Genomic DNA, 57,671 nt, shown 5'->3' with positions numbered 1-57,671 from the left:
TTAAAAATCCATATCATCAACGGTGGCGATGGAACTGGTCAACATCCTTCCCAATCACTTTTAGACTTGATGACGATTTATGAACACTTCGGTAGCTTTGAAGGTTTAAAAATAGGAATTATCGGTGATCTTAGTCATTCTCGAGTGGCCCATTCAAATGCGGAAATTTTGACTCGATTAGGTGCTCAAATGTACTTCGGTGGTCTGGATGCATGGTATACACCTGAATTTGCTCAAATGGGACCACATATGAACGTTGATGATCTTTGTAAAGAGATGGACGTAGTTATGTTATTAAGAGTTCAACACGAGCGTTTATCAGCTGAAGAAAACAAAAACTTCTCGAAAGATGATTATTTTGCTAAATATGGTTTAAATATGGATCGAGTTAATTTGATGAAAGATGATGCTATGATCATGCACCCGGCACCAGTCAATCGTGGAGCTGAAATTGGTGATGATGTGGTTGAATGTTGTAAATCATATATTTTCCCTCAAATGTCAAATGGAGTTTACATGAGAATGGCAATGATCGAAGCTGTTTTGGAAGGAGATAACTCTGGCAATGAAATTACTGATAAAAAACGCCAAGCTATTTTACGCTAATAAATTAATTAATTGTGATGTTTTAATTGAAGATGGTAAATTTACTAAAATTGCCGAACATATCTTAGTTTCAGATGCCCAGGTGGTTGACGCCAAATTCAATTTGGTTACGCCAGGATTAGTAGACGTCCATGTTCATTTCAGAGAACCAGGACAAGTTCATAAAGAAACTATCAAAACAGGGACTGAGGCCTCTGCGCATGGAGGATTCACCACGGTTGGTGCCATGCCTAATGTGACTCCAGTACCAGATAATGCTGAAAAATTTTTGCAACAAATTAAGTTGAATCAAGCTAATTCAGTGATCAATACTTTACAATATGCGCCAGTTACATTAGACGAAACTAGTGATCAATTAGTAGATATCGAAAAACTAGCCAAACTAGGAGCCTTTGCCTTTTCAAACGATGGACATGGGATTATGAATGCCCAATCGATGTTTATGGCGATGGCAAGAATTGCGGCTATTGGTAGTCATTTAGCGGCTCATGTTGAAGATAAGAATCTCTTTAATAAAGGGGTAATCAACTTTGGTTCTGCCTCACAACGACTAGGATTACCAGGGATTCAACAAGTTGCCGAAACTTCACAATTAGCTAGAGATTTAGTATTAGCAAAAGAAACTGGCGTTCATTATCACGTCTGCCATATCTCAACTAAGGATGGCGTAGAACTGGTTAGAATGGCTAAGGATGCAGGAATTAACGTTACTTGTGAAGCTTCACCACACCATTTATTGTTGAGTGACCAAGATATTTTAACTGATGATGCGAATTTCAAAATGAATCCACCATTAAGATCAGAAACAGATAGACGAGCTTTGATAGCTGGTTTGCAAGATGGCACGATTGATATGATTGCCACAGATCATGCGCCACATGCCGAATCAGAAAAGAATCAAGGCTTTGCTAAAAGTGCTTTTGGAATTACTGGAATTGAAACATCATTTCCACTGATGTATACGAAATTAGTTAAGACTGGCATCATTAGTTTAGAAGAACTCTTAGCTTTAATGACTGAAAATCCGGCTAAAATTTTCGATTTAAAACAAGCTGGTGTAATTAAACTAGGTCAACCAGCTGATTTTACGATTATAAATCTAGATGATGAATACGAGATCAAACAAACCGATTTTATTTCTAAAGGTACCAACAGTCCATTTATTGGTGACAAAGTATTTGGAGAAACTGTACAGACATATGTTAACGGAGAATGTGTTTATTCAAAATAAAGGGTAGGGGTAAAGATGAACAAACCAGTAATAGTAGCGCTAGATTTTGCAGATGACTTTGAATGTATCAATTTTTTGAATCAGTTTCCGAAAGATGAGAAATTGTTTTTGAAGATTGGCTTGGAAATGTTCTGTCAATTTGGATATCCATTTGTTAAAAGTCTCAGAGATCGTGGTTATAATTTTTTCTTGGATTTGAAACTACACGATATTCCCAATACGGTTAAAAGAACCTGTGAAATGATTGCTAAATGGGATGTTCAAATGTTAACAGTCCATGCTAGTGGTGGTGCTGAGATGATTGCGGCTGCCAAGGCTGGATTAGATGGATCAGTTACTAAATTATTGGCTGTGACGCAACTGACATCCTTAGGACAAACTGAATTAGCCCATGAATTGCAAGTTCCTTTAAAGTCACAAGATTATGTGACACATCTAGCAAAATTAGCCTATGATAATGGCGCCGACGGAGTAATTTCATCAGCTCTGGAAGTTCCAATGATCAAAGAAGTTACTAGTTCTGATTTTCTCTGTGTAACCCCAGGTATTAGACCCAAGTCAGCTCAAGTTGGTGATCAAAAACGTGTTGCTACACCAGCTCAGGCAAGAAGTTTAGGCAGTGATGGTATCGTTGTTGGTCGTCCAATAACTCAAGCTTCAAATGGTTATCAAGCGTACATGAATATTTGCGAGGAGTGGAATAAATAATGGATAAAAAAGCAGTTGCCGATAATATAGCAGGTCAATTATTAAAAATTAAGGCGGTCACACTCAGTCCCAAAGAGCCTTTTACTTGGGCCAGTGGTATTAAGTCACCGATTTATACCGATAATCGTTTAACGATTGCTTATCCAGATTTTCGCCAAACAATTGCCCATGATTTGGCTGATTTAATTATGGAAAAATATCCTGAGGTTGAAGTAATCGGAGGAGTGGCTACGGCTGGAATTCCTCACGCTACTGGGGTTTCTAATATTTTGAATTTACCACTGAATTATGTACGCCCTCAAAAAAAGGATCATGGTAAGAAAAGCCAAATTGAAGGTCGCTGTCAAAAGGGTGACAAAGTTGTTTTGATTGATGACTTAATTTCAACTGGTGGCAGTATTTTAAAGGCTGTCAAAGCGATTCGAGAAGAGGGTGGAGAAGTTATCGGAACGGTTGCCATTTTCTCCTATGACCTCCCAGAAAGTACGAAGAACTTTGCCGATGCGAAGACTCAATTATTTACTTTGACTGACTATCCAACTATGATCAAAGTTGCTCAACAAGAATCTTATGTTGAAGAAAGTGACATGGAATTGTTGCAACAATGGTATCAAGCGCCAGAAAGTTGGGGTAAATAATGGACTTATATAAAATTGTTCGTCCGGCTATCTTTAAAATTGATCCTGAAGTCGATCATCATTTAGTGGCAGCTGGTTTAAAAATGTTTAATAAAACACCACAAGTTTTAAGGACAATGTTTTTAACTAAAAAAAGAGCTGATCTCAAAGTAACTGTTAAAGGGGTAACCTTTGATTCACCTATTGGGATTGCGGCTGGATTTGATAAAAAAGCTGAATTTTACAATAGCTTAGGTGCTTTAGGAGCTGGTTTCGTTGAAATTGGTAGCATTACTAAGAATGAACAACCTGGAAATGAAAAAAAACGGATTTTTCGTTTGCCTGAAGATAAGGCCATTATCAATCGTATGGGTTTGAATAATTTGGGTGTTGAAACAACCAGAAAACATCTGGCTAATACTCCTAAGCATGTCAAAATTGGTATCAGTGTCGCCCCTGGACATGGTTTGAATAGTGAAGAAATGATTGATGAAATGGTGGCTGATATTAAAGAAATTCATTCATTTGGCGATTATATTGCCTTGAACCAAAGCTGCCCCAATCAAAAGGGCGTTACCACTTTACAAGAGGCTCCAGTTGCAAAACGTTTATTAGAAAAAATTCATAACTTACATATTAAGGAACCAGTTTTTTGCAAATTTGGGAATGACATCACACCTGAACAATTGATTGAATTATTGAAGGAAACTGCTGGTTTAATGGATGGGGTTATTTTAACTAATACTGCCTCAAATCCAAGTTCTGTACACGATAACTTAAAATCAGAACATCGAATTGAAGGTGGTGGTCTCAGCGGTAAGCCAATCTTCAAGAAGTCATTGAGTTTAACTAAGAGTATTCGAGAAAATTTTCCTGATTTGCCAATTATGTTTTCAGGTGGGGTTTTTACTCCAGAAGATGCCAAGGCGGCTTTAGTTGCTGGCGCCAATCTAATCCAAGTTTATACAGGTTTTATCTATAATGGACCAATGTTTTTGGAAAAAATCAATCAATATTTATCTGCCGAACAAGTTAATTTAAGCTATTCGGCTGCAATTGCGGACGCTCCAGTAAGGGATAAGACTAATATTAAAATCACCGATATTGATGAAACAAAAAAAATTGAATTAGATGCCAATTCAGGCGCCTCATTTCATGCTGAATAGGCTGCCAGCTAAGCCATTGTGAAGTTTGATGGCTTATTTTTTTGTCCTTTTTTAGAAAGCGTTGCCTTTCATAGCTTGATATTTCAAGTTTACTAATATTGGGTTGTAGTATTATAGCGGTGTTATCAGTCAACACTGAGTCATAAAAAGTAAAAAGGATCACTCCAGTCTACCGAGTGATCCTTTTACTTTTTTATGATTTAACAGTTTTTAATTGATCAATACTGCTCTGAATTTGTTTTTTTTGATCATCGTTTAGTTCATTGTTGTCACCAATAGTATCCAAAATATCATCACCCAATTCAATAATCGTAATAATTTTGCTATTAGTAGCTAGAACTGAGTAAATGGAAATAAATTGTTGTAATTCTTTATAATTGATTGAATTTTGAATCTTTCCTTGATTTAAAAGTGCACTAGCAGTACCAATGATAACTTGTTTAGCACGTTGATTTTTTTCCCTATTGGCCTTTCTTTGTTGGTAATAAGGTAAGAAAAGAGCAACGGAAACAGCTAGTAATTCACCGCAACCTTCAACCCATTCAGCAAGTGAACCGATTTCCATGAGATTACCTCCCTGAAGCATTAGTATATGCATGAATAATAACATTTATTTTTATCAAGCTATCCTAATATGCATTAGAGAATTTAATAATGGGACTTGGGTTCAAGTAAAAAAATCACCCTTATCAACCATTAGATACAACTGTGAAAACTAGGGATGGCATCAATGACCAGAGGATTCATTTTTTGGTTACATGAATAAAGTAAAGATGAATCCAACGATACCAACTAATAACCCATATAACAGTGCTGGTAGGACTGTTTTTCTAAGAATATTTCCCTCTTGACCAGAGAGTCCAACTACAGAACTAACAGAAACAATGTTATGAACACAAATCATATTACCAGCGGCAGCACCAATCAATTGTGCAGCTAGAACAAGTTCTTTGTTGACCTGAGCATTAGTCGCAATATCTGCTTGAATCTGACCAAAGGTCAAAGTGGAAACGGTGGTACTTCCAGTAACAAATGAACCTAATTGACCCAAGAAAGGAGCAATGATGATCCAGATTGATGATAAATATTTGGAAATGATTTGAGCAATATAGACGGGCATACTAGGTAATTTTGCTAGATTTAATTCTGAATTGGTAAAGATTTGGACCATGATCAATGTAACAATTAAAGCTAAAGCAGTTGATTTCATTGAAAAGACAACTTTTTTAGCAGTTGGAAGAAAACTCTTCAAAGTCTTGGCTTGAATCAATAATCCAAAGAGGACGGCGATGGTTAACAATGTTCCCGGTGAGTAGAGAAATTCCCAATCCGAATTAATTTGAGCGAAACCTAAAATGTTTTTCCAAGACAGATTAATATTATTAACTAAAAAATTCTTTAATGGCATGATTGTACGAGTCGCCAGCAGTAATAAGATAACAAAGATATAAGGTGCCCAGGCTGTTAACAAAGACATTGAATTAGTCGTAGTTTTAATTTCTTTGGTGGAAGTAGTCCAGGGATGTTCAAAAACAGTTTTTGGTAGAAGAAATTTTAATTTAATAGTTATAATAGCAATAATTATAGTGATAAATGGTGCTAGAATCGAAACAAATTCATAACTGATAGTGAAGGATATCAATAAAGCTGACAGACTATAAACAATTCCAATGAAAAGTGTCCAGGGTACTAAAACAAGCCAGTCCTTTAGATTATGACCATCTTTTTTACCAAAGAGAAAAGTCAGCATGAAGATTAGGATCAGCGGCATAAAAACACCTGAGAAAAGATCGAGCTGGGTGATTTGACGACCGATGGCATTGAGAAAATCGGCTTTTTCACTGACGTTACTTAATCCAACGGTCAAAGGGGTTCCAACGGCACCAAAGGAAGCAGGCGTTGAATCGGCTACCAGTGCTAAGGTAACAGCGGCCATTGGTGAAAATCCTAAAGCAATCATTAAAGGGGCAGTAACCATAGCAGGCGTTCCGAATCCAGAAACACCTTCAATTAAACCGCCAAAAAGGAAAGCCACTAAGATGACCTGTAAACGCATATCTGCCGATAGTGAATGAAAGCCAGAATTGATACGATCAATTGCCCTGGTATGTTGTAACATGTTGAGCATCATTAGAGCTCCAAATAGAATCCATAGGATTGGTAATGATTTATGAATTGATTGAAAAATTGAAGCTAAGAGGACCTTAAAGGGCATTTTCCAAATGAAAAATCCCTCTAATAAAACAATTAATGCACTGATCGACATCCCTTTGGTTGCCGGCATATTGAGAATGCCTAGTAAAATCAAGGGTAAAATAACAGCGGAAAGTGCAATTATAATCATAGAATAACTTCCTTTTTAAAGTAATTTCATTCATTATATAATGTTTCGCAAGCGGTTGCTAATGACAGCCTATCTAGAAGCAATAAAAAACGAAACTGATAAATATCAATTTCGCTTAGAGCATCTTTAAAGGACCACCATCAATCCCTTTAGTTACAGTGACATCGATAGGGTCGATCTCAGTGTTATCGATTAGGATTTTATCTAAGTGTCTTTTGAAATCATCTTCAGCCAATTGTGATTTGACGTGCCAAGCTGAAAAGTCACCGTTAGCAGTAACGTCACCTAGTTCAGCAATAGTTTTGATGGTTTTAGGATCGACAAGATTTTTTGAAGTTATATCGATAAAATAATTTGTGTACCAAAGTAGAAAAGCCATATTATTCCTCCAGAGATGTATTACTTCTATAATAATATAGTTTTAACAATTTTAATTGATTTAGTAGTTATATTTGATTAAAAAATAATTGCTAAATAATATTTCAAAAAGTTACAATTACTTGAGAGGTAAATTATGGGACAAAAAACATGTCAACAAACACGAACTGTCAGTGAAAGAATTATTTTTGATGGTGATTTAAATGATAAACAAACTCTTTTTGGTGGTAAAACACTCAGTTTACTGGATGAAAATGCTGGATTAGCCAGTTTTAAATTAGTCCATGCCAAAATTGCAACAGTTGGATATGATCATATTAATTTCTGGCGTCCCATTACGACGGATAAGTATATTAAGATGGAATCGTTTGTGACAGGTGTTAGCGACCGCCAAATTGAGGTCTTTACTAAGATCATCAGTCACGATTTAAAAACAGACGTGACGGAAATTGCTTTTACTAGTTTTTGTACGTTGATGACTTTGCGTTCAGCTGGCCAGATTGAATTGCCTAAAATTTTTCCTGAAACAGATGAAGAAAAGTATCTTTGTGCAGGTTTTGATGAACGTCTGAGACAACGGCAACAGGATTACTTACAAAAAGATGAATTTATGAGTCATTTGACCATGGACTAAAGAATAGAACAAGCCTTCTGGCGTTATGGTAAACAAGCTGCAGTGATCGTTTTTTAGATTACTGTATTTTTTTGTTTCTTACAATAAAATACTTACTTGAAACAATTACTTTGACACACACAGTAATTGGTGATAAATTATCATTATAGAAATGAAGGTAGGTAAGAACAATGAAACCATTAATTTCGAAGGATATTATTCGAGGCCATACCACAACCATCGTATTAAATATTCTGAATCAAGGCGATAGTTATGGTTATGAGATTGCCAAGATGGTTAAGGAATTAAGCCATGAGGCTTATGAACTGAATGAAGCTACACTTTATACAGTTTTCAGACGATTAGAAAAGAATGGTGATATTTCCAGTTATTGGGGTGATGAAAGCCAAGGTGGCCGCCGCAAGTATTATCAAATAACCACTCAAGGAAAAACAACCTTGGCTGAGAATATTAAAGCCTGGGATTTTGCTAAAGGTGTGATCGACAATTTGATTTTAGGAAGGATCGAGAATCATGAATGAGTTGTTAAATAAATTAATTGATGAAAAATTAACTAAAATATTCGCTGATTATCCGGATACCAAAGATTTACAAGAATTAAAAGAAGAATTATCATCCGATTTGGTTGCTTCGGCCGAGGATAAATTGACTGAAGAAGTTACAGAGTCTGAGGCAGTAACACAAGCTTTCAAAGAATTTGGTGATATTGATGAGGTTATCAATCAAGTTCTAAATGAAACTAAAACTGATTCAGAGAACCAATATCATAAGACAATTCACGAACATAATATTGATATTGACCAAGATAGCATTCGAATCGATAATGGCAAGGTTTTGGATATTAACGATAGTGGTATTACTGTCAATAATGGTAAGACGATGCGGATCGATGAGAATGGGGTTAAATTAGGCAATATGGTCATTAATGAAGATGGAATTAATTTTAATGGTCCTAAAAAAAGTTCCTTTGATCATTTTAATGCCAACTTTGATGATGACAATTATGAAACTGAAGTTCACGTTGAATCATTACCAATGACTGATGTTAATGAATTCAAGACTGATGAAGTTAATAAAATCGATATTGCTTATCAAGACGCAACGGTCAAAATTTTACCAACAGCGGGTGATAAAATTATTATTCGTGAGTTTATGTCTCGTTCCAATCCTGATTACCAAGTTAAAACTGAGTTAATTAATGGAACTTTAACAATTATTCAGGGACGGATACCACACTTTTTACCACTAAGAGTAAAAGTACAAATCATGATACCAAATGATTTTGCTGGGAATATTAGGATCAATAATCGTAGTGGTAATTTACAGATGATGGATCTAAAAAATTTGAAAGATGTTTTGATCAATGTTCGCAGTGGGTTGATTTATACTCACAATATTGAATTGGATCATTTATTGATCAATGCTAATTCCGGTAAAGTAACGTTGGAAGATGTGAATGCCAAAGATGAATTAACTTTAGAGTCTAGAAGCGGTGTTGTCAGATTGGATAATGTTTTCAGTTCCAATTACAATATTTCAGCTAGAAGCGGAACCATTAAGGGAATTGATCTGGGTGGTGCTGGAAAGGTTTGGGCAAAATCGGGTATTATTAAAATTGATTTTGCTAAAATAATTGGTGATATTTCGGTTGAAAATAATAGTGGAACTGTTAAGTTGTCGATGCCAACTAGTGATTCGTATGATTTTGACCTAGAGGCAAGAAGTGGAACAGTCAAAATTAGTAATGTGGCAACCTTTAAGCATGATGTTCAGGGTTTGAAAGAAGGTACAGTTGGTAATGACCCTCAATATAATCTGACAGTTCATGCTAAGTCAGGAACAATTAAAGTCAATTAAAAAAGCTAAGATGAAAATTAAAATTTCATCTTAGCTTTTTTAATTGATTTTTTGGTCTAAAACTTTTAAGACGTTACTTAAACGGTACAGGGTGTTTTTTGAATCATGCAGCTGATCAAATGACAGGTCCAAATAAATGTCACTTTTGTTTAATTCGAGTTTTAGCAGAAATGGTTTTCTAGCCCAAGGAAAATATGACTGTTTAGCGGGTTTAATAGTTAAGATATCGGACAGTGAATAGGTAGTTTCACGTTCGATAACCTGAAAGCTTTTAATTTGTGAAAAGCTGATAAATTGGAAGTCCACACTATTAGGAAACAAAATTAATTTTAACTTATCCCGATAGGAGTTCATTTTATAATACGAAATTCCATGGTTTTCTAATTGCCAATGTCCAAAAAGTGTTCGTAAATTGATAGGAAAATAAACGCAAAGTAATAAAAATAAAACACTTAAAAATGATAATATCGAAATTTTGATGTTGGTGATGAACCCTAATGCACCAGCGATAAAACTCAAAATCAAACTGATGGTTATTGGACGATGATTGATCCTTTTTCCGAACTCAATTGTATCAGTCATTCTAATGTCTCCTTTTTAAATCTAATAATATTGTAATATTCTGTAAACGTTTACACAACCGCTGTTGTAAGGAAATTTATTTAAAAATATTTCTTTGGAAACCATTGTAATAGTTTATTTTATCGTATATCCTGAAACTATATTATAAATATAGGAGGGTTGATTCATGGGAAAAAAGGCAAAAAAATGGCAAATGCCATCAGCTTATACAATTTTGTTTTTCCTCATAATTCTAGTTGCAATTTTAACTTGGATTATACCCGCAGGTCAGTATGCTACCACTAAGGCGGGAAATATTATAGCAGGTACATACAAAGCCCGAACAAGCAGTCCTCAGGGTATTTGGGATGTTTTCATGGCACCAATCAACGGGATGGTTGGTACTGATGTAACTGAAGGTTCTATTTCAGTTTCATTATTCATTTTAGTTATCGGTGGGTTCTTAGGAGTTGTCAATAAAACTAAGGCTTTAGATGACGGAATTAGTTCTACAGTTCAAAAGTATAAGGGTAAGGAAAAAGCCCTTATTCCAATTTTAATGATATTATTTGCTATCGGTGGATCTACTTACGGAATGGGTGAAGAAACAATTGCCTTTTACCCAATTTTGATTCCCGTTATGATCAGTGTTGGTTATGACTCGATCACGGCGATTTCTTTAGCTTTGATTGGTTCACAAGTAGGGTGTTTAGCTTCAACAGTTAACCCCTTTGCAACAGGTGTTGCTTCACAGACAATCAATATTTCGCCTGGTGATGGTTTGATTCCAAGATTTATTTTGTTGATTATTGTAACTGGCATCAGTATTGCTTATGTAATGCACTATGCTGATAAAGTTAAAAAAGATCCATCACAATCATATGTCTTTGAACGTCGTCAAAAAGATCTAAAAGAATTTTCAATGGCCGAAAGAACTATCGGTGAAAAATTAACTAAGAAACAAAAGAGTGTACTTTGGCTTTTTGGTTTAACTTTCGTAGTTATGATCACTAGTTTGATTCCTTGGTCAAGTTTGAATCCTAACTGGACTTTCTTTGACGGTTTTACTAAGTGGCTAACTCATGTGCCATTCTTAGGTGCCTTGATTGGTAAGGATATTGCACCACTTGGTACATGGTACTTTACTGAAATCACAACTTTGTTCTTTATGATGTCAGTAGTTATTATGTTTGTCTTTGGTATGAAAGAATCAGAATATATTGATGCCTTTTTAGGTGGTATGACTGAGTTCTTGAGTGTTGCTATTATCGTTGCAGTTGCTCGTGGTATTCAAGTTATCATGAACAATGGTTACATCACAGCAACAGTTCTCCACGCTGGTGAAAATGGACTTCAAAATCTTTCAGCGGGCGTCTTCATTGTTTTGACTTATATCTTCTATATTCCAATGTCATTCTTGATTCCATCAACTTCTGGCTTAGCTGCTGCTACGATGGGAATCATGGGACCACTCGGTAAGTTTTCTGGTGTTGATGGTTCACTGGTTATTACGGCCTATCAATCAGCTTCTGGTTTAGTTAACTTGGTCACACCAACTTCCGGTATCGTTATGGGTGCCTTAGCAATTGGACACGTTGATATTGTTAAATGGTGGAAGTACATGTGGAAACTGGTCGCGATATTGTTCGTGGTCATTGCAGTATTCTTAGTTATCTGTTCAATGTTTAAATAGTTTTTAAATATTTCTGGAGGGATTTTACAATGGAAAAGTTTATTACTGACAAGATTCAAGACGAGGCTATTAAGGATTTAGGTGAATTAGTAGGGATTGCTTCTTATAACGGACCAGCAGAACCTAAGGCACCATTTGGTAAGGGTCCTAAAGCTGCTCTTGATAAGGCAATGGAATTAGCAACTAACTTGGGTTTCAAAACTCATGAGGATCCAGACGGTTATTATGGTTATGCTGATATTGGTGAAGGCAAAGAAACCTTCGGTATCGTTGGTCATTTGGATGAAGTTCCAGCAGGTAACATCGATGACTGGACCGTTGATCCATATAAATTGACTATCAAGGATGATAAATTATTTGGTCGTGGAACCCAAGATGATAAGGGACCTACAATTGCCGCTATCTATGCCATCAAAGCTATTCTAGACAAAGGTTACAAATTCAATAAGAAGATTCGTGTGATCTTTGGAACCGATGAAGAAATCTTGTGGAGATGTTTGGCTGAATATAACAAGAAGGAAGACCCAATTGACTTGGGGATTGCTCCTGATGCTGAATTTCCATTGATCTATGCTGAAAAAGGATTACAACAATCATATTTAACTGGTCCTGGTTCAACTGAATTGAATCTGGATTTAGAAAATGCTTTTAACGCGGTACCTGGCAAGGCAGTTTACAATGGTCCTAAACAAGCCGAAGTTCTAGCTGCATTGAAAAAATATGATTTTGCTGCTGATCAAAAAGATGGTGAAATCGAAGTTCACGGAAAATCAGTTCATGCTATGAATGCTCCTGAAGGAACTAATGCTGTGGTTAGATTAGCAATGGCTTTAGCTGATGTTTTCCCTGATATCAAGGTTCTACAATTTTTGAGGGCATTTGGTGAGGATGCTAATGCTACTAATCTTTTAGGTGATGTTTCTGATGAAGTTTCCGGTAAATTAACTTTCAATATTTCTAGTTTGAAGATCACTCCAGAAGAATCAAGAATGCAAATTGATATGCGTATTCCTGTTAAAATCGATCATGATCAATTGATTAAGCAAGTTTCAGACGCCGTTGGAAAATATGGTATGAAGTATGAGAACTTTGACTATGTAGCCCCATTGTATGTTCCAACTGACAGTGAATTAGTTAAGACCTTGATGCAGACATATCAAGATCTAACTGGTGATACAGAGTCTAAACCAGCTATTTCTGGTGGCGCAACTTTTGCTAGAACTATGCATAACTGTGTAGCTTTTGGTGGGATGTTACCAACAACTCCAGACTTCATGCATCAAGCTAATGAAAATTGGAGCAAGGCTGATATGTTGAAAGCTATGGAAATTTTTGCTGAAGCAATTTATCGACTATGCGTTTAAAAATTCCAATAATTGATAAAAGTAGGGCGAAAGCTCTATTTTTTTTATTCTCAAGACTAAAAATTTGTTTTATATTTAGAAATTCGGTAGCGTAGCAGTAAGAAGACAATTAGAACATATTTATAAAATTATAAATGAACAGTTTATTAATATATTTGAGGTGTAATAACAATGTTTGATTATAATACGCAACCACATAAATTTAAATTTCAGGGTGAGATCAATGTTCCCGGGGATAAAAGTATTGCTCATCGGGCTATAGCATTGGGTGCTTTGGCTGATGGAGTCACACAGATCAGTAATTTCACTTACGCTGATGATCTAGCAGTTACTGCTAAGGTCTTTAAAGAATTAGGCGCAAAAATTCATACTGAGATTAGTAATAAAGATATGATTATCAAAGGTGTCGATCATCAATTACAAGAATTAGATCATCCACTCGATGTTGCTAATGTTGGGACATTAGAGAGCTTATTGTTGGGTGTTTTGGCAAGTAGTACCAATCAATATGAAGTTATTGGTGGAAATTATTTGAGTAAACGTCCGAGTGATCGATTAGTAAAGCTCTTAAGTGGTATGGGAGCTAATTATCAATCATTGACAGAACAATTCTTGCCAATGAAAGTTACTGGTAGTAGTGATTTACAGGGAATCGTCTATCACCAAGATATATCAAGTGCCCAGATCAAGAGTAGCTTAGTTTTGGCGGGGATTTATGCTAAAACTGACACAACAATTATTCGCAAATTACCAACAAGAAATCATACCGAAGTTTTGGCAAATTATTTTGGCGCAGATGTGACAATCAAACCGGATCTTATTGTAGTCCATCCTGGACACAGTAAATTAACTGGACAAAATTTAACTATTCCAGGTGATTTTTCGTCGGCAGCCTTTTACATTGCGGGTGCTTTGTTAACTAAGGGTAGTAAATTGGTCTTACCAAAAGTAGGCTTGAATTCAACCCGGATCGGTCTATTAAATGTGGCCAAGCAAATGGGAGCTAATATTTACGTTGATAATCGTTCCGTTAAAAGTGTTGAACCATTTGGTGACTTGATCATCAAATCCCAGCAGTTACATGGAACTAAGATCACTTCTAAGCAGGTTCAATTTATTATTGACGAAATACCTTTGATTGCCCTTATGGCATCTCAGGCTAGTGGTCAGACTATAATTGAGGGTGTTCATGATGTTCATCTACAATTAAGTGATCGCATTCGAAATATGCGTGTCGAGTTGGCTAAGTTAGGGATTGTGATGCAGGTCAATGATGATTCGATTGTAATTGATGGTGATCAAAAAATTACGGTCAAAGATACAGTTGATAGTCATAATGATCATCGGATTGCGATGATGCTTTGTATTGCATCCATTTTGACGGATCAACCCTTTAAAATTAAGAATATTGAAGCTATTGATACATCGTATCCAGGATTTATTGCTGACTTAAATAAAGTCCTTGTCGCTGACTAATTGCGAAAGGGACTTCTTTTTTTTAGAACAGTGTCGTATGATAAATGTAAATCGGATTCATGTAAGGGGTTACTTTATTAATGATTGAGTTTATAGGAACTGACTTAGACGGAACGTTGTTGAATAGTTACAGCAAAATATCTTCAAAAAACACCCAAGCGATTCGCAATGCAGTCAATTCCGGAATGACTTTTGCAATCTGTTCGGGGAGAACGTTACATTCAGTTAATAAATTTTTTGAAAATGATTTAAAAATACCAGGATATCGTGTAGTTTTGAATGGTGCTGTAGTGGTTGATCCTCAGGGGAAACGAATCATCGATCGGCCACTTGATCATAAAATTGTCGAGGAAATCTTGAAACGAACAGAATTCGACAAATTTAAAGTGGTTTTAGATGGATTAAACGATGTACATATATTTGATCCCAATCATAGTTGGACAACTTATTTTGAAGGTATGAGTCGACATCATATTAAGGCTCAATCGATTAGTGATTTGGTCAAACTGAATAATAAGGATAGTTTTGATGTTTATAAGGTTTGTTTCAGTTGTTCACCAGATAAATTGCAAGAATTACAAAAACGTTTGGAGTCATTAACGGCATTACCGGTGACTATCAGTCGTTCTGGTAGTTATTATTTTGAAATCAATGGGCAGGATGTTACTAAGCTGTCGGCTTTGCAAAAAATTTCAGCTTATGAAAAAATTCCAATGACTAATTTTATGTGTTTTGGTGATTATGGTAATGACCTTGACATGATCAAAGAGGTTGGTTACGGTGTGGCCATGGAAAATGCTATTGATAGTGTTAAGGATGTCGCCTGGAGAGTTACCACCACTAATAATAAAGATGGTGTAGCTAAGATGATTCAGCAGGTTTTGGACAAAGATTTAGATTAGAAGGTGCAAATTATTTGCAGGCTTCTTTTTTTTGACTTTTTTTGATATTAGTAACAAATAACTAAAAATTAGAAATTATGAGGGAAAATGTTATTAATATTTGTTTTTTGTTAAAAACATCTTGATAAAATTTGGAAGTCGTTATACAATCTAATTGTTCTATGAAAGCGTTTTTAGTAAACGTTTTAAACAAAAAACAAATAAATAATTTTAAATCAAGAGGGGTATTCGATTATGGCTGAAAAGACAATTATGTTATGTTGTGCTGCAGGTATGTCAACAAGTTTACTAGTATCAAAAATGCAAAAGGCTGCTGAAAGTGATGGCATTGACGCAGAAATCTTTGCTACTGCTGCTGCAGATGCAGATGCAAAACTAGAAGAAAAACATCCTGATGTATTAATGCTTGGACCTCAAGTTAGATATCTTGAGGGTCAATTCAAAGGCAAGTTGAGTATTCCTGTTGAAGTAATCAACATGCAAGATTACGGTATGATGAATGGTGAAAAGGTTCTACAAGAAGCCATTAAATTAATCGGTTAATCATTATTATTTAATAAAAAACTAACAAAAGGGGCGCAAATTAGCACCCCTTTCGTTATTTAAAAAGCAAGTAAGCGCTTTAAAATTGAGGAGAAATTAAGATGGCTGAAGAAGAACACGACGTACAATTAGAAACAATTATGGGATTGATCATTAACGGGGGTAACGCTAAGAGTTCAGCTTTTGAAGCTATCGCTGCTGCTAAAAAAGGTCACTTTACAGTTGCTGATCAAAAATTAAAGGAAGCCGACAAATTTTTAGTTGATGCTCATAACTCACAAACAGGTATGTTAACTAAAGAAGCAAACGGTGATCATGCTAAAGTTACATTGCTAATGGTCCACTCACAAGATCACATCATGAATGCTATTACATTCAGAGATCTTGCTGGTGAAATTGTTGATCTATATAAGAGACTTGATAAAGAAGGAGAATAAATCTCAATGAGTGAAGGAATTCAAATGCCCAAAGGTTTCCTTTGGGGTGGCGCTGTCGCAGCTCATCAATTAGAGGGTGGCTGGAATGAAGACGGCAAAGGTGTAAGTATTGCTGATGTCATGACTGCCGGTGCTAAGGGCGTTGCGCGTAAAGTTACAGATGGTGTCAAGGATGGAGAAATTTATCCTAATCATTGGGGTAATGACTTCTATCACAAATATCCTGAAGATATTAAATTGTTTGCTGAATTAGGCTTGAAATGTTTCAGAACCTCAATTGCCTGGACAAGAATTTTTCCTAATGGCGATGAGACTGAACCTAACGAAGCTGGTTTGAAATTCTATGATGATATGTTTGATGAATGTCTCAAATATGGAATTGAACCAGTAATTACGTTGTCACATTTCGAAATGCCATATCACTTAGTTAAGGAATATGGTGGTTGGAGCAATCGTAAGATGATTGAATTTTTCGATCATTTTGCTGAGGTTTGTTTCAAACGTTATAAGGGTAAAGTTAAGTATTGGATGACCTTCAATGAAATCAATAACCAAGCTGATTGGCGTGATCCACATCCGTTGTTACAAAATTCAGGTTTGCAATTAGGCAAAGATGATAACTGGGAAAAAGAAATGTTCCAAGCTGCACATTATGAATTTGTTGCCAGTGCACGGGCAGTTCAAATGGCCCACAAGATTGACCCTGAAATGCAGGTCGGTTCAATGATCGCTATGTGCCCTATTTACCCATTAACTTCTAAACCCGCTGATATCATGAAGGCTGAACGTGCCATGCAATATCGTTACTACTTTGGTGACGTACAAGCACTTGGCTTCTATCCTGAATGGATCGAAAAGTATTTCGACCGTAAGGGTTATAACCTTGATATTACTGCTGCTGATTTAGCTACTTTGAAAGCTGGAACAGTTGATTATGTTGGTTTCAGTTACTATATGTCATTTACAACTAAGGCCCATGATGGGGAAACTCATTTTGACTATGATGAACATGAAGATCTTGTTTCTAATCCTTACGTTGAGAAATCAGACTGGGGTTGGCAAATTGACCCAGTTGGACTTCGCTATTCAATGAACTGGATGACAACTCGCTGGCACAAACCACTATTCATCGTTGAAAATGGTTTTGGCGCTTACGATAAGGTTGAAGCTGATGGTAGTATCCATGATCCATACCGTATTTCATATTTCCATGATCATATTTTGGAAATGGAAAAGGCTGTTAAAGAAGACGGAGTTCAATTGATCGGTTACACACCTTGGGGTCATATTGATTTGATCTCAGCAAGTACCGGTGAAATGAAGAAACGTTACGGTATGATTTATGTTGACCAAGATGACGAAGGCAATGGAACATTAAAACGTTCCAAGAAGGATTCATTTAATTGGTATAAAAAAGTTATTGCCTCAAATGGTAAAGACTTAGAACAATAAGACATATATAAGTGGAAGAGAGATTTTTATATGACTGAAACAACAAAAAGTGGTTTAAGAAAAGACTTCCTATGGGGAGGCGCTGTTGCGGCCAACCAACTTGAGGGTGCTTGGAATGTAGACGGCAAGGGTGTCAGTGTATCAGATATTATGACTGCTGGTGCTTATCAAAAGAATCGTGAAATTACTGACGGTATTGTTGCCGGTAAAAATTATCCTAATCATGAAGCAATTGATTTTTATCACCAATATAAAGGTGATATTAAATTATTTGCTGAAATGGGCTTCAAGTGTTTTAGAACTTCTATTGCCTGGACAAGAATTTTTCCTAATGGTGATGAAGAAGAACCTAACGAAGCTGGTTTGAAATTTTATGATGATATGTTTGACGAATGTTTGAAATATGGTATCGAACCTGTAATTACGTTGTCACATTTTGAAATGCCATATCATTTAATTGAAGAATACGGTGGCTGGCGCAATCGTAAGGTCATTGACTTCTTTGTTAAATTTGCAACTGTTTGTTTCAAACGTTACGAAAACAAAGTTAAGTATTGGATGACTTTCAACGAGATCAACAATCAAGTAACCTTTACGAATGACTTTTCAATCTCAACTGATTCTGGCTTGATTTTTAGAGATAACGAATCAGAAACAGAACGTGAAGCTTTGATGTATCAGGCTTCACACTATGAAGTTGTTGCTAGTGCTTTAGCAGTTAAGATTGGTCACAAGATCAATCCTGACTTTGAAATTGGTAATATGGTCAACTTCACACCTGTATATCCAGCTTCATCAGATCCTCGTGATATTTTGTTAGCCGAAAAGGCTATGCAAAGACGTTACTGGTGGGCTGATGTGCAAGCTCTTGGTGAATATCCAGTTGGTATGGAAGCATACTTTAAGAATCATGATTTTAGACCAGATATTACTGAAGAGGATCGGGTTGTTTTACGCGAGGGAACTGTTGATTATGTAGGATTCAGTTACTATAACTCTATGACTGTTAAATACAGTGATGATAATCCTGAATTCAAATTTGTTGGTGATCGTGAAACAGTTAAGAATCCTAATCTTAAATATAATGATTGGGGCTGGCCCGTTGATCCTATTGGCTTACGTTATTCAATGAACTGGTTGACAGAACATTATCACAAGCCAGTTATGATCGTTGAAAATGGTTTCGGTGCCTATGACAAGGTTGAAACAGATGGCAGTGTCCATGATGATTATCGTGTTGATTATCTCCGTGCTCATGTTCAACAAATGATTACGGCAGTTAATGAAGATGGTGTAGATCTTTTAGGTTATACACCTTGGGGCTGTATCGATTTAGTTTCTGCTGGAACGGGACAAATGTCCAAACGTTATGGCTTTATCTATGTTGATAAAGACGATGAAGGTAACGGAACACTTAAACGTTCAAAGAAGGATTCATTCTACTGGTATCAAAAAGTAATCCGCTCAAACGGATCACAATTAGACTGAATCAATTAAAAATAGGCTGGGACAAAAGTTGATTTTTTGTCTGAGCCTATTTGTTTTATAGATTATGTAATTTGTTACATATATGATAAAATTATATTCGCTAAAAATGATATAGACCAATTATAGGGGAGGTAAAAATATGTTTCCATATCAAAAGGTACATGAACTCAATCGTTTGGAGCTGATTGTTTATAAATACATCATCGGTCACACTAAAGAAGTTCAAAATATGACTATTCGTGAAATGGCTGACGCTGCTCATGTCTCGACAACGACTATCTTGAGATTCTTAAAGAAAATGGATTACAGTGGTTTTTCGGAATTTAAATTTGCCTTAAAACAGAGCTTAAAACAGCCAGTAAAGGCCCAACAAGATCCTAGTATGGAACCAATCAAGAACTTCTTTCAATTGGTAGCCGACGAGGAACCGTTTGACAATAAGATCAATCAGGCTGCCGATATGATCAATGCTGCCGATCTAGTATTGTTCTTTGGAGTGGGTAACAGCGGTAGAATCGCTCAATATGGGGCTAGTATGTTGTCTAGCTATGGTATCTATTCACTACCAATTATTGATCCCTTTCAACCAGAACCATTTTCAGACCGTGATTTCTCAAAGACCTTATTGATTCTGGTCTCAATCTCAGGTGAAACTGATCAGGTGTTGGAACAAGCTCGTTATTATAAGAAGAATGGGGCCGAGACGATTGCTTTGACGGCTAATTCATATTCTGTTTTAAATCAGGTAACAGATTTCTCGATTTCTTATGATACGCCGCAAAACCGTAAGGGCCATATCAATGTTACGACCCAAGTGCCGATCGTGTATACCTTAGAACAGATTTCGAATTGTGCTTATCATAAGATGGTAGACCAAATTGATAATCGTTTTACGGAACATGTTACAGATTAGTAACATGTTTTTTAGATAATAACTTATTATTTTGCTTATAAAAGTACACATATCCTAATGAAAAGGGTTACAATAGTTCTTGTAAGCGGATAACAGTGTTTCTGCTGAGTAACAAATTATATTTGAGGGGGTTTCGCATATGGCTGAAAAGAATTCTAGCGGTTTTATCCAAGATAAGATTATTCCTCTTGCTGGTAAACTTGCTTCTTCTCGTCATTTGATTGCATTGCGTGATGGTATGACATTAGCTGTTCCAATGATCATCATTGGTTCATTGTTCATGATTATCGCACAATTTCCTATTCAAGCTTATCTAGACTTTATGGCTAGTATCTTTGGTAAGAACTGGGCAACTGTTTTACAATATCCAACTAACGCATCATTCCACATCATGGGATTGATTGCTGTTATCGGTATTTCTTATAACTTGGCTAAGAGTTATAAGGTTGATCCAATTTCTGCTTCAATTGTTTCATTAGGTGCTTTTATCCTTACTATTCCATTGAAGACAGATAAAGCTGGCGCTTTGTGGCTACCATTGACACAACTTGATTCAGCTGGTTTATTTACAGCTATTATTGTTGGTTTATTCATTACTGACTTTTATGTCTGGATGGTTCACAAGAACTGGACAATCAAAATGCCTGATACAGTACCACCTGCAGTAAGTAACTCATTTGCTGCTTTGTTCCCAGGTTTCATTGTTTTAGCTCTTGTTTGGGTAATTCGTATCGGTGTTGAAGCAACACCTATGCAAAGTATTCCAAATATCATTTCATTCTTCTTGGCAACACCACTTGGTCACTTGAGTAACACATTGCCTGGTGCTCTAGTTGCTGAATTCCTTGTTTCATTCCTATGGTTATTCGGTATTCACGGTGCTAACGTCGTTTCTGGTGTTATGATGCCTATCTGGTTAACAGCCTTGAACCAAAACCACGCAGCTTTTGCCGCTGGTAAGGCTCTACCAAACATCGTTACAACATCATTCTTTGATAACTTCGTCCACATGGGTGGATCTGGTGCCACAATCGGTTTGGCTATGTTGTTAGCCTTTGCCGCTAAGAGTAAGGAATTAAAGACATTAGGTAAACTTGTTGCTGGACCTGCACTATTTAACATCAACGAACCTATCGTCTTCGGTCTACCTATTGTTATGAACTATAAGATGGCCATTCCATTTATCTTGACACCTCTTATTAACGTAACAACTACATATACATCAATGGCCCTTGGCTGGGTTGCTAGACCAATGGGTGTTTACATCCCTTGGACAACTCCACCAATCCTATCAGGATTTATCGCTACTGGTCATATCTCAGGTTCTGTACTACAAATTATCAATATCGTACTTGATACTTTGATGTACTTCTACTTCTTCAAGTCAATGGATAAAGAGAAGTTAGCTGAAGAACTTGAATTGAATACTACAAAAACTGCTAAATAAAAATTAATAATTTTTCGGAGGTCATGTTTTGAGAAGACTTGGACTATCACTATATCCAGAGCATTCAACTTTGGATGAAGATAAAAAGTATCTTGATACTGCCAGTAAATTGGGTTATTCACGGATCTTTGCATCCCTACTTGAGTTGGGTGATGATAAGGATAAAACCATTAATCGTTTTAAAGAAACGATTGCCTATGGAAATAAGCTTGGTTTTGTTACGATTGTTGATATGAATCCTAGTTTGTTCGCTGCTCTTGATATTAGTTATGATGATTTATCATTCTTCCATGATCTTGGAGCCGCTGGAGTCAGACTTGATGAAGGTTTCTCTGGGATGGAAGAAGCTAAGATGACTCGTAATCCTTATGGATTAAAGATTGAGATCAATATGAGCTCAGGTACACACTACTTAGACAATATTATTTCTTATCATCCTGATACGAACAATCTACTTGGTTGTCATAACTTTTATCCTCAAAGATATACTGGATTAGGTGAGGACTTCTTCATTAAATGGTCGACTTTCTTCAGGAATCGTAATATTCATTCAGCTGCCTTTGTCAGCTCACACAATGCAACATTTGGTCCTTGGCCTGTTCAAGATGGTCTACCAACTCTAGAGGATGATCGTGATCTACCAATCGCTACACAAGTGAAGCATTTACTATTAAGTGGTGTGATCGATGATGTAATTATTGGTAATGCCTTCGCATCTGATGAAGAGTTGCAAGAAGCCGCTGAAGCATTCTATGCTTCATATCCAGCCTTGAAGGTTGATTTCTCTTCGAACATTACTGACCTTGAAAAAGAAGTTATTTTAAAATCCACTCATATCTATCGTGGTGATGCATCTGATTACTTGCTACGTAGTACGATGACACGTGTTGATTACAAGGATGGAAACTTCCCAGCACATGACACGGTGGACATCAAACGTGGTGATATCATCATTGTCAATGAGACCTATGGTCAATACAAAGGTGAAACTCAAATTGCACTCCGTGATATTAAGAATGATGGTCGTCGTAATGTTGTGGGACACTTGAATTCTAATGAGGCTTTCTTGTTAAGTTACATCAAACCTTGGAGTAGTTTTAAATTAACTGAATAATAAAAGAAATACTATTCTCAATTGAATAGTATTTTTTTATAGGGAGGAAAATATGAATAAATATTTAATCAGCAAAGATAAGTTTAATGAATTTTATGATCTTTATTTATATTCATTTAATCGTGATGATTCCCAACATCGAAAAGATGTTTTTAAAGAACGTTTTGATCATTCATTAGTCTATGGAATTATGAATGGTCAAAAATTAGGTAGCGGTTTGTTCAGTATTCCGTTTGATATTAATTTTCATGGTGTTGGATTTAAGATGAACGGAATTGGGGATGTTATGAGTGCCCCAGAATTTGGCGGTCGTGGCGGAGCCAGCTCTCTAATGAAGGCTGCCTTGACTGATATGTATCAAAACAACGTTACTTTGTCATACTTAGCACCGTTCTCATTTGGATATTACCGTCAATTTGGTTATGAACAAGTATTTGATCATACAAAGATCACGATGGAAAATACCCAATTGCCACGTGTAAAGAATAGTGATCAAGGACATGTTGAACGTTTTGCTATAAAAGATCTTCCGGAAGCTGTTAAGACGATGTATTTTGAAAACAATCATCGTGGCGGGGTGGTCCGCGCTACTTGGTGGTGGGATCATATGTTAGACAAACACCAGGATTACCAAATAGCCTTAGCTTATGATGATAACGATGTATTGATTGGTTATTTGATTTATTATGATGAAAATGAAACTTTTAATATTCATGAATGGTTCAATCTGAATCCTTTGAGTAGGAAGTTATTATTAAAATTTGTAACTAAGCATCAATCGATCTTTCAACGCTTTAGTTATGAATCACCAGATCCAGACTTTAAGGCGGACCTGCTAATTGATCCTTATTCAGCAAAATTAGAGGTTACACCTTATATGATGGCTCGAATCGTTAACTTAGAAGATTTCCTCAAACGTTATCCAATTAAGAAGATGAATTTAGCTAAAATTTATTTCAAAGTAGATGATACCTTGGAATGGAATAATCATACTTGGGAACTCTCAATTAATGATGGAATTGTTGATTTGAAGATTGCTGATGACAAAAAAGATGATTTTGAAGTAAGCATCCAATCCCTAACCAAAGCAATGTTTGGTTATCGTAGTTTAAATTCATTGGCTAAATATGGATTTATTCAAGGTGATTTAGGCAAGATAAAAGCTTTAGATGAAGTTTTTGTCCACGAGAAACCACAATTAATTGATTACTTCTAATATCTTGTCGAAGACATTCAGTAATATGCTGAATGTCTTTTTTATATAAAATGGTATATAAAAAGATTAAATAAATTAATTAATATTGATGAAATATGTCATTTTTTATTGTAGGATAAACATATGCTTTTATAAAAATCAATTTAACTAAGGAGGCCAATACCTTTTGACATGGTATGTTTGGCACGTGTCACCATTTATTACTAGTATCTTTTTTATTTTAGGTGTCTTTACCCTATATCAAGTTTTATATGATTGGATCAAGTCGCTCTTACATATTAAAAAGATCAATTTGAGTGATAATGTTTTTAATTCCTGGTTTGGCGTTCTTTATATGTTGGTCTTTATCTTTAGTATGCAGGCATCATTGGTAGGTAGGTCGATATCCTGGGAGTTTATGAACTTTCAAATCATTGCTTTAGTTTTCTGTGCTTACTTTTTAAATATACGTTTACCGTATTATTTCTTTGTGCCAATTGTTTTGGTTTATATGGTATTTAATGATTCGATCGGTTATTGGCAATCGTGGTGTCATGCTTTTAGTTTGATGTCAGCTTATTGGACGATGAACTATCTTCGTCGACATGAAACGAATAATCATCCGTTTATCAACTATATTTTGGCTGGAACCTTTTTTGGATCTTTAATGTGGTTTTTTGTAAAACTCAAGTTTTCCCTAACTTGGAGTACCTTTTTTCAGGAATGGTTTTATTTAATTATTTTCGAAATTTTACTCTACAGTTATGTCACAATGATTTTACGTGATAGTGAAATAAAGCTACATTTGTTGGATTTTGCCAATCATGATGCTTTGACCAAAATTGAAAATTATGCGGCTTATACCTCAGAAATGAAATATTTGTTTTCAGCTAGTACTCATAACCGCTTAAATATGTCGATGATGATGTTTGATATCGATCATTTTAAACAGGTGAATGATACTTATGGACATCTGGCAGGAGATAAAGTTTTGCAACAAGTGGCCGAAGTAGTTCAGACTATTATTGCGGCAAATGATCCAAAAGTGAAATTTTATCGTACTGGAGGAGAAGAGTTTAATGTCTTGTTTCCCGGCTATGACTTGAAGTCGACTGAATTGATTGTCAATGAAATATTCTCGGCAATAAATCACTTGGATATAGTTATTGGAGATAAACATATTAAAATTTCCATTTCAATGGGTGTATCTCAGATTTCGAAAAAAGATGAAGTTCCCAATGATCTTTATAAGCGAGTAGATAATAATTTGTATCATTCGAAGGAAAACGGTCGGATGCAAATTACAGTAAATTAAAAATTCCCATTATTCCTCAAATAGTAGGAATAATGGGAATTTCTTTGAATTCAGCTGATAATGATTGAATATTATAGTATCCTTATAGGCGATTGTTTTAAATAAATATATTTATGGAGGCACAATATTTAATTGACATGGAATGTTTGGCAATTATCGCCGTTTATTACTAGTATCTTTTTTATCTTAGGTATCTTTACGTTGTATGAGGTTTTGTATGACGCTTTAAAAACTATCTTACAGGCAAAAAATATTAATGTTGACGTTGATTTAGTTAATTCTTGGTTCGGTGTCATTTATATGCTTATTTTTGTTTTCGGCATGCAATCGACGGTTGCCGGGACTTCAATTTCTTGGCAATTTATGAACTTTCAATTAATGGCTGTAATATTTTGTGCTTATTTTTTGAATATAAGAGTGCCATATTATTATTTCATCCCAGTTTTAATTTTATACATGATTTTTGACAGTTCGCTGGGTTACTGGGAGTCATGGGCACATGGGGCTGTTTTGATGTTGTTCTATATCTCATTGAATTACTTGCGTCGACATCAAAAGAGTCATCCTTTTGTTTATTATATTTTAACTGGCATTGTTTTTGGATCGGTATTGTGGTTATTTATGAAAATTAAGTTTAATTTTGCGATGTCGACTTATTTAGAAGAATGGTCTTATCTGATTATTTTTCAAATATTATTATATAGTTATGTCACAATGATTCTGCGGGATAGTGAATTGAAACTACGTTTGTTAGAATTTGCCAATCATGATGCCCTGACTAAAACGGAAAACTATGCGGCCTATGTTTCAGAAATTAAATATATGTTTGATGAGAGCCAAAAAAATAAATTATTGTTGTCGATGATGATGTTTGATATCGATCATTTTAAAGAAATAAATGATACATATGGTCATTTAGCTGGTGATAAGATTTTGCAACAGGTGGCAGATATTGTTCAGACAGTGATTGATGCCAACAATCCCAAAATTAAATTTTATCGTACCGGAGGAGAGGAATTTAATATTCTATTCCCAGGTTATGATTTGGAGGCCACTGAAAGAATTGCTCAAGAGATATTTATGGCTGTTAATCATTCCAAAATGGATATTGGTGATAAAAAGATAATCATTTCAATTTCAGTGGGAGTGTCAGTTATATCGGAACAGGATAATGAACCTAACGATTTTTATGGTCGTGTGGACGACAATCTATATAGTTCCAAGAAAAATGGTCGAATGCAAATTACATCTAAATAAAATACCCCACATTCGCATTTCGAATTGTAGGGTATTTATTATTAAGCAGCTTTTATTTTTCTAACTTCTGGTTTACTTTTTGGCATTACTAGATTCAGAATAATCGCGGCGATGGCAGCAACTGCAATTGGAGAACCAAGTAAGTATTGAAGAATTTGTGGAGCATCTTTAGTAACACTAGCAGGTAAGAGAACCAAGGCTAGGGTTAGGACGATAGGAATACCAATAATATACAGGTCACGATCAGTTGTCTCAAGACCACGGATAACATTTAAACCGTTGAGCATGATTGTAACAGTAATAATAGCAAAGACTCCACCGATAACAGGTGCAGGAATAGCAGCCAAGAAAGCAGATAATTTACTGAAAAATCCTAGAACTGAGAACCAAATTCCGGCAAATAAGAAGACCCGTTTACTAGCCACTCCAGTGATGGAAATAACTCCGGCATTAGTTGAATAACCAGTTACTGGTGTTGTTCCAAGTAAGGCAGCGACCATACAACTCAAACCTTCACCGATAATACCGCGATTCCATTGTTTAGCTGTGATTTCATGGTTAGTAACGGCACCCATAGCGAACCAAGTACCAGTGGTTTCTGTAGTTATAACCGCGTAGATGATAATAAAGGTAATAATTGCTGAAGGGCTGAAATTGATACCCCAGTGTAAAATAGTTCGTTGTGGGAAACCAAACCAGGCAGCATCTGCAACTTCTTTCCAATTGAAGAGCCCCATCATGGTTGAAACAATGGTTCCAACACCTAAAGCTAAAATAATTGAACTAGTTCTGAAAAATCTGCGAACAGAAGGAAATTTTAAACTGATCCCGACGGAAACTAACAGGGTTAAAGCGGTAATTGAGGCTAAAATAATATTGTTGTCAATTTTACCAGGAGCATTGAAAATATTACTATTTAAGGCGGTCGGAATCAGTGACAAGCCAACGCAAGTAATAATCGTCCCACCGACGAGAGCAGGTACTAAGCGGTTGATGATCTTTTGGAAAATACCGGTCGCACCAAGAATAATTAGAATAATAGAACCAATCAATAAAGCGCCAATTAAGGTTCCCATACCACTGCCCTTAATACCACCTGAGGCTAGAACAACCCCAGCAGCAGCACCAAGTGGAACAAAGGAAGGACCTTGAGAAACGGGCATCTTCATAAAAACAAAGGTTTGAAGGATCGTACCGATACCTGCGGCCAAGAAGGTTGATTGTAATAACCCCATTTGATCGCCTAAATCCATTGCCATCATACTTGCTAAGATGATCGGTGGAACATAGATATCCATTGCTAAGACATGTTGTAAGCCTAAAAATCCGGCTTCACCCATGCCGATTTTATCGTCAGGACCAACTAATAAACTACTCTTATTCTTATTTTCCATTATTTTCTCCTAAGTTGTTATGTACTAATTTTCCTGATACATAAACTTGCTTGATATTTTCTTTGTTTGTGTGATAAACAAGTCTTTCAAATATTTCTTGTGGTTCATTTGAAGAGACAGCGAAGTATTGATCTTGAACAATTTGCAAATCGGCTTTAAAACCCACTTTGATTTGTCCTGAGTTAATATGAAGTGCATCAGCGCCACCAATTGTTGCTAGATAAAAAGCATTTGCCGCCGATAGACGAGCCTGTTTTTGTCCAGAATCCTGTAACATTTGGGATGACATGATAGCTTGTTGCATATTTCGATAAATACTAAGAGAAAATCCTCCGGAGATGTCGGTACCAAGCCCGACGTTGATATTCTTAGTAATGACTTCATTGACACGCATAACCGAATTTCCAAAATAAGCGTTAGAAATGGGACAATGTGCCAAAGAAGTTTGTCTTTGTTCAAAAAGAGTTAAATCAGTATCACTTAACTGTGTACCGTGAGCCATAACCGCTTTGTCAGTTAATAGTCCATACTTATCAAGAACCTGTGCGTCACGTAATTTGAAATGGTCAATAGCATACTGATCTTCCCAAAGGCTCTCACTGCAGTGTGATTGAATCGGCAAATCATATTGCTGAGCTAATTGACCTAATCCGCGTAGAGTTTCCTCAGTACAACTGGGGACAAAGCGTGGAGTAATGACTGGTGTAATATCCGCTCCAGTCTGCTGATGTAAGTCCAACATCTGTTGAATGAATACTTCAGTTTCACTCAAAGCAACTTCAGACGAAGCATCACGATAATAATCTGGGGTTTGTTCCGGATTATCCATGACAACTTTACCTATGAAAGCACGTTGACCTAGGTAGCCGCAGATTTTAGCTAAAATTAGATTAGCATCAGTATGGATTGAACCAAAATAAAGTCCAGTCGTTGTTCCGTTAGCTAATAGTTCGGCTACTAAGTTTTGATATACTTTTTCAGCAAATTCCAAATTTTTAAATTTAGATTCTAGTGGGAAAGTATAGGTATTGAGCCATTCATTCAAGGGTTTATCCAAAGCTAACCCTGCCTGTGGCCATTGCGGTGCGTGAATATGTAAATCAGTGAATCCTGGTAATAGATAACAATCCTTGGGAATCTTACGAAGAATATTGCTATCTATTGCAGCTTGTTTGACTGACTGATAATCATTATCAGTAGCGGATATAACGCGGTCAATTGTACCTGACTGGTCTACACATGTAAGAACTTCTGGTGTGAAATCCGCCTTGTCAAACGTTGCTGAAGAAATAATTGCTCCCTCAAAAACGATTTGATAGGTGATAATCTAACACTTCCTTAAATTTGATTATTTACAGAGTAACATGAATAATTATGTAAATAAATAGTAAATAGTTCGTATTTTGCTGTAACTAATAATAATTAGGTCAAAAAAGATGCTACTTTATTATTTATTTAACATAAATATATTTCTGTATCCGATATCATTAGTTGATGTAAAAACATTTGGTAAAATCGACTTTTAAATAAAATGATTAATAAAATCCGTAAAATATTTTTGGGATTTTTAATGGTTTAAAAACAGATTTTATGTATACAAGAAGTTCCGTAAATATTCACTTATAAAAATATTGCTTGAGTGTTGGTAAATCCTTGCTTATACTCTTTTTATGGGGATTTTACAGTGAGTAGTTTTATTAGGGGAGCGTATTTTTGTGCAAAAAAAAATTGAAGAAGTTTTAACTCCCATTGCGGATCGATTGGCGAATAATGTCGTTTTACGATCGTTACGTGATGGTTTTTTAATTATTACACCATTGATTATTATTATTTCTATTTTTTTATTAATTGGTAATTTTCCAATTCCCGGTTGGACGAACTTTTGGATCAGTGTTTTTGGACATAAGTGGATTGAATGGTTCAGTGCAGTTTCTAGTTCAGTTTTTAGTTTCATGGGTTTATTATCATGTTTCGGTATTTCTTATGCCTATGGAAAAAATCGAGGATTGGTAGCGATACATGCTACTGCAGTAGCCATAGTGGCCTTTTTAATTTTAACGCCAACGACTATGAATGTCGGTCATGAGACGATTGGTGCTGTTAGAACGATTTATCTGGGACCAAACGGGATATTTTTAGGATTGTTTACTGCTTTGATCAGTGTGGAATTATTTCACTTTGCTACGAAACAGAATTGGACCATTAAGATGCCTAAGGGTGTTCCGGAAATGGTCAGCGAATCATTTGATGTTTTATTACCAAGTGGTTTTGTGATTCTGATTTTCTTTTTAATTAGAGTGATTTTTAGTTTGACTAGTGTAGGGACCGCTTATAATTTTATTTATACAATGTTACAGACACCATTGAAAAATGTTGGGAATTCTCTAGGATCGGTGTTGTTATATATTTTTCTTGCTTCGATCCTATGGTGTTTTGGAATCAATGGTCCAGCGGTTGTCAATAGTGTCTGGTCGCCAATATTATTTGTCTTAACACAGGATAATCTAAAAGCATTTCAAAATGGTCAGGTGTTGCCACATATATATACAGAACAATTTATTGAGGACTTTTCGACTTATGGTGGCGGTGGTAGTATTTTGTCACTGTTAATAGTCATGTTATTTGTTTGTAAATCGCGTCGAATCAAAGAACTTGGTAAAATTACGATCATTCCCAGTATCTTTGGAATTGGGGAACCATTGATATATGGCTTGCCGGTAGTTCTGAATCCAATTATTGCGATTCCGTTTGTGATCACACCAGTAGTTAATGTTTTGATTTCAGGGATGGCTTTTACGACCCATTTGGTGCCATATACTAACGGCGTGACATTACCTTGGACTACACCACCATTAATCTCCGGTTGGTTAACAACGGGAAGTTGGCGGGGATCGGCCTTACAGCTGGTTGAGATTGTTTTGGGAATTTTTATTTATTATCCCTTTGCCAAAATATTAGATCGACAATTTTTAAAAGATGAATTAGATAAAAATATTACTGAGTAATTTTTAAAATAGGCCTAGATAATCAAATATTTGATTATCTAGGCCTATTTTTTCGAAAAGCTTATGTGACTAAAATAACACTTAAAGTCCTATCGAAACGGGATTTATAAAAAATTTTTGATTGAAAAATATGGAATTCAAAAAATAATTCAATGAAAACGTTTACAAATACTGATATGTGTTTTATACTGATCCGTGTTGAAAGATAAATATATTTCAGTGAATTGTTACTATTAAATTAGGCGAGATCACTTAACGTATTTCTTCAATAATAGTCCTCAAAGACTACTATTGGAAAAACGTTAGTGGTCTCTTTTTTGTTGCCAGAAAGGGGGTAATGAAATGGTAGAGATAGCCCAAGTCTTTAACAATAACAGTGCGTTAGTCGACCTAGGAGATAAACGTCAAGCAATTGTGAAGGGCAAAGGAATCACTTTTAAAAAGACGAAGGGTGCACAGATTGACAGTGGGAAGATTGAAAATATATTTTATTTAAATACAAAATCTTCAAGAGAAAATTTATATTTTTTGATCAAGGATATTCCAATTGATGTAGTGACAACTACTTATGAAATTATTGATTACGCTAAAAAAGAATTTAATTACAGTATTTTGGATTATGTCTATATTACGTTAAGTGATCATATATTTGGAGCCTACAAAAGGGTGTTAGCACATACTTATCAGGCAAGTTTAGTCCCCGATATGCATGATCAATATCCTACGGAATATTTAATTGCCAGACATGCCTTGAATGTTATCAATCAGAATCTACGGGTTGATTTTCCGGAGTCGGAAATTAAAAGTATTGCTCTACATTTCATCAATGCTAAAGGTGAAGAGTCAAAGACTAGTGATTTGAAAAAGGATATGACTAAAGAAGTCAATGATATTGTAACTTCAATTCTAAATAAAAATCAGATCTACCGAATTGAAAGCAATGGTAATTATTTTGACAGATTCATGATTCACTTGCAGTATTTAGCCGGTCGTTTAGATAATGACGATGATAACGAAAAGGATTTCAGTAATAGGTTGGAATCAGAAATGAAAGTGGAATATCCACAATCATCGAGTATCGCTCGAGAAATTTATGAAAAACTTCAAATGAGATTTGATACTAAACTTAATAGTAATGAACTTTTATATTTCATAATTCATATTCAACGTTTAACAAAAGAAAAAATTACAAATAAGAGGTAAATAATTATGGCAGTTACTAAAGAAGATATTTCAATGACAGGTTTTGCAATTGTTGCTTATTCAGGGGATGCCAGATCAGCTCTGATGAAGGCATTAGAGAATGCTCGTGAAGGAAAAATTGACGAGGCAAAAAAATTAGTTGAAGAGGCTAATCAATCAATCGTTGATGCCCACAACGAACAAACTAAGTTGTTAGCGAATGAAGCTGGTGGAATGGATATGGACGTTACCTTTATCATGGTTCATGGTCAGGATACATTGATGACAACCATGATGTTAATGGATCAATGCAAGTTCTTTATTGATGAATATGATCGAATCAACAAGATCGAAGCCAAATTAGATATGAACAATTAAGTTATAGAAGGGGGTTTTAGAGATGGATGTTGTTACTAGTAAAATCGAAAAAATGAAACCAGGATTTGAAAAGATTGCCTCCAATGCTTATGTTTCTGCCATTCGTGATGGATTCATTGCCGCAATGCCAATCATTCTATTTTCATCATTATTCATCCTAGTTGCTTATGTTCCAAATGCATGGGGATATCATTGGCCTACGAATATTGAAAATAATATTATGATTGCTTATAACTACTCAATGGGTCTTTTAGCATTGTTTGTTACAGCAACCACGGCCAAAAACTTGACTGATACTAAAAATTTAGATTTACCAAAAACGAATCAAATGAATGCTGTTTCTGTAATTTTAGCAGCTGAAATTGCTTTTATCATTAGTGCAATTGTTCAAAACAAGGGTGGTGCTGATCTAACATACCTAGGTACTCAAGGATTGGTTGCTTCATACATTGTTGGTTTGATTGTTCCCAATATTTATTATGTATGTATTAAGAACAACGTCACAATCAAAATGCCCCCACAAGTACCACAGAATATTTCACAGACTTTTAAAGATGTTATTCCAATGTTCTTATCAGTAACTGTTTTCTGGGCATTTTCATTATTATTGGCTACTTTTACTGGTAAAAATCTTGCTCAATTAATCATTGCATTATTAGCACCAATTTTTTCTGCCAGTGATTCTTATCTGGGATTAGCCATTATTGCTGGAGCCATGGGATTCTTCTGGTTCGTCGGTGTCCAAGGTCCCTCAATTGTTGCACCAGCCGTAGCTGCTATTGAGGTTACCAATACAACAGCTAACTTGAAATTGATTCAAGGTGGTCAACAAGCTACACATGTTTTGGCTCAAAATGCTCAAGATTATGTTATGAACATGGGTGGTACTGGTTCAACCTTCGTTTTAGTATTCTTATTCCTGTTTTTAGCTAGATCGAAGCAATTAAAGGCTTTGGGGAAGGCTTCATTTATCCCTGTAAGTTTCTCAGTTAATGAACCAATTTTGTTTGGTGCTCCGATTATTATGAATCCAATCTTCTTTATTCCATTCGTTATAACACCAATGGTTAATATCTGCCTATTCAAATTCTTCATTTCAGTTTTAGGTATGAACGGTATGATGTATACCATGCCATGGGTAATACCAGCTCCAATTGGTATTTTAGTAAGTACTGGTTTTGCTCCATTGGCCTTTGTCTTTGTGGCTTTGAGTTTGTTATTAGATGTCTTTATCTGGCTCCCATTCATGAGGGTCTATGACTCACAACTTCTTGATGAAGAAAATAAAAGAGCTGCCACAGAAGGTTTAGCAACTGAAGCAGTCGGAGAAGTTGACGTAACTGATGATGCAGTTGTAGCTACAGCTACTGAAGAACCAGAGACTACTGTTACAGATACAAAAGACTCAAGTAGTACGGGATTTGATAAAGAAACCGCTGTTATGGTCATTTGTGCCGGTGGTGGGACTAGTGGTATTCTCGCCAATGCATTGAACAAGACAGCTAAAGAACGTAATTTACCACTATCAGCGGCGGCTCGTGCTTATGGTCAAGATATGAATATGATTCAAGATATGGATCTTGTTATCCTGGCTCCACAAATGGAAAGTATGAAAGGTAATGTTCAAAAAATTACCGATAAGTATGGTGTTAAATTAGCTACTACATCTGGTAGGGAATATATTGAATTGACCAGAAATCCAGAGAAATCATTGCAATTTGTTAAAGCTCATATTTAGGAGGTTTTATTAATGCTTAAATTACCAAAAGATTTTCTAATGGGTGGCGCCAGCGCTGCTTATCAAGTTGAAGGTGCTACTAAGGAAGACGGCAAAGGAAAAGTTCTATGGGATGATTATCTGGAAAAACAGGGACGTTTTAGTCCTGATCCTGCCGCCGATTTTTATCACCGTTATGATGAAGATTTAGCATTGTCAGAAAAATATGGAGTTCAAGCTATTAGAGTTTCCATCGCCTGGTCAAGAATTTTTCCTGAAGGAACAGGTGCAGTTGAACCCAGAGGAGTGGCTTACTATCATAAATTATTTGCTGCCTGTGCCAAACACCATATTGTTCCTTTTGTAACATTACATCATTTTGATACACCATTAAAAATGCATGAGATTGGTGATTGGCTAAGTCCAATCATGTTAGATGCTTTTGTTAAATATTCAGAATATTGTTTTAAAGAATTTCCAGAAATAAAATATTGGATCACCATCAATGAACCCACATCAATGGCAATCCAACAACACGTCAGTGGAACCTTCCCACCCGGTGAAAAGGGACGTTTTGATAATGCTTTTCAAGCAGAACATAATCAAATGGTTGCACACGCTAGAATCGTCAATGCCTATAAAAAAATGAATTTAGGTGGAGAGATTGGGATTGTTCATGCTTTGCAAACCGTTTATCCCTATAGCGATAGTCCAGCTGATAAACACGCTGCTGATTTACAAGATGCTTTTGAAAATCGTCTTTATCTAGATGGAACTTTAGCTGGTGAATATCGTCCAGAAACTTTAGATTTAGTTAAAGAAATTTTAATAGCTAATAATCAACCAATGTTTAAATCAACGCCTGAAGAAATGACTGAGCTTAGTCAGGCAGCTCATCAGTTAGATTTTGTTGGAGTGAATAATTACTTTAGTAAATGGCTACGAGCTTACGATGGTGCATCTGAGACAATTCATAATGGTACAGGAGCCAAAGGTAGCTCAGTTTCTAGATTACATGGAATTGGAGAAGAAAAACGTCCTGATGGGATTGAAACAACTGATTGGGATTGGTCCATTTATCCTAAAGGGATGCATGATATTTTAATGCGAATTCACGATGAATATCCTTTAGTACCAGCAATCTATATTACTGAGAACGGTATTGGATTAAAAGAAAGCTTACCTGAGAATGCTAATTCAAAGACAATTATTGATGATCCGAAGCGAATCGATTATTTGAAAAAGTATTTTAAAGCGATTGCTGAAGCTATCAATGATGGTGCAAATGTCAAAGGATACTTTATGTGGTCACTTCAGGATCAATTCTCATGGACAAACGGATATAGTAAACGTTATGGTTTGTTCTTCGTCGATTTTCCTACGCAAAAACGTTATGTTAAAAAGAGTGCCTTCTGGTTTAAAAAGCTTAGTGAAACACATGAGATTCCTGACTGATCAAAATTAAATCAAAGAGCTTTGAGATAATTCAATAATCTCAAAGCTCTTTTTTTGAAAAAATATTACAATAGAGATAAGACAATAAAGGAGATTAGTTATGGATTATAAGTTGATCGCATTAGATATGGATGACACGCTTTTAACCAGTGAAAAGGTGGTCTCGACACATAATAAAGAAGCTATTGAGAAGGCTCTGAAAAAAGGTATCAAAATAGTTCTTTGCTCGGGTAGAACCCACAATGCAGTAGTTAATTATGCCAAGAATCTGGGAATCAACGGACCTGATCAATATATGATCACCAATGGTGGAGCTATTATTGAAAATATGATTGGTGAAATCGTCTTTCAAAGAACGATGAGTAACCAATTCTATCGCAAATTTGTTAAATTCGTTAAAGAGAATGAACTGGATTACAATGTTGTCGACAATCAAGGAAACACTTATACCAGTGGACAAGGTTTGCTAGATAAATATACAATCATGCAAGCCTATGAAAATGATAACGGTTTATATCTAAAGGAACCAGACCAGTTGCCTGATGATTTTGAAATTGTTAAAGCAATTATCAACGGTAATGGAAATAAACTTGATGATATCAGTGAGATGGTTCATGAAAAATTCGACAAGGATTATTTTGTGGTTAGAACCGGGCTTGGATTCTTAGAGATTTTCCCTAAAGACGTTAATAAAGGCCAAGCTATTAAGGCCTTGACTAGTAAATTAAACATTGATTTAGACAGCGTTATAGCGATGGGAGATCGTGACAATGATATTCCTATGTTGAAATTAGTTGGTAAAGGAGTTGCTATGGGCAATGCTTTACCCGATGTTAAGGCCGCCAGTGATTTTGTAACTAGTGACAATAATCATAGTGGAGTGGGATTGGCTATTGAAAAATTTGCACTATAAGAAGGTTAAAGCTGGGACTATGTAGCATAGAACTTAAAACAGGCTGTAGTAATCGTTTCTTCAGATTACTACAGCCTGTTTATTCTAATGATTGAAAGCTGAACCTGTCAGATCCCGTTCTTTTTAGGATTCAAGGTCAAAGAATAGTAACTACTTTATAATTGATTGTAGGGGAGGGAATCATGCAATTAACAATAAAACAGATTTTTAATAATAATACGGTTATCGTCAATTTGAATGATGATCAACAGGCAATCGTTAAGGGAAAAGGGATTGCCTTTAATAAATCCAAGGGTAATTTTTTGGACAGTCAAAAGATTGAAAAAATCTTCTATTTGGATACAGTTGACTCTCAGAAAAATCTATATTTTTTATTGAAGGATATACCGATTGATGTTGTTACTACTACATATGAAATTGTGGATTATGCTAAAAAAAAATTTAATTATCCTGTTATGGATTATGTGTACATAACGCTGAGTGATCATATTTATGGAGTATATCAGCGATATCAATCCAATCAATATCAAGCTAGTCAAATACCCGATATGAGTGATGCATATATTGATGAGTATTTGATTGCCAGTAAAGGTTTAAATATTATTAATCATAATTTAAATATCGACTTACCAGATTCAGAAATTAAGAATTTAGCTTTACATTTTATTAATGCCAAAAATGACGGGACGGTACAACGTTCTAAGGTAAAGCGAACAGTTGATTTTAATAAGCTTATTCAAACTGTTTTAGTTCGAAACAATATTTTTCGTAGTCGCGGTAATAGCAATTATTACGATCGATTTATGATTCATTTGCAATATTTGACGGAACGTCTAAATAATATGTCCGATGATACCAGCTTTGATCGTAAAATTGAGTTAGAAATGGAACAAAATTATCCGGGATCAACTGACATAGCTAGACAAATATTTAGAGAAATCAAACAGTTAATGGGAATTGAATTAAATAGTCAAGAGATGCTATATTTTATTATTCATATACAAAGAATCACCCAAGAAGATGGTTTGAATCAAAAAGGATAAAGCTTTGTTTATTAGAAAAGATGGCTTTTTGTTTAAAAATTAAAAATTTATTAGAAAAATGTGAAATAAAAAGCTTATAAAATGCGATTCATATAATTTATAACGTTATAACAATGGACTTTTATTAGTAAATGTTTAATAATATTAATAAAATATTTAACGAACGAATTGAAAAGCTAATTTAACAGTTAAATCTCGAAAAGGAGATAATAATTTATGAGTAAATTGATTGGGATTTCAGCGGATGTCTATTTGGGAACTACCCCGATTATTAATCAAAAATTAATGGACTTTGTACCACGACCTGCAGTTGATGCTGTTTTGGCTGCTGGTGGAATTCCAGTTAGTTTGCCTTACATTCCTAAGGAAGATATCAACAGCCTTTTAGAAAAATTAGACGGCGTGATTTTCCCGGGTGGACCAGATATTGATCCGACTTTTATGGGAGAAGAGCCAATCCCGGAATTGGGAGTTACTAATCGAAACCGAGATATATTTGAAATAGCTTTGATTAGAACCGCAGTAGCTAAACATGTTCCTATCTTAGGAATTTGCCGGGGCGCTCAAATTATCAATGTGGCTTTGGGAGGTTCGATCTATCAGGATCTGGCTAGTCAATATCCGGGCAAAGTGTTGAAACATCATCAATCCTCACCGGGAGAGCAGCCGACCCATTTTATTTCAGTTAATCGTGATTCAAAGCTATTCAAGACGATTGGTGATAACATTTTTGTTAATTCCCGACATCATCAGGCAATTCGCAATGTACGAGAAGGGTTAAAAGTCGTTGCCAAGGCCTCTGATGGTGTTATTGAAGGAATCGAAAATGCTGATGCAAGTGTCCAGGCAGTACAATGGCATCCAGAAAATATGTGGCAAGATGATTCTCGACAATTGGCCATTTTTAGAGATTTTATTGAGCGTATTAAATGAAAAAATAGGGAAGAGCCTAATTAGTAATTGATTTTACTAAAAATATACGTAGTGTCTATATTGCTAAATTATAGTTAGCTTTGCTATTAATATAATTATGAAATAGGTTACAATGTCATTGAAAATGAATAATCTAAGGAGAATATTATGGATTATAAACTAATAGCAATTGACATAGATGGAACTTTATTAAATGATAAACAAAAGATTACCAAAGAGAATATTCAGGCAATTAGACAAGCCTTGAATAAGGGTATTAAAGTAGTGTTGTGCTCAGGGAGAGCTTATGATGGAGTGATTGGTAATGCTCAAGAAATAGGTTTAAATGGACCAGATCAATATATGATTTATTTCGGTGGAAATATTATTCAGAACTATGATGATCAAATAATTTACCAAAAGGCACTTCATAATGAAGATTGTGAAGAAATTGCTAATTTTCTCATGGATCACAAGATTCACTTCGATCTGATTGATAATAAGGGAACCCATTATGATAGTTATCAAGATTGGATTGAGAAACATATGTTGGATACTAATCTAGGTATCGTTAAATTTCTTTTGAGAACTCATAAACACGATTTAACAAAGATGGCTGACTTGATTCATACAACTTACGATGGTAATTACTTTGTCGTTCAAACAAGTGATCAGGAAATTGAAATGTTTCCTAAAGATGTCAACAAGGGTATTGCCTTAGAATACTTGGTCAAACATTTGAAGATTGACATTAAGCAAGTTATGGCAATTGGTGATATGGATAATGATCTTCCAATGCTAAAACGAGTCGGATTGAGTGTTGCCATGGGGAATGCTACTGATGAAGTCAAGGAGATTAGCAGAGTTGAAACACTCGACAATAATCACAGTGGTGTGGCAGCTGCCATTAATAAATATATTTTGGAATTAACGGAAGTTAAATAATTGTTATAATTAATGTAAAAGGTCCTATCAATCGTTTCTGATTGATAGGACCTTTTGAAATTAAATAATAAATTTTAGATAGTATCTAAATCACCATTATGTTTTGGTTCTGGGTAAGATAAATCTAGTAATTCTAATTCGTCTGCAGTGAATTTTATATCGATTGCAGCTAGGTTACTTTGCATGTGTTCCACTGAACCTGTTTTAGGAATGCTGAGCAGATCGTGGTTACGAAGTACCCAAGCAAGAAGAAGTTGATGAACCGAAACATGTTTTTGATTAGCCATAGCTGTTAAAATTGGCTCGATTTTTAAATATTCACTACCATCTGATCCAAATGGTGAATAGCCAATAAATGACATATGGTTTTTCTTTTGCCAAGGTAAAATTGAATATTCAATACCACGACTACCGATATTATAAAGATCCTCGTTGATCCGACAGTTTTTACCATCAGGGATACTGGTAAGCTCCTGCAAATCATTTAAGTCAAAATTGGAGACACCCCAATTCTTAATTAGACCTGCTTGAACCATTTTTTCTAATCCCAAGACAGTTTCTTCCAAAGGTATATCCCCACGCCAATGTAAGAGGTAAAGATCCAAATAATCTGTTTGCAAACGTTTTAGACTGGCTTTGAGACTTTCTTCAATTAACTTAGGTGTGGCATGATAGGGGTAAAATTTTGAAATCAGTTGCAAATCATCGCGATGGTAATCTTTGATGACATTGCCAACTAGTTTTTCTGATAACCCTTCACCATACATCTCGGCGGTATCGATGACGTTGATTCCATGATCTAAACCGTATTTAATAGCTGCCATTTCAGCTTCAGTTTTGTCACTATTTCCTTCACCAATGTGCCAGGTTCCAATGCCAATTGCTGAAGTATTTTGATGATTAAATGTAATAGATTTCAAAGTGATTCCTCGCTTTCAAAATATTAATAAGTAACGGATTAACTTTGGTTAACAATGATATCGTTATTAATCTAAAAATTGTAAAGCTTGATCCAAGGTAGCAACCATCTGTGTTGGTCGTACGTCGGTGCTAGGAGTTTCATTAGGTCGGTTGACCCAAATTGAAGGCCAATTTATTTGATCTGTGGCAAGAATGTCACTGGAGTAACCTTCGGCAATGTGCCAATGGTTCTCAGGTGTAAAGCCATAATGTTCGCCAACGGTGTTAAAGAAATGTAAATCTGGTTTATAGGCATGGACATCTTCAGCAGTCCAGACGTCAAAGGGGACTTCTAAAGCTTTAACGTTAGCATCAATGATATCCCAAGATGAATTTGACATCATGATCAGTTTATAACCGTGTTCGATAAACTTTTTTAAAGTGGGAATGACTTCAGGGAATGGTTTTAAACTGCGATGAGCAATTAAAACATCAACATAATATTTTTCAAATTGATGAGTTAACCCAAATTGAAAATCTAAGTGGATTAAATTGTTCCGAGTCAAAATCGCATAATCTAAATAGGGATGCATGTTATCGCGACTATCTTGGTAAGAAATAAAACGCTGACGGGCTAACTTAGGATCAACACCAATTTTTTTGGCAATAGTTTCAATTGCCGCATAGGTTGGTTCTTCATTTAAGAGTGTTCCATAACAGTCAAAAGTTAAATATTTTTCAGTCATAAGGTTAGTATCCTTTTTATAATTTTATTTGTTAAATCAATCATAGCATTAATGAAATAAAAAAAGCTCAACTAAAATGAGCTAGACCAGCCAATCAAAGACTTCTTTGATATTATTACCCCAAGTTTTCCAGGAATGATCTCCTTCAACTGGCATCCAAGTGTAACGACCCTTAGCATGAATCGATAAGAAATTTTTGAACATGATATTATCTTCATGCATAAAATCATTGTCACCACAGAGCGTTAAAATTTCCTGTTTAGGTTGACGATTGTTGTAAATGTTGATCAATTGATTTTGAGCAATCTTTTCGGGACTATCAAAAATACTGTCAAAAGTTTCTTTAGCCATAGGGCTCTTAGGATTATCACGGAAATGTTCAATATCGGTGATAGGTGAAAGAGCAGCCACTTTGCTAAATTTATCATTGTTGCGAAAGACGATTTTTAAAGCACCGTAGCCGCCCATGCTTGATCCGGCAATGAAATTTTCTTCACGATTAATTGAAATAGGTAACAAACTTTGCATTTTAGGCATGAATTCATCAACAAAATATGAGTAATAAGGAATGAAAGCAGAATCTGAATAGAATGAATTTCGTCCCTCGGGCATAATGATAGTTACTTCGTGATCACGTGCGAGTTGTTCGATGTTAACATGTCTGATCCAAGTTGAATCATCACCCGTGTATCCATGTAAGAGCCAAATAACAGGGTAAGCAGCGCGGTTAGTATCTGGTAAAACAACTGTAGTTTTGAAATAAGTATGTAAATAATTCGTACGGTAACTTAAATTCATTAATGTCATACTATAAACCTCTTAACATCGTTATTATTCAACTAAATGATAGGCATAATAAAATTAAAAGTCCATCAAAATGGCATTAATGATGTTCATATTGATATTTTTTGAAGTATAAATAATTGGTGTATAACTGCAATAAATCCGTTAAATTATGTAGATTTAAATTAAAATATTCCGAGATATTATTTAGTCGATAATTGGTCGTATTACGATGAACTTTTAGGGCATTGGAAGTATCAGTAATATTGCCATTGTGTTTAAAGTAACAATCCAAAGTTTCTATTAATTCCAAACCAGAATTAGTTTTAAGAAAACTTTTGAAGATATTCAGAATTTTGGTTGAGTATAAATCACTTTTTAAAAGATGATCTAAGAAACTGACCTGGTAGTAATAATAAGCCTGATCCATTTGTAATTCTTGACTGACATTGATTGTTTCTTGAGCCTGTTGGACGGCGAGTTTTAAATTGTTGGTTTTATTACTGATGCCAATAGTTAAATTGTTATTTTGACAAAAATGTAAATAATTGTTCAAATTGATTTCGCTTTTAGTAATAATCAGTTGTTGTTCGGAAGTTCTGCTGAAAGAAAAATCATGCTGATTTAAGGGCAATTTAGTGGGTTCACTAGATTCAATAATAATTGCGTAACGTTTTAAGGACAAGTCGATACTCAGGGACTGTGCTCGTAATTTTAACTCTTCATTTTCCCAAGCATCATCAAGACTCGTCCATTGATATAGGAAGTGATTAAGAGTTTCTTTTTGCTGATTCTCAATTTTATTATGGTTGATCTGAGAAATTAATAATTCAGTAGAGATTTTCAAGAGTGCTGCTAGAGGGGTTACTTTCTCGGGGTCGCCAGTAATACCGATGACACCAATTGTTTTTCCGAGAAATTCAACGGGAATGTTAACACCAGGCTGACCGTACTCACCAAATGATTCAATCATTGGCTTGGTCTTACCGCTTTTAATAGTGTCAATAGCGCCGATATGTAGGGTATTAATACGTTTTTTATCACCACTAGCAATGATATAACCCTTTTCATTCATCATATTGATGTTATAAGGAATACTGATCATCATTTTATCAACAATGACTTGTGCCAAATGCGGATCTAATTTCATAGTTACCTTCCTTGTTAAAAATTATTCAAGCTACATAAGATGATGATTATTTGTGCATATAAATATTTTATGCTGATTTTCGTTTGTAAAACCTTGATTTATCAATGAATTATAATATTTATTGAATGTTCTTACAACAAATTTTGTGCATTTGTACATTGATTTGGCTAAGTTGACAAGGTATCATACATTCGTTAATCAATTGTTAAATTTTTAACAATGATAAGAAAAGTGTTAAGGAAAGGTGTTTTTAAAAGATGATTATAGCTTGGTGGGCGGCTCTTTTAGGGTTGTTATTAGCAATTGGATTGATCTTATTTCGAGTAAATCCAGTCTATGCTTTGATTTTTGGAGCCATTATTGGTTGTTTAGTGGGAGGAATGTCCTTGTCACAAACGACTGATACGATTGTTAAGGGCAGTTCTGGAGTTATGGGAACGATTATTCGAGTGATTGCAGCCGGGGTTTTAGCGGGCGTGATGATGGAGTCTGGGGCTGCTAACGTAATTGCGTCAAATATTGTTAGTCGTTTTAGTGATCGGTTGGCTATTTTGGCATTAGCTTTATCAACTATGGTTTTGACTGGCGTAGGAATTTTTATTCCTGTGGCTGTCTTGATTGTGGCACCGATAGCTTTGGAAGTCGGTCAAAAAATGCATTATAGTAAATTATCGTTATTAGTAGCTTTATCAGGTGGTGGTAAGGCGGGGAATATTATCTCACCTAATCCTAATACGATTGCTGCTGCCAAGGGGTTTAATGTTAATTTATCGCAAGTGATGATTGCTGATTTTATTCCGGCAATTGTGGGCCTTTTCGTAACAGTTATCTTAGCGACAATGTTAAAAAATAAAGGTGAATCCGTCCCAGCAACTGAGAAGGTTGAATCAAAGTCGGAAAAGAATCTACCAAGTTTGCGTACGGCAGTTGTAACTCCATTAGTGGCCGTTGTTTTATTATTAATTACTCCTATCGGTGATATTTTAGGAGTAAAAGCTCTAGCAACATTTAATTTGGATGCTATGTATATCTTGCCAATCGCTGGTTTGATTGGAACTTTGGCAATGGGACAGCGCAAGCAGTTTTTACAGTATATGCAAAAAGGTTTAGCACGTATGACGGATGTGGTTATGATTCTGATTGGTGCTGGAGCGATTGCTGGGTTGGTTTCAACATCGAACCTACCACAAAAGGTAGTTCAAATTGTGCAAACTTCAGGTATCTCAGGTACCTTCTTAGCACCAATTGCCGGTATTTTGATGGCTGCAGCTACAGCTTCAACCTCAACGGGAGTTATCTTAGCATCTAATTCGTTCAGCAAGTCAATCATGTCCTTTGGTATCTCAGGTACTGGTGCAGCAGCGATGGTTCATACTGGTGCAACGGTAATTGATCAATTGCCACATGGTAATTATTTCCATGTTACAGCTAAGGCAGTCGATATGCATTTTAAGGAACGTATGACGGTAGTTTTCTGGGAAATGTTAGTTGGACTTTCCATGACGATAGTTGCTACATTAATGTACGGAAATTTGTTCTAAAGGTGGAAGCATGATGAAAATTGTATTGGCACCAGATTCATATAAAAATTCATTAACGGCCAAAGAAGTTGCCGACTCGATGCGTAAAGGTTTTGAAAAAGTTTATCCAGATGCAGAATATGTTAATGTACCAATGGCTGATGGTGGCGAGGGGACAGTGCAATCATTGATCGATGCTAAAAACGGTCAAATGATCACTGAAGAAGTAATTAATCCTTTAGGATATTCAACCAAAGCACAATATGGTCTGATTGATTCTGGTCAAGTGGCAGTGATTGAAATGGCTCAGGCCAGTGGAATCCAATTTATTAATCAATATACCCAGAACCCTTATATTGCCACGACTTTTGGGATAGGGCAATTGATTAAGTCGGCCATGAAGAAGGGTGCCAAAACGATTATTATTGGTATTGGTGGTTCGGCGACTAATGATGGTGGCGCTGGAATGGCTCAAGCTCTGGGTGCCCAATTGTTAGATGATAAAGGCGTTGAACTTCAATATGGTGGGGCAATGCTTAATAAACTGGATAAGATTGATATTTCCAAAATGCTACCAGAACTAAATGATGTAAAGATTATTATTGCTTCAGACGTTACTAATCCTTTAACTGGTCAAAATGGTGCGAGCCATGTCTTTGGACCACAAAAAGGTGCTAACGAAGAAATGGTGGAATTTTTGGATTCTGCGTTAGCCCATTATGCCAGAATTATTAAACGTGATTTGAAGGTTGATATTGAAGAAACTCCGGGTGCAGGTGCCGCTGGTGGTTTAGGTGCAGGGCTATTGGCCTTCACTAATTCAGAAATGCGTTCTGGAGTCGATATCGTAGTCGACTATACTGATTTGAAGGAAAAGGTTAAAGATGCTGATATCGTCGTAACTGGCGAAGGACAGATCGATTTTCAGACTAAATTTGGTAAGACGCCAATTGGGGTTGCTAAAGCTACCAAAGCAGTTAATCCTAATGCAACTGTAATTGCGATTGCTGGATCAGTTGGTGATAAAATTTCAGAGCTTTACCCATTAGGAATCGATGCAATTTTTACTTGTGTTCCAGGAGTGGAAGAATTGTCAAAAGCTATTCAAGATACTGATAAAAATTTACAACAGGTCTCAGAGAATATTGCTCGATTAATTACTAGTATTAAATAATTTTTTGTGAATATTAATGAGGAAGTTTTCCATTTTTGAAAAAGATTTCAAAGTGAGGGGATTTACCTTGTCAATTAACTGGACTTTGCGTGATACTTAATATATGAATGTTTTTATTACTGAGGTGATTGAATTTGAATAATGAAATTAAATATATTATCCGTGAACTTGAAGTTATCTATGATTTTTATCAAGATAAATTTAGTTTGAAGAGAGTTAAAGCTTATATTTTAAGTATGCCAGAGGGGTCCAAAATCGTAAATGTTGAACCTGGCCAAGTGTCGATCTACGATCATATGGTAACTTTACCAATTGCAGATTTTAACGATACAACAGCTTCAGTTAGTCTATTACAACTCAGTCACACGATGGTAAATAATCGAAAGAGTGTAGACCTAGATGATGATGCTGAACGTGTAACTGAATTGGTCAATCGTTTGATCGGTTTGTTATCATAAAAATTTACAATACAAAAAAAGAGTTACCAGCCGCAGACGTTGGTAACTCTTTTTGTTTGAATTGAATTTAAAACTATTTGAGGAGGATCTAATTTGAATTTGAATGGTGATTCAAATGTTCAAACGAATTAGATTAAGTTAGCGATTTGCATCAAGATAGGCACAACGATAACGAAAAGAACGGTTGAAGTTGTAACTAAGTTGGTAGCGTAATCGACATCACCATGAGCTGAATCAACTAGGATAGGTAAAACTGCAAGTCCTGGAGCAGCTGATTGAATGATGAATGAGTTTGCTTCGATAGTAGGAAGTGATGTTCCCATCATTCTGCCACCGAGCAAGATGATACTGATCATAATAGCAGGTGCTACTACGAATCGACCAATTAAAGCTAAAATTGTATCACGATCAAATCTGATTGATTTCAAACCAGCATCAGCTAGAATAATACCAATGTAGATCAAAGACATAGGTGTAACGATACCACCGACCATGTCCAAGGTCTTATCGATCCAACCTGGAACAGGAATGGCTAATAGTAAGAAGACAAGTGATACTAAGAAACCAACAAGTGGAGCAGGAAGTAATTTCTTCCAGTTGAATTTCTCTTTCTTGTCACCTTTTTGAACAGTTGGATCATCGTTTGAGATGAAGAAGATACCAACGGCCCAAGTAGAAATTGTGTTCATAACATAGTAGATAAGGAAGTAAGGTAAACTCTTAGTTCCAAACAAAGCCATGTTTAAAGGTAAACCGATGAAGATTGTATTAGCATTAACGAACATGTTAATGAAAGTACCACGACGACCTTTTCTAATCTTGAAGACCTTTGTTAGTAACCATGCTACGATGTAGCCAATGGTAAAACTGGCAAAGGTAAAGATCAAACCACCAGATAAACTAGCTAGTTTATCACGGTTTAGATATTTAAGAACTGAAACGAAGATTGATGCAGGTAAAGCAATTTTCATAATGATGAATGAAATGTTACCTTTGAACTCGTCACCCAATTTTCCGGAATTTCTTAACCAGAACCCCAAAGCAATAACAAGAACAATTTCAGCAACACTTTGTAGTGAAGTGATAAATGCTTCCATGAATAAATTCCCCTTTATTTGACAAATATGTTAATTAATATTTAGGTTCCCATTTAAGGTCAGCAACGGCCTTTTTAGCATCAGTTGCAGTAGATAATTTTTCGTCGATGGCTTGTTGAGCAACACCAACGGCAACAGTCATACTGAATTCATCTAGTTTTGAAACTGGAGGAAGAACAGCAGCACCTGGTTGTGTAGGGTCAACGATACCACCCAATGAGTGAGCAGCCTTGTTGATCATACCATCTGAAAGTAACTTAGCATCAACAGCAACTGAACCAAGACCAAGACCAGGGTAAACTAAAGCGTTGTTTGCTTGGCCAATGTGATATGTAATACCATTGTATTCAACTGGTTCAACAGGAATACCAGTAGCGATAAGAGCTTTACCATCAGTCCATTTCAAAAGATCTTCAGCCTTAGCTTCAGCTAATTTTGTAGGATTTGATAGTGGGAAGATAATTGGACGTTCAGTGTGAGCGGCCATTTCTTTGATGATAGGTTCTGTGAAAGTACCAGGTTGTGTTGAAGTACCAACAAGAATAGTAGGGTGAACTGCTTTAACAACAGCTTCTAAGTTTGTTAGTTCATCAGCGTTACTAAATTCACTACGTTGTCTAGTGAAGAGCTTTTGTTCTGGTGTAAGATCTTCTGTGTCGTCGAACAATAGACCTTGTTTATCAACTAAGTAGAAGTGTTTTCTAGCTTCATCTTCAGAAAGACCTTCTTCAACCATAGCGTCAAAGATTCTCTTGGTGATACCAGCACCAGCAGTACCAGCACCAAATGATAAGTAAACTTGATCAGTTAATTTTTCTTTAGAAATGTTAAGTGAACCAAGGATACCAGCAAGTGTAATAATACCTGTACCTTGGATATCATCGTTAAATGTTAAGATGTTATCTTTGTACTTGTTTAAGATATTGGCAGCATTGCTACGGCCAAAGTCTTCAAAGTGAAGATACATGTTAGGGAATAAGTTTTCAGCAGTTTCAACAAATTTGTCAACAAAGTTGTAGTACTTGTCACCAGTAACACGTTCGTGATGGTTACCCATGTAAAGATCATCAGCAAGTAATTCTTTTCTGTTTGTACCAACATCAAGAACTACAGGTAGAACTGATTTAGGATCAAGACCAGCAGCAGCTGTATAAACCATTAATTTACCAACTGAGATGTCAACACCTTGAACACCCCAATCACCGATACCAAGAATTCCCTCACCGTCAGTAACAACGATCAACTTGATGTCGCGACCGGCTGAAGCATTCTTTAATGTAGCTTCGATATCATCTTCATCGTCGATTGATAGGTAAGCAGCATTTTGTGGATCTAAGAATAAGTGACTGTAGTTTTCAATTGTATCCGCAATAGTTGGGTCATAAACAACAGGCATGAATTCGTTAACATGTTCACTGAATAACTTGTAGAATAAAGTAACGTTTTCGTTGAACAAATCCATCAAGTACATTCTCTTAGCAAGTGGTGTTGGTTTGCTTGAGTAGTTTTCGTAAGCTTGTTCTACTTGTTGATCCAATGTTTGGACGAATGGTGGCAAGAGACCCTCAATGTTATTTGCTTTTCTTTCTTCCTTAGTAAAAGCAGTACCCTTATTTAAGAAGTGATTATTTAATAAATCTAAACCAGTATATTTCATAAAATATAATTCCTCCTAATTAATTTTTTAACCGTAACCAGATTATAATAAAAAGTGTGTTTGTTCATTTCGTTATTTATAAATAAAAATTACAAATAATGAATTTTAGAAAATATAATATCGGCATACTTTTTTAAATTATGATGTGTTACGAAACTTTCGAAATGTATCATAAACCATAATAAAAAATATAGTCAAATATGTTAACATTAATAAATAAAATTTATAGGTGAAGAAATGAATTTAAAAGATTACCAATATTTTAAAAAACTAGCTGAATTAAAAAATTTTTCAGAAACTGCTAATTTTTTTAAAGTTAGTCAACCAACGATTACATATTCACTAAAGCGACTAGAAGAGAACTTTGATATAACTTTGATTGAACGGAAGAGTTTTGCCAATTCACTGTCATTGACTCCCGCAGGACAACAAATGATGCTCCATATAAATAGGATACTTCTTGAAAATGATTTAATTGAGGAAGATATGCGGCGGATTAAACGGGATAAGATCGTAATGGGATGGCCTCCAATCATAACAAATTATTTAATTCCCAAAGTTTTTGATAAACTGAAACGAACGGGACTATTGAATTCCATCGAACCGGTAGCGGATGGCTCTAGAGAATTATTATCAAAACTTAAAAATGGTAAATTAGATATGTCGCTGTTAGGAACAACTGTTCTGCCGCAGGAAAATCATTTAGACTATCAAATAATTAAGAAGCATCAATTTAAGTTTATCGCCTCAGAAAAGCGGGATACGTCAAACTTGAAAACAATTGAACAATTATTTGATGAAGATTTCATTTCTTTAGATGAAGGCTCAGTTCATAAGTTAGCTTTACAAAGAGTCAAGGAAAGATATAACGTGTCGCCTGATACGACATTTCAAACGGCAGATTATAATTTGATGTTGAGCTTGGTTCAAGCTGATAAAGGTATCAGCTTTGTTACTGAAACAGCGATTGAAGGTGTTTCTGGAATCAAAGAAATTAAGCTCGATGGGATACAACTTCCCTCGTTTTATATACTATTTATCTACCGTCATAGCATGATAGGCGATCAACGAATCAATGAATTGATTGATGTTTTCAAAAGTATTTAGATATTAAATATAAACAATTCGCGGTATACAGGTATAGTCCATTAACGTTACAATATATTTACCAATTGGTATTGGTGAATTAATTTATAGATAGCTTTTTGAAGTAATCTATATGTCGACAATGTGATGACCAATGCAATATGATATTAGGAAATTATATCTCATCAATATATTAATCCTAATTGTGCTTTTATTACATTATTGTCACTTTTTAGAAATAGAATGGATGATATTTTGTGGGATAGAACATGTTTAAATAAATCCATTTTATGTTGGGAAAGCCGTTTTAACCGGCTTTCTTTCTTTTTCTTCAAAATATTATAAAAATATGTCGTCTTTATCGAAAAGGCTGATTTTAAAAGTGATTGTGATAAAATTAGTAATTGAAGGGGAAGTCAATCCTATGGGTCCCCTTTCTTGATAATTTCATGATAATAATGGTTGTAAAACTATTGTCGATTTAATGGTGGTTCCTCCCTGAGCTGCCATTTTTTTTGTGCAATTTTTTTAATATTGAATAGTTAAAACTGTGTTACAGCAATAATAGGACTATTTTCTATGGTATAATTTTCAACAATAAGCCATTTAGGAGTTTTTAGTATGAATTACAACGAAAAGCAACAAAAAGAAATCGCACAATATGCTATTGAACATGATAATGATTACAAAGCTACTGGTAAAAAATATGAAATTTCATATCAACAAGTGGCCGCTTGGGTTAGAAAGTATAATAAGAGTGCTAAAATAACTGAAAAACCTCAAGAAACTAAACAGGAGGCACCTACACAAGCTAGTGCTTTGGATGTTCTTAGTCGAAAAGACCCTGTTTTAGAAGCACAACTGGAGGATGTTAAAAGAAGGTTGGGTTTGCTTTAAAATGAAAAAAATCATTTTTGTTTGTTTAGGAAATATTTGTCGCTCACCAATGGCAGAAATGATCATGGATGAATTAATTAGTCAGCAAGGTTTGTCGGATGCACTGAAAGTTGAATCGCGAGCTACTTCAACTTACGAGATTGGTAACACTCCACATTCGGGAGCAATTGAGGAATTAAAACGTCATAAGGTACCGGTCATTGAGCATCGAGCTAAACAAATTACAACAAGTGACTTCAAAAATGCCGATTTAGTTATCGGGATGGATAAGCAAAATATTATAGATCTAAAACAATTGGCTCCAATTAAGGACCAATCGAAGATCCATTTAGCATTTGAAAGTTTAGATAAGGATTCAGAAATACAGGATCCGTGGTACGATCACAAATTTGATCGAACTTATCAACAGTTGATGTTAGTATTACCAGCGTGGTTAAAAAAATTAGAATAAAAAGGTTTCAATCAATTTAGTTTTTCAACTAGATTAATTGAAACCTTTTTTATTTGGTTCTTTGAGTTCGGATAACATATGAATCTAAAAGAATGCGACTGATTACTTGGAGAGGTAAACGTGAACGGACTTCATAATCGGGAAAATAGGATGTTTGGGATTTGAATCCCAAGAGAGTCATATCGGAATACTTAGAGATGGAGCTTTCCTCATTGGTAGTAATTGTTAAGGTACTAACACCATTTTGATAAGCGTTCTTGGCACCTTCAACCAGTTCGGAAGTTTCACCATTCAAAGTGATAAGGATGACTAGGTCCTCACGCTTGATCCGCTTGCTCATGGTGACGATGATATTAGGATCAGAACTCATGATACAGTTTTTACCTAATAGTTGCAGTTTGACTAACATTTCACTGGCGATAAATTCAGAAAAACCGCGAGCAAAAATATAAATGTCAGATGATTCCTTGATTTTTTGAATTGCATCTTCAATAGAACCAACATTTAATGATCTTAAAGTATTATCAACTTCATATTTATTTTTAAAGATAGCCTGTTTAATATCATGATCGACTTTTTCTAGATTCTTATATTTGAAATTATTTTTGGTATTGGCTGTTAATTGTTGTCGGAAGTCTGTGTAGCCGGAATAGCCCATTTTTTTCATAGTACGGACAATGGTAGCAGTCGATACCTTGGCATCATCGCTTAATTTGATAATTGATAGTTCAGGAATATCGGTTAAATTGGTTTGAATGTAATCCCAAAGAAATTTTTCGGAGGAGCTGAGTTTATTTGTCATTAAATCATCCTAAATTGTAAAGTTTTTTTCAAGATAGTTACAATAATCTCTGATTATGAAAACATTTACATGATACCACAATGTATGATGTATTTAAGAAATCGAAAAGGGGTTAATCCAATGATTTATACCTGTACTTTAAACCCGGCAATAGATTTATTCATTGAAACTGAACATTTAAAACCGGAAATAGTTAATCGTACAAATAGTTATGATATTCAACCTAATGGAAAAGGTGTGAATGTTTCATTTATTTTGAAACAATTGGGTATTAATAATACTGCTCTAGGCGTGGGTGGTGGTTTTACGAGTGATTTTATTGAAGAGTCATTGTGTAAAAAAGGAATTAATACTGATTTTACTCATATTGATGGAATTTCGCGGATAAATGTTTTTACACGGGTAGTAGATGTCAATACTGAATTTAAGGAAGTTAATAATGGCCCTAAGGTAACATCTGAGAAAGTTGAAGAGTTTTTAGGGAAAATCAAGCAACTTGGTATAAATGATAAATTGATTGTTTCAGGTAGTCTTTCTCAAGGAATCGAACCAAAGATCATCGTAGAGATCGCCAAGCTGGCTGAAAAACAGCAATTTGATTTGATAATTGATACCAGTTATCCCGAAGTTGTTGATACCATGGCTTATCATCCGTTTTTATTGAAACCAAATGACGAAGAATTATTATCTTGGTTTGATCGGGCTAAAACTGACGAACTGGATGTTTTAGTTAAGGATGCTAAAGAATTAGTTAAAAAAGGTGCTCAAAATATTCTCTTATCATTGGGCAGTAAAGGAGCATTGTTCGTAAATGATAGAGAAGTCCTCTTTGGAAATGCTCCCAAAATAAAAGTTGTTAATACTGCTTGTTCAGGCGATACCATGTTGGGGACCTTTATCGCGGGAATGGAACAAGATATGTCTTTGGCTGATAACCTAAGACGAAGTTTAGCAGCCGCTAGTTCGACTGCTGCACGATCTGGATTAACTAATTTTGAAGATGTTAAGGAATTAATGAAACAAATCAAAATTGAACAATTGGAGGGATAAGACATGGCTAAATATAGAGTTATCGCCGCAACTGGTTGTCCAACAGGAATTGCCCATACCTATATGGCTCAAGAGGCTTTGGAAGAAGCTGCTAAAAAGCGAGGAGTTTCTATTAAAGTTGAGACACATGGACAATCTGGAGTTGAACACGCATTTACCAAAGATGAAATTGCCCAAGCCGACGGAGTTATTATTGCGGCTGATAAAGATGTTAATATTGATAGATTTGATGGTAAAAGAATGATCAATGTTTCGGTTACAAAGGGTATGAAAGAACCAGATGAATTGATCGAGAAGATTTTGAATGATAAAAATGTTCCCGTTTATCACAGTTCGGGGAGTACCAATGCTAGTAGTACTGAAGAAGCTGAGCTAACAGGATCCTTCTGGCACAAAATGTATGTTTATTTGATGAATGGTGTTTCCCACATGTTGCCTCTAGTGGTTGCTGGTGGTGTGCTTACGGCCGTTTCTTTCTTTTGGGGGATTAATTCAGCTGATCCGAAAAGTGCAGAGTATAATGCTTTAGCAGCCTTATTAAATACTATTGGTGGGTTTGCCATGAATTTGATGGTTCCTGTCCTGTGTGCTTATATTGCTGAGGCGATTGGCAAAAGAACCGGATTAGTAATTGGTTTTGTGACCGGAATGATAGCCTATACTAATGGAACTGGATTTTTAGGCGGTATTGTTGGTGGTTTCTTGGCTGGTTATATTGCCGTTTTATTAGCGAAATTATTCAAAAAGTTGCCAAAATCTTTAGATGGTTTAAAATCCATTTTTATTTTCCCGGTTTTGGGTGTTCTGATCTCTGGGAGTATTATGTGGTATATGTCTGTTCCCATGAAGGATCTTAATCAAGGGATGATGTCATTTTTGAAAAGTATGGAAAACACTAGTCCTATTTTGTTAGGCTTAATCGTCGGGATTATGTGTGCTTCTGATATGGGTGGCCCTATCAATAAAGCTGCTTATTTGACCGGAACTGCTCTATTGGCTCAAGGAAATTACTTCTTTATGGCTGGAGTTTCAGCAGCTTGTATCGCTCCACCATTGGCAACTGGTTTTGCTGTTTTATTCAATAAAAAAGCTTATACAGCAAAAGAACGTAGTGCAGGTTATGTTAATTTTCTATTGGGTTCCACTCATATCACTGAGGGAGCAATACCTTTTGCAGCTAAGAACCCATTGTTAAATATCCCTACCTTCATGATTGGTTCGTCAATTGCAGCGATTTTATCATATGTCACTAGAATCTCTGTTCCAGCACCACATGGTGGATTTATCGTTTTACCATTAGTAAATAAACCATTCTTATGGGTTTTATGGATTGTAATTGGTGCGCTTGTTTCAGGATTTTTATTGTCAATTATTGCTGGTCGTCAAAGTAAACATGATACTGTTGTTATGACAACCACAGCAGGTAACGTGACAGTTGATACAATCTCCAATAGTGAGGATGATTCAAAAAAAGATACCCACGATAATAATGATTTAGGAAAAATTTTAAATAAGGATAATATTGAATTAGATGTAGAAGCTAATTCACGAGATGAATTGTTACAATATTTAGCAGACTTTTCTAAAAAATTAGGTTACGCAACTGATTCAAAATCAGTTTACGAAAAATATTTAGCTCGTGAAGCTGAGAGTTCAACTGGTATGGAAAAAGGGATAGCAATTCCACATGCACAGGATAAAACTATCAAGGGATCAGCGATGTTAATTGTTAAATTAGCTCAACCAATCAAGTGGAAAACCTTTGATAATCAGCCAGTTGACATAATTATTTCATTTTTGATACCAGATGAAGATAAAGGTAATGATCATTTGGAATATCTTTCAAGTACCTCTAAGTTATTGATGCATAGTGAATTCGTTGATTCATTAAGAAAAGCTAAAACAAAGGATGAGATTCTTCGGTTATTTCAAGCATAAATTCGTAGTTTTTTAAGAGTAGAATAAAATAACACTAATTCATATTTTGAATTGGTGTTATTTTATTTTTATATTGTAATTTTAAAGTTCAAAATAGTTATTCTATAATATAGGTGAATGATTTGATAGGAGATAACAAAATGACTGATTCCAAGGTATCTTTTTGGCATAAGGTACGAAATTTTTTTAATGGACCGATCGATTCATCGACGAGTAGGGTGACAAATGACAGTAACGATCCTAATCAGCAATCACGAGTCTTTAAAATCAGTGATTTCTCGAAGGTATTGGATCCAAAAGATATTGTTTTGGACGTAAAGGCTGCCTCTAAAAATGAATTACTGAAATATTTAGCCAATTTGGTTAGTAATTCGAATACGACAGTAAATACTGAAGAAATTTATGGGAAATATTTAGTACGTGAAAAAAATTGCCCAACGGACCTTGGTTCTGGAATTGCGCTACCACATGTTCAAGTTGAATCAATTACTAAATTAACCATGCTAGTTGTCAAACTACAGCGATCAATCAAGTGGTCCAAGAGTGAATCAGTTGATATAGTGATCTCATTTTTGGTTCCGGAAACAGATAAAAATTATCAATATATTCCATATTTAGCTAGTGTAGCACGACTTCTATTACGACCTAGTTTTGTCCAATCCTTACGGCAGACCAAAAATAAATTTGCAATTGTTAAACTTTTTAAATAAACTTTTACATGAACGCTTTTTTCGTGTGTATTGATTAAAGCGATAATATTGTAGATGCTATACTTGAAATATTAATTAATGGGGTACATTGGAGGGATCGTTTTTTGAGTCAATTAAGTATTCTTACAGTTGTAGGACGATTATTGTTATCGGTTCTTTTTGCCGGAGTGATAGGGATCGATCGGGCTCATAAACATCGACCAGCAGGGATGAGAACCAATATTTTGGTTTGTCTGGGTGCCTGTATCATCGCAATGATTCAACAAAATATTGGATTTAATGCGCTAGAGTTAGCTAGACAATATCCGCAATTAAAAGGAGTCGTTCGAGCTGATGATGCTCGTTTGATTGCTCAAGTTGTAAGTGGAATTGGTTTCCTTGGTGCCGGAACAATCATTGTAGAACATCATTCAATTCGTGGTTTAACTACTGCTGCTAGTCTCTGGGTCGTTGCCTGTTTGGGCTTAGCTGTAGGGATGGGTGATTACATTATTGCTGTCGCAGGTTTTTTAGTAGTTTACGCGGTGTTAGGTTTTTTAAAGAAGATTATTCGTATCAGTCCAGTACGGAAGTTAAAAATTGAATATCTGCATAAGATTGATACAAAGCAGTTCATTGATGATTATTTTCAGAAGAATGACATCACTGTTGAAGGGGTCAGATTTAGTGTGATCAAACGAGATAATGAAAAAGTTTATACCAATGTTTATTCGATAGATTTTGGTAAAAGTTTGGACTATGTCGATATTGTTGAGGGCTTGTCTATGAATGATAATATTATTAAAGTAGAAACAATAAATGTCTAAAAAAATATTCCTAAATTTATGTTTAGGAGTATTTTTTATTGGCGAATTTATACAATTATATTTAAATATTTAAGTGGTTTAAATCAATTGTAATTTGTCTAGACCTTTGTTATCTTTGGATTATTGGGGGAATTAAATGATAAGAAATTTACCGACCAGACTCTTTATGGCGCTATTGTGCACACTTGGTTTGTTAACGATTTATTTACTGTCATCAAATAACAGGATTGTCGGAAGTATTCAAGAAACCAAAATTGATTTGGCTAACAGATCCAAACAAAAGACGGTTGAAGAATTCAAAAGTGAACGCAAAAAATACGCATATGTCTCGTTCGATAATTTGTATTCGAATACTAGTTTGTATTACGGTACAAAAATTTATCAAACCGGTCATATCAAAAATTTAGATATGGAACATAAATACTTATTAGTAGCACTAGATGGAAATGACGAATCTAGAACTATAAAGCTGAAATATAACGTTGCCGATTTTGCACGTGGGGAGATTAATCTTCAGGAAGAGGATCCCGTTAAATTTTATGGACGCGTATTAACAATGGATAGTTATGTTAATGAAAAGGGACGGGATATTAATCGACCAGTTATTTCAGCAGATTTTATCCAGACCAAAATATAAATAAGGGGAAAACTATGGCGTTATTTAATGATGTGACTGACGCTTACTTTGAATATCTTATGTATCAAGAACTAATTGATTTAAGATATGATGAATTAGGCACTGAGCACCTAAATGATAATAAAAAGTTTGAATAAAAAAGAGGCTGTGACATAAGTCTCTAAAAT

At 35.3% G+C, this 57,671-nt stretch carries 56 protein-coding genes (1 of these 56 running past the window's edge); 43 read left to right on the top strand and 13 right to left on the bottom strand.

Annotation, left to right across the window (positions count from 1 at the left end):
- The 5 genes in view from IV57_RS03345 to IV57_RS03325 are tightly spaced (at most 15 nt apart) and all read left to right on the top strand, a layout consistent with a single transcriptional unit that may run on beyond the window.
- Window positions 1-606, top strand: partial view of an aspartate carbamoyltransferase catalytic subunit gene (locus IV57_RS03345; protein ID WP_057880082.1) — the 3' portion only. The gene continues 342 nt to the left of window position 1, outside the view; only the last 606 of its 948 coding nucleotides appear in the window; the start codon falls outside the window, past its left edge; its stop codon occupies window positions 604-606.
- Complete coding sequence (locus IV57_RS03340; RefSeq protein WP_057880081.1) at window positions 566-1,837, top strand: dihydroorotase; 1,272 nt, start codon at window positions 566-568, stop codon at window positions 1,835-1,837. The genes IV57_RS03345 and IV57_RS03340 overlap by 41 nt, the downstream gene beginning before the upstream one ends.
- Window positions 1,838-1,852: 15 nt before the next feature.
- Window positions 1,853-2,545, top strand: a complete 693-nt coding sequence (gene pyrF / locus IV57_RS03335) for an orotidine-5'-phosphate decarboxylase (RefSeq protein ID WP_057880080.1) — start codon at window positions 1,853-1,855, stop codon at window positions 2,543-2,545.
- On the top strand, window positions 2,545-3,183 hold the full coding sequence (gene pyrE / locus IV57_RS03330; protein WP_057880079.1) for an orotate phosphoribosyltransferase: 639 nt from the start codon (window positions 2,545-2,547) through the stop codon (window positions 3,181-3,183). The genes pyrF and pyrE overlap by 1 nt, the downstream gene beginning before the upstream one ends.
- The gene (locus tag IV57_RS03325; protein WP_057880078.1) at window positions 3,183-4,328 is read left to right on the top strand and encodes a quinone-dependent dihydroorotate dehydrogenase; all 1,146 of its coding nucleotides are present in this window, start codon (window positions 3,183-3,185) and stop codon (window positions 4,326-4,328) included. The genes pyrE and IV57_RS03325 overlap by 1 nt, the downstream gene beginning before the upstream one ends.
- A gap of 193 nt (window positions 4,329-4,521) precedes the next feature.
- Here the strand turns inward: IV57_RS03325 and IV57_RS03320 are convergent, their stop codons facing one another.
- The 3 genes from IV57_RS03320 to IV57_RS03310 form a co-directional block, all read right to left on the bottom strand.
- Complete coding sequence (locus tag IV57_RS03320; protein WP_057880077.1) at window positions 4,522-4,893, bottom strand: hypothetical protein; 372 nt, start codon at window positions 4,891-4,893, stop codon at window positions 4,522-4,524.
- Window positions 4,894-5,082: 189 nt separating this feature from the next.
- Window positions 5,083-6,672, bottom strand: a complete 1,590-nt coding sequence (locus tag IV57_RS03315) for an L-lactate permease (protein WP_057880076.1) — start codon at window positions 6,670-6,672, stop codon at window positions 5,083-5,085.
- 115 nt (window positions 6,673-6,787) lie between these two features.
- Window positions 6,788-7,051: a hypothetical protein gene (locus IV57_RS03310; RefSeq protein ID WP_057880075.1), complete on the bottom strand. Its 264-nt coding sequence runs from the start codon at window positions 7,049-7,051 to the stop codon at window positions 6,788-6,790.
- Window positions 7,052-7,186: 135 nt separating this feature from the next.
- Here IV57_RS03310 and IV57_RS03305 point away from each other — a divergent pair, with 135 nt between their 5' ends.
- The 3 genes from IV57_RS03305 to IV57_RS03295 all read left to right on the top strand — a co-directional run bounded on the left by IV57_RS03305 (window position 7,187) and on the right by IV57_RS03295 (window position 9,541).
- Complete coding sequence (locus IV57_RS03305; RefSeq protein ID WP_057880074.1) at window positions 7,187-7,684, top strand: acyl-CoA thioesterase; 498 nt, start codon at window positions 7,187-7,189, stop codon at window positions 7,682-7,684.
- A gap of 170 nt (window positions 7,685-7,854) precedes the next feature.
- Entirely contained in the window at window positions 7,855-8,205 is a 351-nt protein-coding gene (locus tag IV57_RS03300; protein ID WP_057880073.1) for a PadR family transcriptional regulator, read from the top strand.
- The gene (locus IV57_RS03295) at window positions 8,198-9,541 is read left to right on the top strand and encodes a DUF4097 family beta strand repeat-containing protein (RefSeq protein WP_057880072.1); all 1,344 of its coding nucleotides are present in this window, start codon (window positions 8,198-8,200) and stop codon (window positions 9,539-9,541) included. The genes IV57_RS03300 and IV57_RS03295 overlap by 8 nt, the downstream gene beginning before the upstream one ends.
- Window positions 9,542-9,580: 39 nt before the next feature.
- Here the strand turns inward: IV57_RS03295 and IV57_RS03290 are convergent, their stop codons facing one another.
- Window positions 9,581-10,123: a hypothetical protein gene (locus IV57_RS03290; protein WP_057880071.1), complete on the bottom strand. Its 543-nt coding sequence runs from the start codon at window positions 10,121-10,123 to the stop codon at window positions 9,581-9,583.
- A 166-nt stretch (window positions 10,124-10,289) separates the two neighbouring features.
- Between IV57_RS03290 and IV57_RS03285 the strand changes: the two genes are divergently transcribed.
- The 14 genes from IV57_RS03285 (at window position 10,290) to IV57_RS03220 (ending at window position 26,698) form a co-directional block, all read left to right on the top strand.
- A complete protein-coding gene (locus IV57_RS03285; protein ID WP_057880070.1) occupies window positions 10,290-11,795 on the top strand; it encodes a YfcC family protein in 1,506 nt (501 codons plus the stop codon).
- Between the two features lie 29 nt (window positions 11,796-11,824).
- Window positions 11,825-13,159 carry a M20 family metallopeptidase gene (locus tag IV57_RS03280; RefSeq protein WP_057880069.1) on the top strand — a complete coding sequence of 445 codons (1,335 nt, stop codon included), beginning with the start codon at window positions 11,825-11,827 and terminating at the stop codon, window positions 13,157-13,159.
- Window positions 13,160-13,330: 171 nt separating this feature from the next.
- Window positions 13,331-14,635, top strand: coding sequence for a 3-phosphoshikimate 1-carboxyvinyltransferase (gene aroA / locus IV57_RS03275; protein WP_057880068.1), 1,305 nt, complete (start codon window positions 13,331-13,333; stop codon window positions 14,633-14,635).
- An 80-nt stretch (window positions 14,636-14,715) separates the two neighbouring features.
- Window positions 14,716-15,537, top strand: coding sequence for a Cof-type HAD-IIB family hydrolase (locus IV57_RS12945; RefSeq protein ID WP_083488876.1), 822 nt, complete (start codon window positions 14,716-14,718; stop codon window positions 15,535-15,537).
- A gap of 234 nt (window positions 15,538-15,771) precedes the next feature.
- Window positions 15,772-16,080 carry a PTS sugar transporter subunit IIB gene (locus tag IV57_RS03265; RefSeq protein WP_057880067.1) on the top strand — a complete coding sequence of 103 codons (309 nt, stop codon included), beginning with the start codon at window positions 15,772-15,774 and terminating at the stop codon, window positions 16,078-16,080.
- A gap of 101 nt (window positions 16,081-16,181) precedes the next feature.
- Complete coding sequence (locus IV57_RS03260; RefSeq protein WP_057880066.1) at window positions 16,182-16,517, top strand: PTS lactose/cellobiose transporter subunit IIA; 336 nt, start codon at window positions 16,182-16,184, stop codon at window positions 16,515-16,517.
- Window positions 16,518-16,523: 6 nt separating this feature from the next.
- Window positions 16,524-17,969 carry a 6-phospho-beta-glucosidase gene (locus tag IV57_RS03255; RefSeq protein ID WP_057880065.1) on the top strand — a complete coding sequence of 482 codons (1,446 nt, stop codon included), beginning with the start codon at window positions 16,524-16,526 and terminating at the stop codon, window positions 17,967-17,969.
- 30 nt (window positions 17,970-17,999) lie between these two features.
- Window positions 18,000-19,457 (top strand): 6-phospho-beta-glucosidase, encoded by a 1,458-nt coding sequence (locus IV57_RS03250; RefSeq protein ID WP_057880064.1) that lies wholly within the window; start codon window positions 18,000-18,002, stop codon window positions 19,455-19,457.
- A gap of 139 nt (window positions 19,458-19,596) precedes the next feature.
- Window positions 19,597-20,370 (top strand): MurR/RpiR family transcriptional regulator, encoded by a 774-nt coding sequence (locus IV57_RS03245; RefSeq protein ID WP_057880063.1) that lies wholly within the window; start codon window positions 19,597-19,599, stop codon window positions 20,368-20,370.
- A gap of 139 nt (window positions 20,371-20,509) precedes the next feature.
- On the top strand, window positions 20,510-21,817 hold the full coding sequence (gene celB / locus IV57_RS03240; protein ID WP_057880062.1) for a PTS cellobiose transporter subunit IIC: 1,308 nt from the start codon (window positions 20,510-20,512) through the stop codon (window positions 21,815-21,817).
- Window positions 21,818-21,845: 28 nt separating this feature from the next.
- Window positions 21,846-22,931, top strand: a complete 1,086-nt coding sequence (locus IV57_RS03235; protein WP_057880061.1) for a DUF871 domain-containing protein — start codon at window positions 21,846-21,848, stop codon at window positions 22,929-22,931.
- Between the two features lie 52 nt (window positions 22,932-22,983).
- Complete coding sequence (locus IV57_RS03230) at window positions 22,984-24,147, top strand: GNAT family N-acetyltransferase (protein ID WP_057880060.1); 1,164 nt, start codon at window positions 22,984-22,986, stop codon at window positions 24,145-24,147.
- A gap of 166 nt (window positions 24,148-24,313) precedes the next feature.
- Window positions 24,314-25,441 (top strand): GGDEF domain-containing protein, encoded by a 1,128-nt coding sequence (locus IV57_RS03225; protein WP_057880059.1) that lies wholly within the window; start codon window positions 24,314-24,316, stop codon window positions 25,439-25,441.
- A 132-nt stretch (window positions 25,442-25,573) separates the two neighbouring features.
- Entirely contained in the window at window positions 25,574-26,698 is a 1,125-nt protein-coding gene (locus tag IV57_RS03220) for a GGDEF domain-containing protein (RefSeq protein ID WP_057880058.1), read from the top strand.
- 41 nt (window positions 26,699-26,739) lie between these two features.
- Here IV57_RS03220 and IV57_RS03215 read toward each other — a convergent pair whose 3' ends face one another.
- The gene (locus IV57_RS03215) at window positions 26,740-28,092 is read right to left on the bottom strand and encodes a uracil-xanthine permease family protein (RefSeq protein WP_057880057.1); all 1,353 of its coding nucleotides are present in this window, start codon (window positions 28,090-28,092) and stop codon (window positions 26,740-26,742) included.
- Window positions 28,082-29,419, bottom strand: a complete 1,338-nt coding sequence (guaD, locus tag IV57_RS03210) for a guanine deaminase (RefSeq protein ID WP_057880056.1) — start codon at window positions 29,417-29,419, stop codon at window positions 28,082-28,084. Before guaD ends, IV57_RS03215 begins: the two co-directional genes overlap by 11 nt.
- A 388-nt stretch (window positions 29,420-29,807) precedes the next feature.
- On the opposite strand from guaD, the gene IV57_RS03205 reads away from it, so the two are divergent.
- The 9 genes from IV57_RS03205 to IV57_RS03165 all read left to right on the top strand — a co-directional run bounded on the left by IV57_RS03205 (window position 29,808) and on the right by IV57_RS03165 (window position 39,642).
- Window positions 29,808-31,097, top strand: a complete 1,290-nt coding sequence (locus tag IV57_RS03205) for a PTS sugar transporter subunit IIC (protein WP_057880055.1) — start codon at window positions 29,808-29,810, stop codon at window positions 31,095-31,097.
- A 342-nt stretch (window positions 31,098-31,439) separates the two neighbouring features.
- The gene (locus IV57_RS03200) at window positions 31,440-32,300 is read left to right on the top strand and encodes a PRD domain-containing protein (RefSeq protein WP_057880054.1); all 861 of its coding nucleotides are present in this window, start codon (window positions 31,440-31,442) and stop codon (window positions 32,298-32,300) included.
- Between the two features lie 6 nt (window positions 32,301-32,306).
- The gene (locus tag IV57_RS03195) at window positions 32,307-32,657 is read left to right on the top strand and encodes a PTS lactose/cellobiose transporter subunit IIA (protein WP_057880053.1); all 351 of its coding nucleotides are present in this window, start codon (window positions 32,307-32,309) and stop codon (window positions 32,655-32,657) included.
- 22 nt (window positions 32,658-32,679) lie between these two features.
- Window positions 32,680-34,395 (top strand): lactose-specific PTS transporter subunit EIIC, encoded by a 1,716-nt coding sequence (locus tag IV57_RS03190; RefSeq protein WP_057880052.1) that lies wholly within the window; start codon window positions 32,680-32,682, stop codon window positions 34,393-34,395.
- Window positions 34,396-34,407: 12 nt separating this feature from the next.
- Entirely contained in the window at window positions 34,408-35,829 is a 1,422-nt protein-coding gene (gene lacG, locus IV57_RS03185; RefSeq protein WP_057880051.1) for a 6-phospho-beta-galactosidase, read from the top strand.
- Window positions 35,830-35,929: 100 nt separating this feature from the next.
- The gene (locus IV57_RS03180) at window positions 35,930-36,742 is read left to right on the top strand and encodes a Cof-type HAD-IIB family hydrolase (RefSeq protein WP_057880050.1); all 813 of its coding nucleotides are present in this window, start codon (window positions 35,930-35,932) and stop codon (window positions 36,740-36,742) included.
- Between the two features lie 182 nt (window positions 36,743-36,924).
- On the top strand, window positions 36,925-37,785 hold the full coding sequence (locus IV57_RS03175) for a PRD domain-containing protein (RefSeq protein WP_057880049.1): 861 nt from the start codon (window positions 36,925-36,927) through the stop codon (window positions 37,783-37,785).
- Between the two features lie 216 nt (window positions 37,786-38,001).
- Window positions 38,002-38,718, top strand: coding sequence for a gamma-glutamyl-gamma-aminobutyrate hydrolase family protein (locus IV57_RS03170; RefSeq protein ID WP_057880048.1), 717 nt, complete (start codon window positions 38,002-38,004; stop codon window positions 38,716-38,718).
- Window positions 38,719-38,865: 147 nt separating this feature from the next.
- Complete coding sequence (locus IV57_RS03165; RefSeq protein WP_057880047.1) at window positions 38,866-39,642, top strand: Cof-type HAD-IIB family hydrolase; 777 nt, start codon at window positions 38,866-38,868, stop codon at window positions 39,640-39,642.
- 74 nt (window positions 39,643-39,716) lie between these two features.
- Here IV57_RS03165 and IV57_RS03160 read toward each other — a convergent pair whose 3' ends face one another.
- The 4 genes from IV57_RS03160 to IV57_RS03145 form a co-directional block, all read right to left on the bottom strand.
- A complete protein-coding gene (locus IV57_RS03160) occupies window positions 39,717-40,562 on the bottom strand; it encodes an aldo/keto reductase (RefSeq protein ID WP_057880046.1) in 846 nt (281 codons plus the stop codon).
- 66 nt (window positions 40,563-40,628) lie between these two features.
- Window positions 40,629-41,288: an HAD family hydrolase gene (locus tag IV57_RS03155; RefSeq protein ID WP_057880045.1), complete on the bottom strand. Its 660-nt coding sequence runs from the start codon at window positions 41,286-41,288 to the stop codon at window positions 40,629-40,631.
- An 81-nt stretch (window positions 41,289-41,369) separates the two neighbouring features.
- Window positions 41,370-42,095: an alpha/beta hydrolase gene (locus IV57_RS03150; protein ID WP_057880044.1), complete on the bottom strand. Its 726-nt coding sequence runs from the start codon at window positions 42,093-42,095 to the stop codon at window positions 41,370-41,372.
- 76 nt (window positions 42,096-42,171) lie between these two features.
- Window positions 42,172-43,221: a CdaR family transcriptional regulator gene (locus IV57_RS03145; protein ID WP_057880043.1), complete on the bottom strand. Its 1,050-nt coding sequence runs from the start codon at window positions 43,219-43,221 to the stop codon at window positions 42,172-42,174.
- 257 nt (window positions 43,222-43,478) lie between these two features.
- On the opposite strand from IV57_RS03145, the gene IV57_RS03140 reads away from it, so the two are divergent.
- From IV57_RS03140 to IV57_RS03130, 3 genes are all read left to right on the top strand, one after another.
- Window positions 43,479-44,762: a GntP family permease gene (locus IV57_RS03140; RefSeq protein ID WP_057880042.1), complete on the top strand. Its 1,284-nt coding sequence runs from the start codon at window positions 43,479-43,481 to the stop codon at window positions 44,760-44,762.
- Between the two features lie 13 nt (window positions 44,763-44,775).
- A complete protein-coding gene (locus IV57_RS03135; protein WP_057880041.1) occupies window positions 44,776-45,915 on the top strand; it encodes a glycerate kinase in 1,140 nt (379 codons plus the stop codon).
- A 134-nt stretch (window positions 45,916-46,049) separates the two neighbouring features.
- On the top strand, window positions 46,050-46,373 hold the full coding sequence (locus IV57_RS03130) for a hypothetical protein (RefSeq protein WP_057880040.1): 324 nt from the start codon (window positions 46,050-46,052) through the stop codon (window positions 46,371-46,373).
- Window positions 46,374-46,501: 128 nt separating this feature from the next.
- Here IV57_RS03130 and IV57_RS03125 read toward each other — a convergent pair whose 3' ends face one another.
- Together IV57_RS03125 and IV57_RS03120 are read right to left on the bottom strand one after the other, a co-directional pair.
- A complete protein-coding gene (locus IV57_RS03125) occupies window positions 46,502-47,470 on the bottom strand; it encodes an AEC family transporter (protein WP_057880039.1) in 969 nt (322 codons plus the stop codon).
- Between the two features lie 34 nt (window positions 47,471-47,504).
- Complete coding sequence (locus tag IV57_RS03120; RefSeq protein WP_057880038.1) at window positions 47,505-49,127, bottom strand: malolactic enzyme; 1,623 nt, start codon at window positions 49,125-49,127, stop codon at window positions 47,505-47,507.
- A 237-nt stretch (window positions 49,128-49,364) separates the two neighbouring features.
- Here IV57_RS03120 and IV57_RS03115 point away from each other — a divergent pair, with 237 nt between their 5' ends.
- The 3 genes from IV57_RS03115 to IV57_RS03105 all read left to right on the top strand — a co-directional run bounded on the left by IV57_RS03115 (window position 49,365) and on the right by IV57_RS03105 (window position 51,561).
- Complete coding sequence (locus IV57_RS03115) at window positions 49,365-50,234, top strand: LysR family transcriptional regulator (protein WP_057880037.1); 870 nt, start codon at window positions 49,365-49,367, stop codon at window positions 50,232-50,234.
- A 600-nt stretch (window positions 50,235-50,834) separates the two neighbouring features.
- Window positions 50,835-51,110: a helix-turn-helix domain-containing protein gene (locus IV57_RS03110; protein ID WP_057880036.1), complete on the top strand. Its 276-nt coding sequence runs from the start codon at window positions 50,835-50,837 to the stop codon at window positions 51,108-51,110.
- A gap of 1 nt (window position 51,111) precedes the next feature.
- Entirely contained in the window at window positions 51,112-51,561 is a 450-nt protein-coding gene (locus IV57_RS03105) for a low molecular weight protein-tyrosine-phosphatase (protein WP_057880035.1), read from the top strand.
- Window positions 51,562-51,610: 49 nt separating this feature from the next.
- On the opposite strand, the gene IV57_RS03100 is transcribed toward IV57_RS03105, so the two are convergent.
- The gene (locus IV57_RS03100) at window positions 51,611-52,363 is read right to left on the bottom strand and encodes a MurR/RpiR family transcriptional regulator (protein ID WP_057880034.1); all 753 of its coding nucleotides are present in this window, start codon (window positions 52,361-52,363) and stop codon (window positions 51,611-51,613) included.
- Between the two features lie 120 nt (window positions 52,364-52,483).
- On the opposite strand from IV57_RS03100, the gene pfkB reads away from it, so the two are divergent.
- The 6 genes from pfkB (at window position 52,484) to IV57_RS13420 (ending at window position 57,641) form a co-directional block, all read left to right on the top strand.
- Window positions 52,484-53,413, top strand: coding sequence for a 1-phosphofructokinase (gene pfkB, locus IV57_RS03095; RefSeq protein WP_057880033.1), 930 nt, complete (start codon window positions 52,484-52,486; stop codon window positions 53,411-53,413).
- Window positions 53,414-53,416: 3 nt separating this feature from the next.
- Complete coding sequence (locus tag IV57_RS03090; protein ID WP_057880032.1) at window positions 53,417-55,351, top strand: fructose-specific PTS transporter subunit EIIC; 1,935 nt, start codon at window positions 53,417-53,419, stop codon at window positions 55,349-55,351.
- A gap of 140 nt (window positions 55,352-55,491) precedes the next feature.
- The gene (locus IV57_RS03085) at window positions 55,492-56,061 is read left to right on the top strand and encodes a PTS sugar transporter subunit IIA (RefSeq protein WP_057880031.1); all 570 of its coding nucleotides are present in this window, start codon (window positions 55,492-55,494) and stop codon (window positions 56,059-56,061) included.
- A 104-nt stretch (window positions 56,062-56,165) separates the two neighbouring features.
- Window positions 56,166-56,867: an MgtC/SapB family protein gene (locus tag IV57_RS03080; protein WP_057880030.1), complete on the top strand. Its 702-nt coding sequence runs from the start codon at window positions 56,166-56,168 to the stop codon at window positions 56,865-56,867.
- 136 nt (window positions 56,868-57,003) lie between these two features.
- A complete protein-coding gene (locus IV57_RS03075; protein WP_057880029.1) occupies window positions 57,004-57,504 on the top strand; it encodes a hypothetical protein in 501 nt (166 codons plus the stop codon).
- A gap of 14 nt (window positions 57,505-57,518) precedes the next feature.
- Window positions 57,519-57,641, top strand: coding sequence for a hypothetical protein (locus IV57_RS13420; RefSeq protein WP_269083214.1), 123 nt, complete (start codon window positions 57,519-57,521; stop codon window positions 57,639-57,641).
- Window positions 57,642-57,671 lie beyond the last annotated feature (30 nt).

The organism is Companilactobacillus kimchiensis (assembly GCF_001438805.1).
Lineage (GTDB): Bacteria > Bacillota > Bacilli > Lactobacillales > Lactobacillaceae > Companilactobacillus > Companilactobacillus kimchiensis.
This window is presented reverse-complemented; position numbering and strand designations above follow the sequence as displayed.

Bases quoted from the DNA above. Each gene is read 5' to 3' on its own strand.
- IV57_RS03255 (WP_057880065.1), top strand. From the start codon at position 16,524: ATGAGTGAAGGAATTCAAATGCCCAAAGGTTTCCTTTGGGGTGGCGCT.
- IV57_RS03315 (WP_057880076.1), bottom strand. From the start codon at position 6,672: ATGATTATAATTGCACTTTCCGCTGTTATTTTACCCTTGATTTTACTA.
- IV57_RS03180 (WP_057880050.1), top strand. From the start codon at position 35,930: ATGGATTATAAGTTGATCGCATTAGATATGGATGACACGCTTTTAACC.
- IV57_RS03170 (WP_057880048.1), top strand. From the start codon at position 38,002: ATGAGTAAATTGATTGGGATTTCAGCGGATGTCTATTTGGGAACTACC.
- IV57_RS03115 (WP_057880037.1), top strand. From the start codon at position 49,365: ATGAATTTAAAAGATTACCAATATTTTAAAAAACTAGCTGAATTAAAA.
- IV57_RS03165 (WP_057880047.1), top strand. From the start codon at position 38,866: ATGGATTATAAACTAATAGCAATTGACATAGATGGAACTTTATTAAAT.
- IV57_RS03325 (WP_057880078.1), top strand. From the start codon at position 3,183: ATGGACTTATATAAAATTGTTCGTCCGGCTATCTTTAAAATTGATCCT.
- IV57_RS03135 (WP_057880041.1), top strand. From the start codon at position 44,776: ATGAAAATTGTATTGGCACCAGATTCATATAAAAATTCATTAACGGCC.
- IV57_RS13420 (WP_269083214.1), top strand. From the start codon at position 57,519: ATGGCGTTATTTAATGATGTGACTGACGCTTACTTTGAATATCTTATG.
- pyrE (WP_057880079.1), top strand. From the start codon at position 2,545: ATGGATAAAAAAGCAGTTGCCGATAATATAGCAGGTCAATTATTAAAA.
- IV57_RS03245 (WP_057880063.1), top strand. From the start codon at position 19,597: ATGTTTCCATATCAAAAGGTACATGAACTCAATCGTTTGGAGCTGATT.
- celB (WP_057880062.1), top strand. From the start codon at position 20,510: ATGGCTGAAAAGAATTCTAGCGGTTTTATCCAAGATAAGATTATTCCT.
- IV57_RS03110 (WP_057880036.1), top strand. From the start codon at position 50,835: ATGAATTACAACGAAAAGCAACAAAAAGAAATCGCACAATATGCTATT.
- IV57_RS12945 (WP_083488876.1), top strand. From the start codon at position 14,716: ATGATTGAGTTTATAGGAACTGACTTAGACGGAACGTTGTTGAATAGT.
- IV57_RS03305 (WP_057880074.1), top strand. From the start codon at position 7,187: ATGGGACAAAAAACATGTCAACAAACACGAACTGTCAGTGAAAGAATT.
- IV57_RS03150 (WP_057880044.1), bottom strand. From the start codon at position 42,095: ATGACATTAATGAATTTAAGTTACCGTACGAATTATTTACATACTTAT.
- IV57_RS03100 (WP_057880034.1), bottom strand. From the start codon at position 52,363: ATGACAAATAAACTCAGCTCCTCCGAAAAATTTCTTTGGGATTACATT.
- IV57_RS03265 (WP_057880067.1), top strand. From the start codon at position 15,772: ATGGCTGAAAAGACAATTATGTTATGTTGTGCTGCAGGTATGTCAACA.
- IV57_RS03125 (WP_057880039.1), bottom strand. From the start codon at position 47,470: ATGGAAGCATTTATCACTTCACTACAAAGTGTTGCTGAAATTGTTCTT.
- IV57_RS03320 (WP_057880077.1), bottom strand. From the start codon at position 4,893: ATGGAAATCGGTTCACTTGCTGAATGGGTTGAAGGTTGCGGTGAATTA.
- lacG (WP_057880051.1), top strand. From the start codon at position 34,408: ATGCTTAAATTACCAAAAGATTTTCTAATGGGTGGCGCCAGCGCTGCT.
- IV57_RS03300 (WP_057880073.1), top strand. From the start codon at position 7,855: ATGAAACCATTAATTTCGAAGGATATTATTCGAGGCCATACCACAACC.
- IV57_RS03290 (WP_057880071.1), bottom strand. From the start codon at position 10,123: ATGACTGATACAATTGAGTTCGGAAAAAGGATCAATCATCGTCCAATA.
- IV57_RS03230 (WP_057880060.1), top strand. From the start codon at position 22,984: ATGAATAAATATTTAATCAGCAAAGATAAGTTTAATGAATTTTATGAT.
- IV57_RS03090 (WP_057880032.1), top strand. From the start codon at position 53,417: ATGGCTAAATATAGAGTTATCGCCGCAACTGGTTGTCCAACAGGAATT.
- IV57_RS03120 (WP_057880038.1), bottom strand. From the start codon at position 49,127: ATGAAATATACTGGTTTAGATTTATTAAATAATCACTTCTTAAATAAG.
- IV57_RS03295 (WP_057880072.1), top strand. From the start codon at position 8,198: ATGAATGAGTTGTTAAATAAATTAATTGATGAAAAATTAACTAAAATA.
- IV57_RS03155 (WP_057880045.1), bottom strand. From the start codon at position 41,288: ATGACTGAAAAATATTTAACTTTTGACTGTTATGGAACACTCTTAAAT.
- IV57_RS03340 (WP_057880081.1), top strand. From the start codon at position 566: ATGAAATTACTGATAAAAAACGCCAAGCTATTTTACGCTAATAAATTA.
- IV57_RS03105 (WP_057880035.1), top strand. From the start codon at position 51,112: ATGAAAAAAATCATTTTTGTTTGTTTAGGAAATATTTGTCGCTCACCA.
- IV57_RS03140 (WP_057880042.1), top strand. From the start codon at position 43,479: ATGATTATAGCTTGGTGGGCGGCTCTTTTAGGGTTGTTATTAGCAATT.
- IV57_RS03285 (WP_057880070.1), top strand. From the start codon at position 10,290: ATGGGAAAAAAGGCAAAAAAATGGCAAATGCCATCAGCTTATACAATT.
- IV57_RS03215 (WP_057880057.1), bottom strand. From the start codon at position 28,092: ATGGAAAATAAGAATAAGAGTAGTTTATTAGTTGGTCCTGACGATAAA.
- IV57_RS03145 (WP_057880043.1), bottom strand. From the start codon at position 43,221: ATGAAATTAGATCCGCATTTGGCACAAGTCATTGTTGATAAAATGATG.
- IV57_RS03250 (WP_057880064.1), top strand. From the start codon at position 18,000: ATGACTGAAACAACAAAAAGTGGTTTAAGAAAAGACTTCCTATGGGGA.
- IV57_RS03195 (WP_057880053.1), top strand. From the start codon at position 32,307: ATGGCAGTTACTAAAGAAGATATTTCAATGACAGGTTTTGCAATTGTT.
- pyrF (WP_057880080.1), top strand. From the start codon at position 1,853: ATGAACAAACCAGTAATAGTAGCGCTAGATTTTGCAGATGACTTTGAA.
- IV57_RS03085 (WP_057880031.1), top strand. From the start codon at position 55,492: ATGACTGATTCCAAGGTATCTTTTTGGCATAAGGTACGAAATTTTTTT.
- IV57_RS03075 (WP_057880029.1), top strand. From the start codon at position 57,004: ATGATAAGAAATTTACCGACCAGACTCTTTATGGCGCTATTGTGCACA.
- pfkB (WP_057880033.1), top strand. From the start codon at position 52,484: ATGATTTATACCTGTACTTTAAACCCGGCAATAGATTTATTCATTGAA.
- IV57_RS03190 (WP_057880052.1), top strand. From the start codon at position 32,680: ATGGATGTTGTTACTAGTAAAATCGAAAAAATGAAACCAGGATTTGAA.
- IV57_RS03200 (WP_057880054.1), top strand. From the start codon at position 31,440: ATGGTAGAGATAGCCCAAGTCTTTAACAATAACAGTGCGTTAGTCGAC.
- aroA (WP_057880068.1), top strand. From the start codon at position 13,331: ATGTTTGATTATAATACGCAACCACATAAATTTAAATTTCAGGGTGAG.
- IV57_RS03260 (WP_057880066.1), top strand. From the start codon at position 16,182: ATGGCTGAAGAAGAACACGACGTACAATTAGAAACAATTATGGGATTG.
- IV57_RS03280 (WP_057880069.1), top strand. From the start codon at position 11,825: ATGGAAAAGTTTATTACTGACAAGATTCAAGACGAGGCTATTAAGGAT.
- IV57_RS03175 (WP_057880049.1), top strand. From the start codon at position 36,925: ATGCAATTAACAATAAAACAGATTTTTAATAATAATACGGTTATCGTC.
- IV57_RS03310 (WP_057880075.1), bottom strand. From the start codon at position 7,051: ATGGCTTTTCTACTTTGGTACACAAATTATTTTATCGATATAACTTCA.